The organism is Kitasatospora indigofera (genome assembly GCF_014655955.1).
Lineage (GTDB): Bacteria > Actinomycetota > Actinomycetes > Streptomycetales > Streptomycetaceae > Kitasatospora > Kitasatospora indigofera.
The window spans coordinates 1-53,955 of record NZ_BNBO01000056.1 but is presented as its reverse complement, the minus strand read 5'-3'; the positions used below and the strand labels follow the sequence as shown (position 1 = coordinate 53,955).

The following is a 53,955-nucleotide window of genomic DNA, read 5'->3' as shown; positions in this document are numbered from 1 at the left end:
CTCACCGCGGCGGGGACCGTCGGGCACACGGTGGTTCACCGTGCCCCTCGCAGGACCGGGGCCCGAGGAAGACCCGAACGGCCGGGGGCAGGAACCGTTCCCCGCTCCTTCCGGCGCTGCTCGGAAACACCGAACGCCACGCCGGGAACGCTCTCCACCGCAAGCTCGACGACGCCGCCGCGCTACGTGATCGGAGCCACGGTGTCACCCAGGAGAACCTGCCGTACCGGACCGCTGGGGCTCGGCGCCGAGGCCACCCTCTCGCATGCCCGGCCGCAGGTGGCCCGCCGGCCGCTTCCGGGCCCGCCCGCACCCTGGAGTCACCATGGACAGCCCGTTCGACACCTTCACCGCTCTCCTGGACCCCCCGGTCCACGTCGTCACGGCCGCGGACGGCGCGGAACTCGGCGGGTGCCTGGTCGGCTTCGCCGGGCAGTGCTCGATCGATCCACCCCGGTTCGTCGTGTGGATCTCCAAGGCGAACCACACCTTCGGGGTCGCCTCCCGGAGCGACACCCTGGCCGTCCACCTGATCCCCCAGAACCGCCCTGAGCTGGCCGAACTGTTCGGTGGCCGGAGCGGCGACAGCGTCGACAAGTTCGCGGGCGTCGCCTGGACGGTGGGACCCTCCGGAGTACCCCTGCTGACCGATGCGGAAGCCTGCTTCGTCGGCCGCGTCATCGACCGCGCCGACTGGGGGGACCACGTCGGCTTCCTCCTCGAACCGGTCGGCGGGCGCACACCCCGCACCGGGACCGCCGCCCCGGACACCTCCCTGACCTTGCACGACGTCACCGACATCAAGCCCGGCCACCCGGCATGAAGCCCGACACGAGTGACCGGGGCACGCGCCCGCAGACAGCACGGGACGAGTCCGGCGGAACGGGGACGACCGACGGGCGTGACGAGACGCCCCAGGAACGTGCCGACCGGGTGTGGAGCGAGATGCTGCAGGAGGTCCGGGTCTCCCAGACCGGCGCGCAGATCCTGTTCGGCTTCCTGATCAGCGTCGCCTTCATGCCCGCTTCGCAGCCCTGCCCGACTTCGACAAGCACCGGTACGTCGCCGCCGTGGTCCTCGGCGCGATCGCCACCGGAGTGCTCGTCGCCCCCGTCGCCTTCCACCGCTTCCTCGCCGGCCGCGACATGAAGCCCGAGCTCATCCGCGTCGCAGGCCGTCTCATCTCCGTCGGCCTCGTCACCCTGCCGCTGACCATCACGGCCGCGCTCCTGCTGCTCCTGCGGACCGCAACGGGCAGCCCGGCCGTCGCCTGGGTGCTCAGCGCCGGCGTCCTGCTCTGGTTCACCACCACCTGGCTCCTGCTCCCCCAGCTCGTCCTCCACCGCGCCGCCGCACGGCACCGGGGAGAAGGGCGTCGCGGCGGCCCCGAGGCGGCGCACCGGGACCGGAAGGACGCCGGACGACGAGCAGGACGGTGAGGGTTGCCGGGCGCACCGCCGCCCGCTGCCGGGAACGGCCGGGCGGTGCGGGCGCTACCGCTCCGGGTGCGTGAGGTTGATGCCCGTGGCGGGGTCGAAGACGTGGATGCGGGAGGCGTCGAGCCACAGGTCGAGCGGGCTGCCCTCGGCGGCGCGGGTGGCGGGGCTGAGCCGGGCAACGATCCGGTGGCCCTGCATCCCGGTGTCGGCGCGCCCGGAGTCCGCCGCCAGCTCGGCCAGTTCGGCCGTGCCGGCCGGACCGCCCTCCTCGGTGAAGTGGACGTAGACGTCGGAGCCGACGGACTCCCGGACGTCGACCGTGGCCGAACAGGTGTGGCCGGTGTGGCGTTCGTCGACGAGAGCTGCGTCCTCGAAGTCCTCGGGCCGGATGCCGACGATGAGGTCGCGCGGGACGTCCCTGCCCTCCAGCCGGCGGCGGACGCGGTCCTCCAGCGGCAGGTCGCCGAGGGAGGTCCGCAGACTGCCCTGTTCCAGCGTCGCGGCCAGGAAGTTCATGCCGGGCGAGCCGATGAACCCGGCGACGAAGAGGTTGACGGGTTCGTCGTAGAGCTCCTGGGGCGTGCCGACCTGCTGGACGACGCCGCCGCGCATCACCACCACGCGGTCGCCCAGGGTCATCGCCTCGACCTGGTCGTGCGTCACGTAGACGGTGGTGGTGCCCAGTCTGCGCTGCAGGGCCGCGATCTGGGTGCGCATCTGCACCCGGAGCTTGGCGTCGAGGTTGGAGAGCGGCTCGTCCATCAGGAAGGCCTTCGGGTCCCGGACGATGGCCCGGCCCATCGCGACGCGCTGACGCTGGCCGCCGGAGAGGTTGGCGGGCTTGCGGTCGAGGTGCTGGGTGAGGTCGAGGATGCGGGCGGCCTCCTCGACCTTGGCGTTGATGACGGCCTTGTCGGCCTTGGCGAGCCTGAGCGCGAAGCCCATGTTGTCGCGGACGTTCATGTGCGGGTAGAGGGCGTAACTCTGGAACACCATGGCGATGTCGCGGTCCTTGGGCGCACGGTCGTTGACCACCTGGCCGTCGATCCGCAGGGTGCCCTCGGTGATGTCCTCCAGCCCGGCGATCATGTTGAGGGTCGTGGACTTGCCGCAGCCCGAGGGGCCGACCAGGATGACGAACTCGCCGTCGGCGATGGTGAGGTTGAAGTCCTGGACGGCGAGGGCGCCGTCCGGGTAGCGCTTGGTGATGCCCTCTAGGACGATCTCGGCCACGGTCTGCCTTCCTGGTCCGCCCGGGCGGGCGGGCTCAACCCTTGACTGCGCCGGCGGTGAGGCCGGCGACGATGCGGCGCTGGAACAGCAGGACGAAGATCACGATCGGCACGGTGATCACCACGGCGGCCGCGGCGATCGAGCCGGTCGGCTGCTGGAACTGCGAACTGCCGGTGAAGAACGCGATCGCCGCCGGGACGGTGCGTGCCGCCGTGGTGGAGGTCAGCGAGATCGCGAACAGGAAGTCGTTCCAGCAGAAGATGAACACCAGGATGCCGGTGGTGAAGACACCGGGCGCGGCGAGCGGGGCGATCACCAGCCGGAACGCCTGCCAGGGGGTGGCGCCGTCCACCTTGGCGGCCTTCTCCAGATCCCACGGGATCTCGCGGAAGAAAGCGGACAGGGTGTAGATGGCGAGCGGCAGCGAGAAGGTCATGTAGGGGATGATCAGCCCCACCCAGGTGTCGAAGATGCCCAGCACGCGCTCGATGTTGAACAGCGGCGACACCAGCGAGATCGGCGGGAACATCGCGATCAGCAGCGACATGCCGATCAGCAGCCGCTTCCCGGGGAAGCGCAGCCGGGCCACCGCGTAAGCGGCCATCGTGCCGAGCACCACGGCGATGGTGGTGGCGATCACCGCGATGCCGATCGAGTTGATCAGGGCGCGGGTGAACTCCGAGGTCTGGAAGATCCCGTGGTAGTTCTCCCAGGTCCACTTGCGGGGGACGAAGTTGCCGTCGCTGAGCGTGCTCGGGTCCTTGAAGGACAGGGCGACGATCCACCACACCGGGAACAGGGCGTAGAGCACCACCAGGACGTTGACGACGCCCCATCCGGTGAGGGTCCTGTTGCGGTGGGACATCATCGCCGCTCCGGTTCGCCGCCCGGCGCTGCCGCGCCGAAGATCTTGATGAAGACGAAGGCGATGGCCGCCACGCACAGGAAGATCAGCACCGAGATCGCCGACCCGATGCCCAGGTTGAGGGCGGTGAAGAGGTTGTCGTAGCCGAGGATGGACACCGAGCCGGTGTCGTTGGAGCCGCCGGTCAGGACGTAGATGTTGTCGAAGATCCGGAATGCGTCGAGGGTGCGGAACAGCAGCGCGACCAGGATCGCGGGTTTCATGAGCGGCAGGATCACCAGCCGCAGCCGCTGCCAGAAGGTGGCGCCGTCGACCATCGCCGCGCGCACCGTCTCGCCCGGGACGAGCGCGAGGCCGGCGAGCAGCAGCAGCGCCATGAACGGGGTCGTCTTCCAGACCTCGGCCAGGATGATCAGCCCGATGGCCTGCCACTGGTCGGTCAGCGGCGCGCTGCCGGCGGGCAGCAGTGCGGCCAGGTATCCGGTGCCGGGTGTCCAGGCGTACTGCCAGGAGTACGCCGCGACGACGGTGACGATGCCGTAGGGGATCAGGACCGCGGTGCGGACGGTGCCCCGGCCGAAGATCGCCCGGTGCATCACCAGCGCCAGCGCCATGCCGAGCACCAGTTCGACGGCGACCGACACCACCGTGATGAGCACCGTCACCCAGAGCGCCTGCCACCAGAAGGGCGAGGTCAGCACGGCCCAGTAGTTGCTGAACCCCACCCAACGGGCCTGCCCCGGGAACCGCAGGTCGTAGCGCTGCAGCGAGAGATAGATCGCGTAGGCGATCGGATAGGCGGTGACCGCGACCATCACGATCACGGCGGGCGCGCAGAGCAGCAGGCCCAGCCGGCGTTCCTGCCGGGCGCCCTCGGACAGCCCGGCGCGGCCCTGCCGGCCGGCCGCGGTGGGCGCGCCGGATGCGGCGGGCGTGGAGGCGGAGGTGGTCACGGGATCAACCCCTTGGAGCCGAGTGCGTCCTCGATCTGCCCCCGGAGGTCGGCGACCGTGCTCTCGGGCTTGATCGCGGCCGGCGGCGAGAGGGTGTGCGAGATGGCGATCGACACGTTCTGGTAGGCGGGTGTCTGCGGCCGGACGCTGGCGGTGTCGAGTGCGGCCAGCACATCGGCGGCGAAGGGGTAGCTCTCGGTCAGTTCCGCGGCCTGGTAGAGGCTGCGCAGCGAGGGCGGCAGGCCGCCTTTGAGCGCGTTGGCCAGTTGGTTCTCGCGGTCCCTCAGGCAGAGGGTGGCCTCGAAGGCGAGGTCGGGGTGCTTGCCGTAGGCGCCGACCGCGAGGTCGATGCCGCCGATCGTCACCGTGGCCGGCCGGTCCGCCGTGACCCCGGGGTACGGCGCCCATTTGAAATGCTGGAAGAGTTCGGGCTGGTTCGCCTTCATCGACGGGTAGACGAAGGGGTAGTTCAGCTCGAACGCGGCCGTGCCGGACTCCATGGCGAGCCGGTTCTGGTCCTCCATCTGGTTGGGCAGCGACGGGTCGGCCGCGGCGGAGCGGGCGGTGTCCCGCATAATCCCGGCGGCGACGACGGCCGGCGGCCCGAGCGAGGGCGCCTGCGCGTCCGGTGTGAGGATGGTGCCGCCGGCGCTGGTGACCAGCGTGTTGAACCAGACCGTCAGCCCCTCGTACTGGGCCCCCTGGATCTCCACGTAGTGCGGTTTCCCGGCCTTCGCCAAGGCATCGGCCTGGGCCAGCATCTCGGCCCAGCTCCGGGGCGGCGTCGGCACCAGATCGTCGCGGTACCAGAGCAGTTGGGTGTTGGAGTTGTAGGGGGCGCCGTACAGCTTGTCCTTCCAGGTGGCGGTCTGCACCGCGGCCGCAAGGGTGTCGGCGGTCGCCTGCTCCTTCACCGGTCCGGTCCACTCGCGGATCCAGCCGGCCTCGGCGAACTCCGCCGGCCAGGTGACGTCCAGGCCGATGATGTCGACCCCGGCGTCGTGCGCGGCCAGTCGGCGGACCAACTGCTGACGCTGCCCGTCGGCGGTGCGCGGCAGCTTGTTGTAGTGGATCACGTACCGACCGCCCGAGGCCTGGCCGCAACGGTCCGCGGCCTCCTGGAGGGCACCCGAGTCGTCCGGGAAGTTGTACCAGTTCAGCGCCACCGGGCCGCTGCCCCCGCTGCTCCCGCAGCCCACGAGGACGGAGGCGAGTACCGGTAGCGCGGCCACGGCGGTCAGCCACCGCGAGCGGAGATTCGGGCCCCTGGGCATCGCACTCCTGCTGTCGGTGGCGACGGATGACCTCACGGTACGAAGGAGGACGCCGTCGCTGTGGGTGACGCTCCGCCCTCGGCGCGACGTCAGCCGGACGGCCCAGCCCGATCACACGGCGTCGGGAAACAACCGGGCGGGGCCTGCGACGACCGACCGGGTCGTGCCGCTCCACCGGCCCGGGACGGAGGCGGACGGAAGACCTCCGCGCAGGAGGGTTGGCGGGCGGCGGGCCGGACAGAAGCCGAACACAGCCATGGCGTGGCCAGGTGAGGAGGCGCGACGATGGAGCGACTGAACGTGCCCTTGATCCGAGGCCTGGGCGAGGGCCTGGTGATCCCCGCCGAGCAGGTGACGGCACTCCTGCGGGGGCTGGCGGACCAGAGCCGGCACTGGACCGCCGCGACGGACTCCGAGCTGGACACCCCGACGGTCACAGCCGTCGCGTCCGTCCTGCGCAACATCGCCGATCAGATCGACGTGGAATGCATCGACTTCGTGTCGACCGAACCACCGCCGTGAGCGACCACGGCGGGGCGCTGCCGCGAGGATGCGGGCCGCCCGGCCTACCACCACGCACCCGGTGGCCCCGCGGAGGACCGGGGCCGGTGCTGCGGACCCTGGTGGACGGCATCGCGGAGAGCTGGCTCGACTCCGTCGCGGCGCTGGAGGAGGCCGTGGACGACGTCGACCCGGAGGGCGACGTCCCGGGCAGCTCGCAGGAATCCCGCGCCCGGCCCCGGAACAACGACGGGACCGCCCGTCGGATCCACCGTCTCCGACGCCAGATCCTCCGGCTGCGACGGGTCGTCGCACCGGCGGCCCTGGCCCTCCGGCAGAACGGCGACGACGGGGACGAGGAGGCCGCCCGGTGGCGCGAAACGGCGGACCTGCTGCGGCACGGCCTCGCCCGGTTGGACACGCTGCTGCAGCTCCTGGACAGCGCGCACGACGCCCGGATGGCGGAGATCGGCGTGGCACAGAACAACGACATGCGCCGGATCAGCGCCATCGCCGCGCCGATCGCCGTGCCGACCATGGTGGCGGGGGACTACGGGATGAACTTCGACCAGATGCCGGAACTCGCCTGGCGCTTCGGGTACCCCTTGGTGGTGGGCGTGACGTTCATGGTCTGCGCGGGACTCCGGATCCACCTCCGGCGCCGGGGGTGGCTGTGAGCCGCCGGGTCCGGCCCCAGGACTACGGTGGCGGGATGGACGAAGTGCGGCGAGCGGACGACGAGGCACCCGCGACGGTGCCGCATCCCGTGGCGCGGGTGGCCCTGGCGGCCGGCGGGGGCGTCCTCGTCCTGGTGGGCGTGGCCCTGCTGGTGCTGCCCGGCCCCGGGTTGCTGCTGGTGTTCGCAGGCTTGGTCCTGCTGTCCCGTGCCGTCCCCTCCCTGGCCCGGTACGTCGAGCCGGTGCGGGCCCGGGCGATGCAAGGGGCCGAGGCCGGCGTCGCCTCTGGGTGGCGGATCGCCGGATCGGTGCTGGCCGGCCTCGGCCTGATCGGCGCCGGTGTGGCGTGGGGGCTGCTGCCGTGGGTGCCCTTCGCGGGCTGGAGCACCGGCTCCGGCCTGATCCTGTCGGGCGTCGTGCTGCTGGTCCTGCTGGCCTGGAGCCACCGCCGGGTCCACGGCGGGCGCACGCGGCGGGCCTGAGCGGTCCGTCCGAGGCTTCACCGCACCGACGTCGCCATGGGGCCCCGCCCGCTCGGACAGGGTGTGACCTGGCCGGGCCAAGGACGAGATCAGGCAGTACGGCGGCCCCGTCTGAGCGGCGGACCGCCGCGCGAGCACGGCCGTGGGCCGCCACCTGGGTGGTAACGGCCCACGGCTGTGTGTGCGGGTTCCGGCCGCAGAACCGGCTGCAGGCTCTACAGGGGTGTCCCACCGGTGGCGTTGACGATCTCGGCGGTGATGCAGCCCGCTTCCTGCGAGGCCAGGAACACGTACGCCGGAGCCATCTCGGCCGGCTGCGCCGGACGTCCGAGCGGAGACTGCCTTCCGAACTCGGCCACCTTCTCGGCGGCCATGGTCGCGGGGATGAGCGGCGTCCAGACAGGTCCCGGCGCGACGGCATTGACCCGGATCCCCTCCGGCGCCAGCTGCTGGGCCAGGCCTTGGGTGAAGGTGACGACGGCGCCCTTGGTGGTGGCGTAGTCCAGCAGGTGCGGGCTCGGCCGGTAGGCCTGCACGGACGCCGTGTTGATGATGGACGCCCCGGGGCGCAGATGCGGCAACGCCGCCTTGCACAGCCAGAAGAGGGCGTACAGGTTGGTCTTCATCACCCGGTCGAACTGCTCGGTGCTGATGGCCGCGAGCCCCTCGGGCCGGGACATCTGGTAGGCGGCGTTGTTGACCAGGATGTCCAGGCCACCCAGGGCCTCGACGGTCCGGGTGACCAGGTCCGCGCAGAACTGTTCCTCGCGGAGATCGCCCGGCACCGCGAGCGCGCGCCGACCGGCCCCCTCGACCAGCCGGGCCGTCACGCCGGCGTCCTCCTCCTCGGCTGCCAGATGACAGAACGCCACATCGGCACCCTCTCGGGCGAACGCGAGCGCCACGGCCCGCCCGATGCCGGAGTCCCCTCCGGTGATCAGCGCCCTTCTGCCGACGAGTCGGCCGCTGCCGCGGTAGCTGTCCTCGCCGTGGTCGGGTTCGGGATCCATCCGGGCACCGGACCCGGGGTGGGGCTGGCTCTGCTCGGCGAAGTCAGGGCGGGGGTACCGGCCCGCCGGGTCCTGCGGGGTGAACTGGTCGGTGGGCATGTCTCTCCTTCGTCGGGGCCCGCCGTTATTTCGACCCCCGGGGCCGCTCCGGAACGCGCCGCGCGGTGGGGACGGCCCGAACCCGGTCGGTGGCGGCCGCCGGGCATCTTCAGGGGGCACGGGGGCGTCGGGCCTGACCGTTTCCAGTCGCTCGCCGTCTCCGGTGAGGTGTCAGAGCTCCCGGAGGGCCGGGAGCAGGGACTTCTCGGCCCATTCCAGGAACGGGCGCTGGGCGTCCCCGCCGATCTGCACCAGGGCGACCTCGGTGAACCCTGCGTCCGTGAAGGCCCTCACCGCCTCTACGAAGGGGGCGACGTCCGGGCCGCAGGGGATGGCCGCGGCGACGTCCTCGGGCCGCACGAACTTGCTCGCCGCGGCGAAGGCGCTCGGACCGGGAAGTTCGGCATTGACCTTCCAGCCGCCGCCGAACCAGCGGAACTGATCGTGGGCGCGGGCGACGGCGGTGTCACGGTCGGCGTCGTAGCAGACGGGGAGCTGACCGACCCGGGGCTTTCCGGCGCCGCCGTGCCGGTCGAAGGACTCCAACAGGGCCCGGTCCGGTTCCACCGCGATGACCAGGTCGGCGAGTTCGCCGGCGATGGCGCAGGACTGCTCGCCGGAGACGGCGATGCCGATCGGCGGGGCAGGCTCGGGGACGTCCCACAGGCGCGCGGACTCGACGTTGAAGTGCCTTCCCCGGTGGTTGACCCAGCCGCCGGCAAAGAGGTCCCGAATGATTCCGACGGCCTCCACCAGCATCTCCTGCCGGACGTCGGCCGGCTGCCAGCCCCCGCCCACCACATGCTCGTTCAGGTTCTCACCCGAACCCAGCCCGAGCCGAAAGCGGCCTTCGGAGAGCAGTTGGACCGTCGCGGCCTTCTGTGCGACCACCGCCGGGTGGTAGCGCATGGTGGGGCAGGTGACGTAGGTCATCAGGGGGATCCGTCGGGTCGCCTGCGCCGCCGCGCCCAGGACGCTCCACACATAGGGCGCGTGACCCTGTTCCTGCAGCCAGGGCGAGTAGTGGTCGGAGGCGACGGAGAAGTCGAAGCCGACCTGTTCGGCCAGCACCACGTCCTCCACCAACTGTCGGGGGCCGCAGTGCTCGCTCATCATCGTGTAGCCGATGTCAACCATGCCGGGCGCCTGCCCGGGGATGTTCGGGACGAAACGGGACCATCCGGTGGATTCCCCTACCTCGGCCTCCCGGCACCAGCACCTGGCCGGCCGGGCCGGCCTGCCCGCCGGGGCCGTCCGGGCGCCCGGAGGTGCCGAACGGACGAGATCATGATGATCCCGCAAGGTGCCGTCAGGTGGTGGGGCTGTCCGGGACGACCGCAGGAGGACCGGGGTCGACGGGGAAGACCTGGTCGGCGCCGGTGATCTCCAGCACTCGGGCCACCGCAGGGGTCGGCCGGGCCAGATGGACCACCGTGCCCTGACGTTCGGCGTCGATACGGGCCTGCAGCAGGGCGTTCAGGCCGGTGGAGTCGCAGAACGTGAGGCCGCCGAGGTCGATCACCAGCTTGGGCGGGGCGGGCCGTACCGCCAGGGCGCGGTGCAGCACGGTACGCAGGCCTGGGGCGCTGTCGTAGTCGAGTTCGCCGGTGACTTCGACGACCGGGCCGGCGGGGCTGTCCCGGTCGGCCGTGGTGAACCGGGCTGCGGCACTGTCGGTCATCGTTCAGATCGCCCGCTCAGTGATTGCATGGGACAACCGTACTTGTCAGGAGCGGTCCTGCCTACACCGAGGGGTCGCGCTGCCGTGTCCGCCGGACGGGTGGCTGGTCGTCGGCGTGTCGCGGTGCAGCGGGGCGCTCCGGACAGCGGATCGGGCAGGGTGTCGGTGTGTCCGAGCGTCGCAACCGTCGTCGTAGCCGTCTTCGGTCCCTGGGCCTGCCCGTCGAGCGGGTGGAGCAGCGGGCCGCACCGGAAGCCGGGAGCGGCCCGGTGCGGCCGGTGCCAGGTCCTGCCCGGCCCCGCGTGGCGCAGCCGGGGCCGGGCAGGACCGTCGGAGGCGGGGAGGGCGCCGCGGCGGCCCCTGGCAACTGTTGTGCGGCCGTACGCAGTCGTGAGGTACGCAGCAGTGGCGGCGTGATCCTGTGGACGCGACACGCTCCCGGCTGCCCCGTCTGGTCGGCGCGTTGAGCGACCGGCCCCTGCGCCGCACGTGGCGGCCCGGGACGTCGCGGCGCCGGCCTCCACGGAGGAGGGTGCATCACATGCCTTCATGCCCCTGACCCCTCGCGCTCCCGGTGTCAGGGCAAGGGCACGGCTTCGAGGCACGGGTGCGTGGGGCCGTACTCCGCCGGCAGCGTGAGGATTTCCGCGACGGCGCCGGTGATCCGGAATCGGTGGTTGCCGGTGCTGTCCTCGTAGACCGGTTCGTGGGCCGAGCCGGTCGGTGCGATGGACGATCACCGTCCGTGCTGTGGCGTGACCGCCCGGTGTGCCCGGCAGGGCGACGGCGTAACGGCGGCATGTGTCCATGGCGTGCTACCCGGGTGAGAGGTGGGGCCGGGGCGGCCACGAGCGGCGGTCGGCGCTCGGCCCGCGCCCCGGCGGTGGGGCGGCCGGGGCACGGCCGGTGCCGTCGTCGCGGAGCGGGCGGCCGGCGACGGGGGCACAGGACAGCCGTCGCAGAAGTCGGTGGCAGTGGGATCGGCGGACGGCGGCGCGGGTCGTGGCAGTCGTCCGTCCTGTGGCGACGGTCACGGATCAGGGCGTTTCGTCGCGATGTGCCGCCGTGGGGGCGGAGTGAACAGGTCGGCGGTCTCGGTGAGGGTCAGCAGGTACCGCACCTGGGGACTGGCGTCGGTGATCGTCACGGCGTGCCCCTGGTCCCGTGCCTGCAGGCGCAGGCGCAGAAGCGTGTCGAGACCGCAACTGTCGCAGAACTCGACATCGGACATGTCGATGTCCAGGCCGGTGCCGCCGCGCGTCAGGGCCCGCGCGAGAACGTGACGGAGTGGGTCGGCGACGTCCATGTCGATCTCGCCCTTCAAACGCGCCCGGAGACGGCCGCCCGTGGTGGTGAAGCCGACCGTGAGTCGACCGGCCGGACGCCGGGGCGCAGGGCCGTCCCAGGACGACTCGACGGCAACGGCGTCGATGTCACCGGTGGGCGGAGCAGGGCGAAGGCGGGTGGTGCGCAGGTCCTCGGACATGGTCACTCCCCGAAAAGGCTGAGGACGAAGACCCTTCAAGGATGACCCGCACCATCGTTCACGTCAACAGATACGTGAAACGGCATTCGTGTGTGGTGACAGGTGAATCCATGCTCCTAGGATGGACACATGGCATCCGATGAAGCCGGCACGAGAAGCGGTTGGACGTTCGTGACCAATCACGCCCGGGTGCTCGCCGCCATCGCGCGCAACCCGGGTGTCCGGCTGCGGGACATCGCGCTGGAGTCCCAGCTCACCGAACGTGCCGTCCAGGGAATAGTGACCGATCTCGAACAGGGCGGCTACCTCACCCGCGACCGCGTCGGTCGCCGCAACCACTACCGCATCACTGCCGGCACCCGGCTGCGCCACCCCGCCGAGGCCGGACTGAGCGTGGAAGCGCTCCTGGACCTGCTCGCCCCCACGCACCGCACCGACAGCCAGGGCCCCACGACCACGCCGAAGGACGTCCGGGCCAAGCCGGACAAGGGCGAACCGGAGCCGCCGGCGGCCGACAACCAGGCGCCCTGACACCCGGGTGTTCGGCTGTTCGGCTGTTCGGCTGTTCGGCGCAGCTGCGGTTCCCTGCCGGTCCCGGTCACGGACGACGGCGCCGGTCCCTGACCGGGGCGGCGTCCTCCGGCCGAGGGGACGCCGGTGCCCCAGCGGCGGTCGCAGCCGAACCGGCGCCTGACGCCGGGGCGCTCGAAGCGCCGCCCTCCGGCCCGCTCGCCACCGCGGCCGCTCCCCCGGCCTCCTCGTCCTGCGGCATCAGGCCCAGGGCCTGCAGGAGGAGACGGCAGTCGTCCGCGTCGTGGGCGTAGGCGGCCACCACCGCGAACGCCCTGCGAGCCACCGGGCCCGGAACCGGCAGCATCTCACCGGTCGCCGGTTCCACCGTGTCGATGAGCGTCTGCAGGTCACGAGAGCGGGCCACGGAAAACACCCCCTGGCGATCAAACGCGGCCGGGTGGCCTTCCAGCTTACGACTCCGTCATACCGCCGGGCCGACCAACAACCGGTCGGGGCCGCAGGGGCCGGGGCAGGGTCGGAGCCCGCCGCTCCCCACGTCCTCGGCCACCGCCCGCGTCCGCTCGCCGCGGAGGGTGAGCGGTTACTCGGCCGGCGGCAGGAGCGGTCCCAGCGGTCCCAGGTCAAGGTTGAGATCCTGCATCGTCAGGCCGTACCGGTCGCAAAGCTCGGACATACGCTCGTGCAGGGCCATGAGCGTGACTCCCAGGTCCTCCTCCTGGTCCTCGGTGAGATCGCCGGCCTCGACACGGTGGAGCGCCTGGCGTTCCATGAGCTGACGCAGGAGTTCGACGAGGGTGAGGACGAGCTTCATGAGGTCCCGTTCGACCGTCTCGGGGTCGGTGGTGATCCGGCGCGGGATCCGTCGCGGCGCACCGGGGCCCACCGGCGGACTGTCGTGCGGGGTGGCCGGCAGGAGGCGGAACGCGCGGGCGGCGGCCTGAGCGACCTCCTCGAAGCGGTCCGGCCGACCGGAGGGCTCGGCGGTCATGGCGTTCCCGTCGGCCCGCCAGGACCGGCGCCGGGCCAGGGGGCGGGATTCCGTTCGCTGACCGACACGATGAGGGCACGCAGCGAGATCCGGACGAGGTCGATGTCGGCGATGGACAGGACGAGGTCGCCGGTGAGGACGACTCCACCACTGAGCAGGCGGTCCAGCAGGTCGATGAGGGCGACCTGCCGCTGGGGCAGGGGGTCACCGGATCGGGCCGGGACGGCGTCCGGAGGGTTCACGGTGCGTCCTCGTCCGGGTCGGGGAGGGTGGCGAAGGAGTAGGGCGCCCAGGGACCGGTGACGTCGACGTGGACCCCGGTGAGGCCGTCGGTGGCGTGCGTGGCCTCAATACGGAACGCGTCGGCGTGGGCGGCGGGTACGAGGTAGGCGTCGTTGCTGACGTTCGTCCCGGGGCCGGTGGCGAGCTCGCCCTCCTGGATGCGGTGGCGGGCGCGTTGGACCGCGTGGGTCCGGGCGATCGCCTCGATGCGTCCCGCCGCCTCTTCGGCTGCCTGACGGGCAGCGTCGCGGATGTCCTGCTCGGCCCGCCGGTGGCGCAGGTAGGCACGTCCCGGGCTGAGCGTCGGGTCGGGTGCGGGCGCCGAGGCGGGTGCGGTGCCGGACGCGACGTCGAGGTAGATCTTGACGCCGAGCTCCACATGGCCGTCCAGCTGCTCCAGTGTTCCCAGCAGCAGGTCATGCCGGTCGTCGAGCATGGCGCGCACGCGGTCGTCGTCGAGGTAGACCGTGGCCAGACGCAGTGGAAGGACGGTGCTGTGTGCCGCGGTGGCCTCGACGACGTGGTGGTGTGCCCGGGCAAGTGCTTCCAGCCAGGCGAGGTCCTCCAAGTGCCGGCGCAGGGCCGCCTCACGGAAGTCGTCCTCGGGAACGGGGCTGGCGACCGCCACCAAGGCGCTGTCCCGGGCAGGCGGCACGAGGTGCACGGGTGAGCCGGTGACTCCTTCGACGGCGTGTGTCGCCTGTGCCAGGGCGACGGAGTGCCGGGCGACGGCATAGACGTAGGTGAGCGGCCCCGCGGTCATGCGTCACCTCGGGCGGGCCGGGTCGCCGGACGTTTCGGACGTGCCGTGCGACGTGGCGCGACCCCTTCCTCCGGTTCCTCGACGGGGGGCAGGGCGGCGTCGGCACGCAGTGCCTCGATCTGCTCGCGCAGGCGCCGGTTCTCCTCCTCCAGCGAGGGGGCCGCGTGGGCGCGGGAGGAGAGCGAGGGGTCGTGTTCCCACCAGTCGATGCCCATCTCCTTGGCCTTGTCGACCGAGGCGATGAGCAGACGCAGCTTGATGGTGAGCAGTTCGATGTCGAGGAGGTTGATCTGGATGTCGCCGGCGATCACGATGCCCTTGTCGAGGACGCGCTCCAGGATGTCCGCGAGATTGGCGGAGGAGGGTTGGTTGTACGGCGAAGCCGACCGGGAGGGGAGGGAGCCGAGACGGTTGGCTATGGGGTCTGTCACGGTGTGCTGCCCTCCGTTCGCGGTCGGCGGTCACTGGCCGGTCTGCCGGGCGTGGGCCGTGATCTCGTCGAGGCGGTCGAGGAGTTCGTCCTCGCGGCGGTCGAAGGTCTCTTCGTCGATCTGTCCGGCCAGGAGGGCCTTCTCCAGGTCGGCGAGTTCTCGTTCGACCGGCGCGGGGTCGTAGTACTCGTTCTCGGCGGTCTCGACGACGCGTTCCAGCACCCAGAGGGTGCCGCGCACGGGCGCCAGCGGGAAGGTGAGGATCTGGGTGAGCAGGCCCATGGGTTCGCGCCTTTCAGACGAAGCTGTAGGCGGGCAGGGGGCCGTGGAGCCGGAAGTCGAACTCGGTGCCGAGTTCGTTGATGAGGCCCTTCTCGGCGGTGAGGAACAGCTCCCGGTGGGCCTCGTCCACCAGGAAGGAGGCGTTCAGGAAGTCGTCTCCGGTCGGCTCGGAGATGCGCTCCTGGCGGGCGTGGGGACGCAGTGCCTCGATGATGCCGGAGGCCAGGGCGTGGTGGCGGGCCAGGACTTCCTGGGCGACGAGTTCGCCGAGAGCCAGCGGCAGGTCCGGGCTGCCGCTGCCGGCCTTGATGTCGTCGTTGAGCTGTCGTGCCTCGGGCGACTCCCGCAGGATCTCCCCGAGCAGGACGTCCTCGGCGATGGCGGCCTTGAGGTGGTACTCGGCGCAGCCTTCCAGTTCGGCCAGGCGCTGGACGTACTCGTCCCGGCGCTGTTCGAGGGCGGCGCGCACAGCGTCGTCGTCGGGCGCGGTGAGGCCGAAGCGCAGGGGCAGGACGGTGCCGTCGGCCATGAGGCGTTCCTGGACGGCCTGGTGGGCGATGAGGTCACGGCGTTTGGGTCGTAGCTCCTCCGGCGCGTCGCTGACGACGGCGCACAACGGTCCGGCGCTCACGGTGCGCAGCGCGGTCGGGTCGGGACCGACGCCGGTGAGGCCGTCGAGGTTGCGCGGGTGCCCGGCGGCGGTGATCGAGTAGACGTAGACGCTCATGTCACTCCTCCCGTCGCCTGGTGGGCCGGCGGGTGGTGGGCCGTGTGCGTTTCGGTGCGGGCTCCTTCTCCTCCTCCTTGTCCTCGTCCTTGTCGCGGCCCAGCTGGAGGGTGTCGGAGATGGCTTCGACGGCGCCGCTGAGGGCGCCCTTGCTCTTGCCCTTGGCGCCGCCTTCGGTGACCTCTCCGACGATGTCGGTGAGTTGGGTCGGGGCCTTGCGTCCGGCTTCCAGGTCGAGGCGGTTGCACGCCTCGGCGAAGCGCAGGTAGGTGTCGACGCTGGCGACCACGATACGGATGTCGATCTTGAGGATCTCGATGCCGACCAGGGACACCCGGATGAAGACGTCGATGACCAGGCCGCGGTCGAGGATCAGTTCGAGGATGTCGTAGAGGTTGCCGGTGCTCCCGCCGCGGGACACAGCGGCTGAACCTTGTGGCACCACGGTCATGGTGCCTCCCTTCGCCGGCCCGCTGTCGTGGCGGGAGCGGGAATGCGTTCGCTCCGGCACGGCGCGGGGTTGTCAGGTGCGGCGGTCGATCTGTCCGCGCGTGTAGCGGCGGATCCGCTCGTAGGACAGCAGTTCGCCCGCCTTGTCGAGGGTCACCCGGTAGGTGCCCAGCACGCTGGTCGTCTCGGGGATCCGTTCCAGCTCGACCACCTCCACGTCGGCCTGCCAGCCGTCTTCGGTGGGCTTCAGCGCCGACACCGACTCGGGGACCCGGCCGAGGAGTTCCGCCAGTTGCTCGGCGGCGTTGCGCATGGCGCGCGCCGCGGAGAGGCGGCGTCGGGGGCGGGTCGGCGTCTCGCCCTCCGGAGTACCGGCGGCGGCCCGCCGGGGCGCCGGGTGCGCACCGCCTGCGGACCCGGCCGACCTGCGAGGCCTCGCGCCGTCCTCCGTGCCTGCGGCCATGTTCCTTCTCCGATCCGGAGACCACGCACTGCGCCGTGCCGGATGCGCCCACACAAGATATGTCCTCATACTAACGGGCTCGTCGCTCCCGAACACGGGCAATTCGTCGCGCCGACACGGGTCGTGGCCCGGACCGGCGGGACCTGCGGGCCGCTCGGCCTCGCGTTGCGCCCCGCCGGCCAGGCTCAGGATGCCGGTACTCCACGTGCACTTCGCCGGTGCACTGACCACACTGGATGTGTGGGAGCCGCAACCGGCGCAGGCGATGGAGCCCGGGGGGTCGGGCGCGACGGCTCAGGGGTTTCGGCATGGCCTGCGCCGGGCGGTTCGGCCCTCGGATACGGCTGTGGGCGGCCGCATCCGACGCACCGCTGTGTGCGAGGGCCGCTTCGCCTCGGTGCGCCCGGCGCGCGGAAGGCGGGGCAGGCCCTTGCCCTGCGACGGCATCACGTGGGCCCCTTCGCTGGTGCCGATCCTCGGAGAAGGGGCGAGTGCCGGAGAGAGATGACCCCCATGAAGGACACCACCAAGGTCGCCCTGGCCGCCGCCGTCGCGGGCGGATACGTACTCGGACGGGCGAAGAAGGGACGCCTCGCGTTCGCCGCAGCCACCTACCTGGCGGGCCGCCGGTTCGGGCTGGACCCTCGACAGCTCGCCACCGAGGGCCTGCGCAAGCTCAGCGAGGTCCCGCAAGTCGCCGAGTTGAACGAACAGGTCCGCGGCGAGCTGATGGAAGCCGGCAAGAAGGCCGTCGCCGCAGCGGCCAACCGCCGCATCGGCGAGCTGGCGGACAGCCTGCGCGAGCGCACCCTGAACGTCGGCAAGCCCAAGCCGTCCGAGGAGCAGGCGGACGAGGAGCAGTACGAGGACGAGTACGAGCCGGAGGAGGGCGAGGAGGAAGCGGAGGACGTCGGGGGCGAGGACGAGACCGGCGAGGAGCCGGAGGAAGACGACTTCGAGGCCGAGGCCGAAGAGCCGGAGGAGGAAGAGGAAGAGGAAGAGGAGGAGCCGGAAGAGGAACCCGAGGCCGAGGAACCGAAGCGGCCGGCACGTCGGCGACGCGCCACCACCCCCGCCTCGGAGGAGCACCCGCGGCCCTCCCGCGATTCGGCCAGGAAGTCCGCGACCAAGCCCCCCGCTCGCAAGCCCGCCAAGAAGGCCGCGCCTTCGGCCAAGAAGACGGCACCGGCAGCGAAGAAGGCACCGGCCAAAACCGCTCCGCCGGCGAAGCGGTCCACGGGCCGCTCCACCGCCTCCAAGACCACCGCCGCGAAGCCCGCGGGCAAGAAGGCTGCGGCGCCGGCCAAGAAGACCGCTGCGGGCAGGAAGACGGCCGCGAGCAAGAACACCGCCGCCAAGCCGTCCGCGCGCACCCGTCGGAGGTGAGCCATGGCCGCCACGGAGGAGAAGTCCGCGGACCAGTCGGGCGTCGACCGACTGCGCGAGGAAGCCGTCAAGTATCTCGGTGCCCAGATGGAGCACCTGGTCGAGAAGGCCGGTGACAAGGTCTCGGACCTCACCGGCCAGCTCGGCGACGTCGCCGAGAACGGGGGCGTACTGCCCAAAGTGGGCGCCCGTGTCCTGCAGGGCGACTCGCCGGCCAAGGCCTTCCTCAGCGAGAAGGCCAAGAGCATCAAGGACAACGTCGTCGACAAGGTCAAGGGGGCCTTCGGCGGCGGCGGTAAACCCGGCCGCAAGGCCGGGAAGAAGGCCATGAACATCGTCGAAACCCTCGACGTCGGCGTGCCGGTGCGGACCGCCTACGACCACTGGACCCAGTACGAGGATTTCAGCGGCTTCGCCAAGGGCGTGCAGAGCGTCTCCCAGGGCGACGAGGTGACCACGGACTGGAAGGTCAAGGTCGGGCCGTCGAAGCGCAGCTTCAAGGCCACCGTCCAGGAACAGGTACCGGACGAACGCATCGTGTGGACCTCGCAGGGGGCGAAGGGCTCCACCCGCGGCGCGGTCAGCTTCCACGAGCTCACTCCGAACCTGACCCGCATCGTCCTCGTCGTCGAGTACTACCCCGCCGGCTTCTTCGAGAAGACCGGCAACATCTGGCGTGCCCAGGGCCGGCGCATGCGCCTGGACTTCAAGAACTTCCAGCGGCATGTCTCCCTCACCAACGACGAGGCGGAGGGCTGGCGCGGAGAGATCCGCGACGGAGAGGTCGTTCGCACCCACGACGAGGCGATGGAGGAGGAAGAGGCCGCCCAGCAGGACCAGGCCGAGGAGGAGTACGAGGAGGGCCCGTACGAGGACGAAGAGGGTTCCGAGGACGAAGAGGCCCCCGAGGACGAGTACGACGAGGACAGCGAAGAGGAACCCGAGGAAGAACCCGAAGAGGAGTACGAAGAGGGCGACGAGGGCGAGTACGAGACAGAGGACGAAGCTCCCGACAGCGAGGAATTCGAGGAGGAGGAGGAGGAGGAGGACTACGACGAGGACGACCGGTAGACCACACCCGCTCCCTGGTTCGGCCGGAGGAGTCGAGCCGCCCGTCGGCACCGGCACCCCGGGGGCCGGTGCCCCGTCCTGACCGAGGTGGCAACACCCTGCCCCTCGGGAGAATCACTCGAAATCCGTCTATGCCGATGCAAATCGGGCAGAAGCGCCGAGGGGAGGCAGGCTTCGTCAAGGAGGAACGCATGAGCGCGGGAAAGAAGATCAAGCACACCGCTGAATCGGCCAAGGGAAAGGCCAAGCAGGCGACGGGCAAGGCGGTCGGCAACGAAAGCCTCGCCGCGAAGGGGAAGGCCGAGCAGGTCAAGGGCGACCTGTCCCAGGCCGGCCAGAAGGTCAAGGACGCGCTGAAGCCCTAGCGCGCCACCGGCGGCCGCTCCGGCGGTGAGGCTGCCCTCGCCCAGGCACCTGGCAGTCCTTCCGCCGAGGCCGCCTCGTCGAAGTACCGGCCGGCTTCGGGGCCGGTCCACCCCGAAGCCGGCCTCACCGGTCCAGCGGAGGAGGCGCCCATGTCCACCGATGCCATCGTCCTGCTCAAGGAGGACCACAAGGAGGTACGTCAGCTGTTCAGGGATTTCGAGGCCGCGGACGACGACGCGAGGGCGGTCAAGGCCGATCTCGTCAGCAGAATCGTCGAGGCCCTGACGGTCCACACCTACATCGAGAACGAGGTCATGTACCCGATGGTGCGAGAACTCGTCCCCGACCTGGAGAACGACATCCTGGAGTCCTACGAGGAACACCACGTCGCGGACGTGCTGTGCGCCGAACTCGATGCGATGGATCCCGACGACGAACGCTTCGATGCGAAGACCGCAGTCCTCATCGAATCCGTCGGCCACCACATCGAGGAGGAAGAGGGCGACTGGTTCCCCAAGGTCCGGTCCGCCCTCGGACGCAAGGAACTTCAGGAGATCGGCGCTCGCATGCTCGAAGTGCGCGCCACGGCGCCCAAGCGACCCCAGCATCGCAGCTCGCTCAAGAAGGCGGCTGACGCACTCCTCGGTTGAGAACCACGGCGGAGGCGGAGGAAGTCAGACACTTCCAGGTCCGGACAGTCCGGTCGCACCCGCTGGGCGGTGATGCCGGGATGCGAATGTGTCGAGCCCACGGCGACCCGCCCGAAGAAGCGGGTTTGGGGCCGGCCCGAGCGAGTAGACGGGGAGCACACAACGGCACTACCTGAAGGGCGGCACCTCATGGGCGTCATCGCGTGGATTCTGATCGGCCTGCTGGCAGGTGCCATCGCCAAGGCCCTCATGCCCGGGCGCGACCCGGGCGGCCTCATCGTCACCATACTGATCGGCATCGCCGGCGGTCTCCTCGGCGGCTGGCTCGGCAAGGTCATCTTCGGCGTCGACTCCATCGACGGCTTCTTCGACCTCTCCACATGGATCGCCGCGATCATCGGCTCCCTGCTCGTCCTGGTCGTCTACCGCGCCGTCGCCGGCCGACGCGCCTGATCCCACCCTGCGAGCACCGGCGCCGTCCACACGCACGCCGGCCCGCACCGACCCGCGATGGCCCACCCGGAGGAGATCTCCGGGTGGGCCATCGCGCTTGCACGGAGAAAACCGGCACCCCCGGCCCGGCAAGGGCGACCCGGTCAGCTGCGTACCAGTCACCGGTCCGGCGAGCCCGTCGGTCGTCACCGGCCACGAACACCCCGGGGCCGGACGTACCCCGAGGCCGCAGAATCCACCCCCTGCCCGACCGTGCGACGCACGCCGGGAACGGCCTTCGGGTTCTCAAGTCGGCTGTCCGGGTTGTCACTTCGGCCCCTTCCCGTGACCGCCGGTGTTCTTCCGCGCCTTCGCCCCCCGCTTGTCACCGTCCGCGCGCCCGGCGGCGGGAGACAGGGGGCCGGTGGAACCCGTGGCAGCGGCGGGCGCGGGCGTGTCGGACAGCGCCGCCTGCGGCTCGTGGTGCTGCTCGCCCGACGGTGCGTGCGACGGCGCCTCGACCACACCGATCGGCGGTGCGGCGGGAGGCACCGTGGCAGGGCTCGGAGCCGCCGGCGAACCGCCGCCGAGGGCGATGCCGCCCCCGACGCCCGCGAGCAGCAGAGCACATGCCGCTGCCCGGATCGCGGCCCGCGCGCGGGGCACCCGGCCGACGCCGGCGTAGCCCCTCCCGGCCGGCTGCCGGACGGGCCCGGCCGCTTCCACGTCGGGCCGGGGAGCTTCGAGCAGCCGGGCGCAGCTTTCCGCCGACGGACGGCGGGCCGGGTCCATGCTGGTCATCCGGAGCAGAAGGGCCGCCAGGTCGTCGGGCAGGTCGGACGGTATGACGGGCGGGCGGTGCAGTCGGGCGGCGGCGGCCTCGATGGGGGCCCCGGTGTACTCGCGGTTGCCGGTCAGGCATTCGATGAGCAGCAGCCCCAGGGCGTACACGTCGGCGGAGGCCAACGCGCCTCGGCCGCGGATCTGCTCGGGGGCGAGGTAGGCCGGTGTGCCGACGATCAGGCCGGTGCGGGTGAGCGCCTCGTCCCCGGGATCGGCCTGCGGGCCGAGGATCCGGGCGGCACCGAAGTCGGCCAGCCGCACGCGGCCGGTGGTGTCGACGAGCACGTTGGAGGGTTTGACGTCCCGGTGGACGACACCGTGGGTGTGGACGAAGGCAAGAGTCGTCGCCAGTTCCTGCCCCAGGCGGCGGACGTCGGGAACCGGCAGCGTCGTGGATCGCAGCAAGGCTGCGAGCGTGGTGCCCTCCACCAGCTCCAGGGCCAGATAGGGGTGCTCGGCGACGACTCCGTAGTCGTACACCTCGATCAGGCCCGGGTGGCGCAGCCGTGCCAGGACCCGCGCCTCCGCGCCGAAGCGCCGGGCGTTGTCGTCGTCGCCCGCACCCGGTCGGAAGACCTTCAGGGCCACCGGTCGATCGAGGCGTTCGTCCACCGCGCGCAGGACGTCGGCGGCGCCCCCACGGCCCAGAACGGAGCTCACCCGGTACCGGTTCGCGAACAGGAGCGTCCTGGTGCTGGTCTCGGCCGTCACGGTCATGCCTGTCTCCGATGCTGGACGTCACGCTGGACACCCGCGCCCGCGGGCTCGCTCTGGCCGCCTACCCGGGGATGCCGGAGGGACACGATCCGTGCGGCCGGTGAACCGGTGGTCATGTGCGCCTCCCTCCGGCCGGTCGGGAATGTGTCAGCGGCGCAAAGAGGGGCAAACGTGCACTATGTGGCTGTTGAAACCTCCCGGTGTCTACCGAGCGCAGGAAGACACCGACCTGCTGATATCGAGCCTGTCCCGCGAGCACCTCCGAGAGGGGGACGAGGTCCTGGACATCGGTACCGGTACCGGGGCGGTGGCCCTCGCCGCCGCCGGAACGGGGGCCCGCGTCACCGCGATCGACGTCTCGCGGCGCGCCCTGGCCACGGCCTGGGTCAACGGCGCGCTGAACGGGCGGCACATCCACGTACGGCACGGGGACCTGCTGGATCCCGTGCGCGGGCGGCGCTTCGACCTGATCGCCTCCAATCCCCCGTACGTACCGGCGGCGGGCGACACCCTGCCGACCCACGGCGCTGCTCGCGCCTGGGACGCCGGGCACGACGGACGCGCACTGATCGACCGCATCTGCCGCGACGCCCCGCGCGGACTGGCTCCGGGCGGCGTCCTGCTCCTGGTGCACTCCTCGCTGTCCGGGGTCGGGGCGAGCTGCCGCGCGCTCTCCCGGGCCGGTCTGCGGACCGAGGTGGTCTCCCGGCAGCGGATCCCCTTCGGCCCGGTCATGACGGCGCGCGCCGAATGGTTCGAGGAGCAGGGGCTGATCCCCCGCGGGGTACGGCACGAGGAACTGGCGGTGATCCGCGGTGTCCGGCCGGCCTGACGCGCAGCGGCCGAGACGTCTGACGATGCCCGCGGAGAACGGGCCCCTACTGGTGGAGGGACCGGTCGAGATCGTCCTGCCGGACGGCACCGTGCGGTCGGGCGAGCGCCCGGTCGTCGCCCTGTGCGTATGCAGACGAAGCAAGCGCTACCCCTTCTGCGACACCAGCCACCGCCGCCGCTCGGTGCCGCCGACGGAGCGGGCGCAGGAGGAGGGCGGGGACGCGCCGGCCCCCGTTCGTCGAAGCCCGTCCAACGCGTAGGTGCACCTCACCACCCCGACTCTTCCTGGAGGTTCATCTCGTGGGTGTCACTGCAGCGGGCCCCGGCCCCGCCCTTCCGCGACCGCGGGGCCCCTTGACCCGGGCGCTCATCGAGGTGCTGACCTCCGCCCCCGGGGCTCCGGGGGCCACGCTGCCGCTCACTGTCGCCCGCGGAGCCGATCCCTGGGGCGAGGACCACCAGCTGGCCCTCTACCTCTGCTACGAACTGCACTACCGCGCTTTCACCGGCGTGGACGCCGGCTGGGAGTGGCACCCCGCGGTCCTGGGCCTGCGCCGGGTTCTGGAGGACACCTTCCTGGGCGTCCTGCGCGCGGAGACGGGAACGGTGGCCCCACTGGCGGATCAGCTGCGCGCGCTCCTGGTGGAACCCGCCGACGGCGAGGGTCCCTCCTACTTCCTTCTGCGCGACGGCGAGCGGTGGCAGGCCCGCGAGTACCTGGTGCTCCGGTCCCTCTACCACCTGAAGGAGGCCGACCCGCAGAGCTGGGTGATCCCCCGCCTGCACGGCGCGGCCCAGGCGGCGCTCGTCGCGGTCCAGTACGACGAATACGGGGCAGGGCACCCCGAGCGGACCCACTCCCGGCTGTTCGCCGACATGATGCAGGATCTCGGCCTGGACGGCTCCTACGGACGCTATCTGGATCTCGTGCCCGCCCCGGCACTGGCCGTGGTCAACCTGATGTCGCTGTTCGCCCTGCACCGCGCCCACCGCGGAGCCCTCGTGGGGCAGTTCGCCGGCGTGGAGATCACGTCCTCGCCGGGATCCGCCCGCCTGGCCGCAGCACTGGAGCGCTTCGGCGCCGGGCCCGCGGGCACCCGTTTCTACCAGGAGCACATCGAGGCGGACGCCGTCCACGAACAGCTCATGCGCCACGGTGTCATCGACGCACTGCTGACGGACGAACCCGGCCTGGAGGAGGACATCGCCTTCGGCCTCGCCGCGAGCGTCCTGCTCGACGAACGCCTCGCCGAGCACGCCCTCGCCCACTGGAAGCGGAACAGCACCGCGCTCCTCGCCCCAGTCCCGGCCGCCTGACCACCCGCGCCGGCGACGGAAGCCGGCTCGACGGCCGGCTCCTGGTCCGACGCCTCACCCCAACGCGCGGCCCTGTGGGCCGTCCGGTGAGCGGCCGGGGCGGGACGGGATCGGGGACGGTGCTGCTTGTCGTTCATCAGACGGTCCTCTCCATTCCCTGATCGTGCCGATGTCCGCCGTCAGGCCTCCCGCGGCCTTCCCGGCCCGGCCCTCCCCGGTACGGCGCGCCGCGCGCCCGGGCGGTGCGACACCCTGCCGCTGCCGGCCCGACGGCCGTCGCGGCGAGAACGCCCGCGACGGCCGGAGCGGGCCTCCGGAGCACAAGGGGCAGCGCCAGGACGTCGATCGCACCGACAAAACCAGCATCTGCGCACTCAGCACCCGAAGCACTCAGCAGCCCGAGCAGCCCCGCGCCGTCCAGCACCCCCCGCCGCCGGCCCCGAGCCGCCGGCCCTTCTCCCTCTTCTCCGCCCGGGCCAGGCGCAGTCGCTCCCGTACCAGTCGGGACATCTGCTGCGACGCGCGAGCGGCGAGCGCACCCACGGACGTCTCGTGTTCGCGGTCCGAAATCCTCGCCGCACTCACCTGCCTCTTCCGTTCGGCCGGATCGCCGTCGTGGTGCGGCTACCCCGTGCGGCGCGGGCCATCCGTCCGGCCCGTCGCGGGATGCGGGCGGCACCGGGAGACCGGTGCCGGGCCCTGCCTGCGCCCTGGACGCGGCAGGACCCGCGGTCGGTGGCGTGTGACCGGCCCGTTGCGGGGTATACGCACCAACGGGGCCTTGGCAGGGGTGGTCGGACGGCGCACGTGGAGCAGGTGACCGCAGTGGTCCAGACCCAGCACGAGACAACCGAAGTCATGACGTGCGGCGAATGCCGACGGCTGACCGGCCGGAACCCGGTCGGATTCTGCAGCTGGGCCTGCTACGAGGCCCGGCCACGTGATCCCGGGAGCGCAGCGGTTGCGCTCTCCCACTTCTTCGGGCTCGGCCCGCCCACCGAGCTGGCCCACCCCCGCAACCCCTGAGCGCGCCCTGCCCGTCCCGTCGGCGGGCGGGACCGCCGTCCGCGATGCAGCCGCCCGAGCGGCGCAGGGGCGCCCCCGCGAGTAGCGTTCTGTCCCGGGGACGAACCGTTCGAGGAGTCTCATGCCTGATGCGATCGTCATCGGCGCGGGCCCCAACGGGCTGGTGGCCGCCAACATCCTGGCCGACGCTGGCTGGCAGGTCGAGGTCCTGGAGGCCCAGTCCGAGCCCGGCGGCGCCGTGCGCAGCGACCGAGGCGTCGATCCCGCCTACGTCCACGACGTCTTCAGCTCCTTCTACCCGCTCGCCGTCGCCTCTCCGGCCCTCGCGGCGCTCGCCCTTGAGGAGCATGGCCTGCGCTGGAGCGACGCACCCGTCGTCGCCGCCCACCCGCTGCCGGACGGCCGGTGCGCGACCCTGCACAGGAGCGCCGCCGAAACGTGCGCCGCGTTGGAGCAGGGGTTCGGCGCGCCGGACGCCACGGCGTGGCAACACCTCTCCGACCTCTGGGAGCGGCTGGATCCTCACCTGCTCCGAACGCTCTTCACCCCGTTCCCGCCGGTCAGGGCCGGTGCGGCGATGACGGCACGTCTTCCGGGGGCGGGCGGCCTCCGGGCGTTACGCTTTCTCACCCTGCCGTCACCGGCCGGCGCGTCCTCACCCCGCCGGTCCTCCAGTCGATGAACGCCAGTCTGGTCGGGGGCGCGATCAACGGCGGTACCACCGCCCTGCACCAGCAGTTCGTCCTCCGGCCGGTGCCGGGCACCGGGCGCCCGAGACCCCCGTCTCCCGGTTGTACCTCGCCTCGTCCTCCGCCCACCCCGGTGGCGGCGTCCACGGCGCGTGCGGTGCCAACGCGGCCCGCGCCGCCATCCGCTCGCACCGGCTGCTGGCCGGCCGGATCCTCTCCCCCGGCCTCGCCGCCGCCCAACGGCTGCTCTCCGGACCGCAAGGTCACCACTGACGGGTCACAGCATCACGCCCGCCCGTCCTCGCGGACACCCGGCGGGAAGCAGCGAGGAGGAGCCGTATGGCACGGCGTCAGCAGTTCATCGAGTGCCCGCCGGAGCAGGTCTGGGCCGTCCTCGCGGACGGACACAGTTACGCCGAGTGGGTCGTCGCCACCCGGGACATCGACCACGTCGACCCAGGGTGGCCGGCTGTCGGCGCCGAGCTGCGCTACGCCGTGGGACTGGGCCCGCTCACCCTCCGTGACAGTTGCACCGTGCGGATCTGCGAGCCCCCCACTCGACTGGAACTCGAAGCCGAGGCCAGCCCCTTCGGCGCCGCCCGCATCGCCTTCACCCTCATCCCCTGGGGCGACAACACCCTGGTGCTGCTCGACGAACACCCCCTGACCGGCGCCGGCGCCCGCTTCCAGGGACCGCCGAGCGAACTGGTCCTGAACCTGCGCAACCGCCGCCTGCTACGGAACCTGGCACGGGTCGCGGTCGGACAGTACCGGCAGCGGGCCGTCCAACCCCCGCAGCTCCACCGCCCGTGAACAGGCAGCCGAGCCGGCCGGCGCGGCGCACCTGCACCAGCTGGAGGGGCCCTCGGCGCGGACCGGGCCGAAGAGGCGGGTACCGAAGCACTCAGGCCGGCGGCCGGGCATCCGGATGGCAGCTGGAATGCACAGGGTTGCAAGGGAGTTCAGCACGTCATGACTCAAGGTCCAGCACCTCGCGCCCTCTCCGACGATGCTCTCTCCGATCTGCTGAGCACCCAGCAGTTCGCGATCCTCGCCACCACCAAGAGCAGTGGCCATCCTCATCTCACCACCATGCTCTACAGCTGGGACGCCGGAGCACGCATCGTTCGGTTCTCCACGACCGCCGACCGCATCAAGGTCAAACAGCTCCGGCGCGACCCACGCGCTGCCGTGCATGTGCAGGGTGGCGACGTGTGGTCGTTCGCCGTGGCCGAGGGCGAGGCAGACGTCTCCGCCGTCACCACCACGCCGGGGGACGCGGTCGGGCGGGAGCTGCTCGCCATGGTGCCGGCGGCCGCGAGACCGCAGGACGAAGATGCGTTCCTGACGCAACTGGTCGCCGAGCGTCGGGTGGTCATCCGCCTGAAGGTGTCCCGCCTGTACGGGACGGCACTCGACGTCAACGGCTGAGGCCGCCTCCCGGCCGGTACCTCCGGCCGCGTCGACGGTGGTCGGCACGGCTGTGCCGGGAGCCGCCCCGTCCGGTTGCCGGACGGTGGGTCGGGACTCGGCTCAATCGCCGTGGGGGATCACGTTCGTGTCGAATTCCCCACGCGCGATCCTTCCGGCGAGCTCGGCCAGTTGCAGGTGCTGGGCGCGCGCGTAGGAGCGGAACGCGGCGAACGCGTCGTCGAGCGGGATGCCCCAGCGTTCGGCGAGGATTCCCTTGGCCTGCTCGATGACGATGCGGCTCGTCAGCGCGTACTGCAGCTGGCCGCGTTCGGTCTCGCTGCGGTCGAGGCTGCGCTGCTGGAGGATCGCGACCGTGGCAACGTCCGCCAGGGCCTGGGCGAGCATGACGTCGTCCGGCCCGAGGGGCCCGGGTCTGGTCTGGAAGAGGCCCAGGGTCCCGATCACCCGCCCGCGCAGACGCATGGGAATCGCGTTCGCGGTCGTGAAGCCGATCTGGCGGGCCTGGGCGGCAAAGGCCTGCCAGTCGCCCACCACGCCCAGGTCCGTCAGGTCGATGGCCGTACGAGCGGTGCCGGTGCGATAGCAGTCGACGCAGGGGCCCTGGTCGTGCTGGAGGGCGAAGAGTTCGAGCATGTGGGTACGTTCGTCCGAGGCCGCGATCGTCATGAGCGTGTCATGCTCATCCGCGAGAAGAATACCCGCGGCCGCCACGTCGAGCAGTTCCTCGCAGCGCTCGCACAACTGCTGCAGGAATTCGATCACTCCGAAATCCTCGGTCAGCGAGTTGGCGGCCTCCACGAAAACCTCGGTCACTCTTCGCACCCGTGCCATCGCGATCAGTCCTCCTCCCCGCCCGTGGGCAGTTCCCTGCCATTGTCGCCCAGGCGCAGGACCCGGTCGAGGATGTCCCGGGACACGTCGGCGATCGGCCTCCCGGACGCATAGGCATAGGCGCGAAGGCGCACCAGGGCGACAGAAAGGGGGACTTCGAGCTGGACGCTGACCATCCCCGTCGCCTGGTGGACGGCCGCGCGCAGGAGCGCCGGGACCGTCGGCGTCCTCGGGTCGTCGTCCGGGCCGTCCAGGAAGAGCGCCGTGAGCGCCGAGGCGAGGACGAAGGCGTCGTCGGCCTGGGCTCCGGTGAGGGGACCGCGGGTGCGGCGCAGGGTGGTGAGTGCGCCCACCTGGATGGCGCCCACCGCGAGGGGGAAGCAGAAGATCGCCCGGACCGGAAGCGGCCCCAGCTCCACGGTCAGCCCGGGCCAGCGATCCGTGTCGATCAGGGCCACGTCCGGAACCAGGACGGACATGCCGCTCGTGACGACGTCGTGGCCGGGACCTTCCCCCAGGGTGAACTCGACGTCGTCGAACGTGCGGGCCACATCGTCGGAGCACCAGAGGAGTTCGCGTTCACCGGCACTGTCCAGAACGGAGACTGCCAGGCAGTCCACACCGAGTGCCCGTTCGCCTGCTCCACGGAGGACGGTGAGGTCCGGCGTGCCGTCGGATGATCGCAGCAGCGGCAGCGTGCGCGCCATCAGAGCACTGATCATGACGGCCGGCTCCTGGGCTCAGGCTCGCCGGCGGGTGTCCAGCCGGCCGGGTGCCGGCCAGCGGACATCCCTGACCCATCCGCACCGTTCCAGCAGGCGGATCACCGCGGCCGTGATGTCGATCTGTCCGCGGTCCACACCGTGGCGGGCGCAGGTGGGGTCGGCATGGTGCAGGTTGTGCCAGCTCTCGCCGAACGAGAGCAGGGCGAGCGGCCAGAGGTTGGTGGCCCGGTCGTGGCGGCGGGTACGGAAGGGGCGCTGTCCGATCATGTGGCACAGCGAGTTGACGCTCCATGTCACGTGCTGCAGCAGGGCGACGCGGACGAGGCCGGCCCACAGGAGGGCGGTGAGTGCCGCGTGCACGGAACCGCCGATCAGCCAACCGGCCCCGAAGGGGAGTGCGAGGGAGAGCACGCACAGGCCGAGGAACGCCCGGGAAACCGCGCGCAGGTCCCGGTCCGCCAGGAGGTCCGGAGCGTAGTGGGCAGCCGGGGTGGTGTCGGCTGTGAACATCCAGCCGACGTGGGCGTGGGCCAGGCCCCGGAGTTCGCCGGTGAGGCTGGTGCCGAACCGGAACGGTGAGTGCGGGTCGCCGGGGCGGTCGGTGAACGCGTGGTGGCGGCGGTGGACGGCGACCCAGCCGATCACGTCCCCCTGGAAGCTCATGGACCCGGCGACCGCCATCGCGATCTTGACGGGGCGGTTGGGGGTGAAGCTCCCGTGGGTGAGGCCGCGATGGAATCCCACCGTGACGCCCAACCCTGTGACGCAGTACAGGAGGACGCCGAGAACGACATCGGCCGGGCCGATGACGCTGCCCCACAGCAACCACGCCGCGAGCGCCAGGGCGAGGAAGGGAAATGCCACGATCAGTGCGGTGAACGCCAGCTGCCAGGTCGGCACCCGCTGCTGACCGGTGGACTCGTCCCTCGGGAAGGGCGAGGAGCCGTCGTACGGTGGCGGGGCGACGCGCCGGCCGGCCGCGCGCACCGCGCCGGTGCCCGTGCCTGTGCCTGTGAGTGACGCTGAGGACTCTTCTGCGATGGCCATCCCGGCTCCCTAGCCGTGGGGTGCGGCGCGGCCAGGGTCAGGGGCAGCAGGTTCGGGATCCGCGTGCGTCCGGAGCCCGAAGGCCACGGGTCGAGCACGCTCGTCCCCGACTTCGCTTCCACCATACGCCCGTGGAGTTGCCGTCCTGCTGATCGACCACCCGGAAGGGATCGCCGACGGCGCGACGAGGAGGACCGACCGAGGGGCATGCGCGTCGGGCGAGGGCGGGGTTTTCGGGCAGTGGGACGGAAGCTCGCCCTCGACGGAAGACGTACCGTGGCGTCCCGAAGGTATGACGTCCGACGCGACTTGCGCCCGCGGGCCAGGGGCCAGGGCGGATGCCGGGCCCGGCGTGCAGTTGCGGCCGGACGAGGCGGTCATGCTCGCCGGCCTGGTGCGCGCGCTCGCGGGCCGCCCCGTGGGCGCTGGTGGAGGGTGGCCGCGCCGATGGCACCGGTCCGCCCCGAGACCCTGGCGGCGGCCGTCCGGTACGCCGCTCGCCACGGCTGCTCGGACCAGTTGTTCGATCCACGCTCCGGACGGCTGCGGCCGACGGGCGAGGTGGTGTCCGCCCTGCTGGACCTCGTGGACCCCGTGCTCGACGAGACCGACCGGCGCCAGGTCGTGCCGTGCTGGGGCGGACCCTCCGCAGCGGCGGCGGGCGGCCGGGCCTGCTGCGCATGGTCATCGACCGGACCACCGGCAGCTGACCGGTTCGCACGGGGTGTCCGGAGCCACTGGTGACCCGCTCCTGCCCCTACCGCGCACTGCCGGAGGGCCGGCGCACCCGTCGGAGCCGGCGGCTCCGTGCCCTGGCCGGCGCGGCGGGCCGGGCCCCGCGCTCCCCGGCCGTGGCCCGGCGTCGGTCGGACACGGGATGCCACCCGGACCGGGCGCGGCCGGGCGGGCCCGCGGCGGGATCGGGGTCCACGAGGCGGCGCCCGGTCAGCACGTACTGGACCAGGCACCCGGCCGCGAGCAGGAACGCGCCCGCCACACCGTCGAGAAGCCAGTGGTTGGCCGTGCCCAGCACGACCAGCAGCGTGGCGGCCGGGTAGAGCACCGCCGCGACGCGGGCCCATGGGCTTCGGGTGGCGGTGACGACGACGAGGGCGCACCAGAGGGACCACCCGACGTGCAGGGACGGCATCGCAGCGTACTGGTTGGTCAACGCCGTGAGCACGGCACCCGGCTCGGCGCCGGGGCCTGCGGAGGAGGGCGTGTCCCGCAGGGCCAGTCCGGGGGTGAGCCGGGGTGGGGCGAGCGGGAGGCCCCAATAGCCGGCCAGGGCGAGCCCGGTGGTGACGAACAGGACCGTACGACCGGTCCGGTAGCGCACGGGCCGGGTGAGGTAGAGCCAGACCAGGACGGCCATGGGCACCGCGAAGTGCAGGACGTGGTAGTAGTCGAGCATCACATCCATCAGCCACGCGCGCTCCCTGGCCCAGTGGTTCACGGCACCTTCGACGTCGAGGTGCAGCAGCTGCTCCAGACGGTAGAGCTGCTCGGCGTTCTCGACGGCGGTCGCGGCGCGATTCGGGGCGGCGTTGCGGATGAAGGAGTAGATGCCGTAGCAGACCTGGATCAGCAGCAGTTCGAGCAGCAGGGCGGGACGGCTGACGGGACGCATCCACGCGGGCAGCAGTGGCAGGAACGATCGTCCGAACGGCCGGCGCGTGGTCGGCCCGGGTGCCCGCCGTACCTGCCACAGCGGGTCTTCGCGCAGGCGGAACGGCAGCGCGACGGCCGCCCCGGCGGCGAACACCGTGCCCGCGCCACGGACCACGGCACTGCTCACCGCATGGGGGTGGGGCGTCAGCAGGGCGACCGGCAGGAGGACCGCCGTAGCCGTGGCGACCGGCCACAGCGGGCGGTCCTCGGGCCGCCGGCCGAGCCGCCCCAGCCCTGCCAGCAGCAGCCAGCCGAGGTCGGACGGAAGGGCGACCGCCGACAGCAGGACACTCGCACAGCCGATCACGGCCAGCGCCAACAGCACCTGCCCGTCGCCGTGGTAGCGCGCACCACGGCGCAGCGCGAGCCCTCCGACGACGAGCGCCACCAGCGACCAGAGGCAGAGCAGCGGAACCCCGTGCAGACCGAGCCGTAGCAGGACACCGAGTGCGGACCGGCTCTCCGGGTCGGCGCCCGGCATCACCAGCGGGTCGCCAGGACTGCGCCAGGACGCGGCCGTCAAGGGTGGCCGCGGCAGCCGGACCGCGCCGCCGAGCGCCAGGCTGACCGCGAGGGCGGCGAGTGCCCTGCGCCGCCCGCACCACCGCCAGGCGGGCACCAGGAAGAGCAGCAGAGCCGGCTGGACGACTATCGCGGCCCCGAGCGCCAGTCCCCCGGGCGATCGCCGACGGCCGGCGGCGAGGAACTCCGTGAGAACGAGCGCCAGGCACGCGAGGGCCTGCACGGCGTCGACGGCGTAACCCCGCAGAGCGGCGCTGATCAGGACGGCGCTCGGCGCCAGCGGGGCGATCCAGGAGGGCAGCGACGGTTTGGCGGGCCCGTCGCGGGCGGACGAGGCCGAGCTGCCGTCGACCGGCCGTAGGGAGCCGGGGCGTAGCGGACCGGCCACGGTACGCCCCGTGGCCGCGGCGGGACGCGAGGACCCGGCGGGATGCGGAGGTTCGGCGGGATGCGCAATCGCGTGCGGCAGGTTGCGAACCACCAGCTCGCCGGCGACGGCGGCCGCGCCGAGCGCCACCACCAGCAGCACGATTCGCGCCACCGTCCCCGTGCCCGGCCCGTCGAGTACCGCGCCCACAGCAGGAATCTCCCGGCCCGCAGTGATCGCATCGGTACGCCGACGTGCCGCCGGACGCCCGAGGGCGGCCCAGGTGACGGCAGCCGCCGCGCCCAGGACCACCAGCCGGAGGCAGAGCGGCCCGAACCGGCGGACGGCAGCGCCCAGGGACTCCGCGCGGGCGGAGCGGTGGGCGGACCCTTGAATCTCAGTGACCTCCATCGACGCCCATTCCCAGCTCTGGCCCTTCCCAGCTCTGGACGCCACTACCCGATCGGGGCGCGGCGTTGCCACGTGCAAGGCAGCGGTTACCCGGCCATCTGGCGGCTACCCGGCCATCCTAGGAAGCACCGCCGAGCGGCGGGGGGACCTCGCCCCATCGATCGCCGGATCGTCCTCATCGTCGACGGCGGCCGCCCGGTCGAGGGACGGCGACGTTTGGCGCGCGGGGCGGCCGCCCGGGCGGCAGACGTACCTGGCGGCCGGCGGAAGGCCGATCCCGGGGTTCCCGGCCCGCTCCTACGTCCCGAACGCGGTCTCGGTCCATACCGTCTTGCCCTCGGACGACCAACGGACCCCCCAGCTGTCGGACAGTTCGCCGGAGATGAACAGGCCCCGCCCGCCCTCGTCGCCCGCGCGAGCGTGCCGCAGGTGCGGAGCGGCCGGGCTCGCGTCGGAGATCTCGCAGGTCAGGGTGCGCGCGGCGGGATTGCGGACGAGGCGCAGGCGGATCGGCGGGGTGCCGTGGCGGATGGCGTTGGTGACCAGCTCGCTGACGGTCAGCTCTGCCGCGAACTCCAGATCGTTCAGGCCCCACCGGGCGAGCCTTCCGATGGTGAGACGGCGGGCGGCGGCCACGGCGGTGAGTTCGGGGTCGATGTCCCAGGTCGCCACGTCGGCGGGGTCGAGCGCGCGGGTGCGGGCGAGGAGCACGGCGGCCTGGTCGGCGGGCAGGCGGCCGAGGACGTCGTCCGCCGCCGCGGACCGGTCGCCGAGGTCGGCGCGCAGCCGACGCAGGGTGTCGGAGCCTGCCGGATCCGGGCCGGAGAGCAGGACGACGGTGGTGCCGGGCGGGAAGGAGAACTCCTCCGCGGCGAAGGGCGGCCCGTCCTCGCCCAGGGGGGAGGTCTCCGGCAGCGGACGGTCGTTCCAGGTGCCGTCGGGCAGCAGGACTGCCAGGCTCTGCCGGCCGGCGCGAGCGACGGTGCAGCGCTTCGCGACGGGGTCATGGACGGCGTAGGCGCAGGTGGCGGTCAGCTTGCGGGTGTCCCCGACGGCCTGGCGTTCGGCCCCCAGCCGCCGGGTGGTGTTGTGCAGGCGGGCCAGCAGGTCGTGCGGGTCGAGGTCGAGGCCCGCGAGGGCGTGGATGGCGGAGCGCAGCTGGCCCATGGCCGCGGTGGCTCCCGGTCCGCCGCCGTGCACCTGGCCGACCGTCAGGGCGACTCGTGCCCCGGAGAGGGGAACGATGTCGAACCAGGCTCCCGCGCCCGGACCGGTGGGCAGGTAGCGCTGTGCGGTCTCGACCGCGCCGCGGCCCGCCGGCAGCGAGCCGGGGTCGCTGCCGTGCAGGGCGAGGGCCGTGGCGTGGGCGTGTTCGTAATGCTGCGCGTTGTCGATGCAGAGGGCGGTGTACGCGGCGATGTCGGCCACCAGCCGGACGGCGGCTTCGTCGTAGGGGCGCCTGGGGTGCAGGTGCCGGAGGCGGACGACGCCCAGCAGGGTGTCACGCACCAGGAGCGGCAGGGTGAGCACCCGGCCTTCGGCGGCCAGGTGCTCGACGTGCGGGACGCGATCGCTCAGGATCTGGGCGAACGGCTCGGGGGCGAGGGCGGAACCCACCGCGGGCATGTCCTCGCCGTCCGTGGAGGCGGCCACGCAACGCAGCCCGGGAAGGTCGGACGGAGCCGTGGACTGCACGGCGGCGTCGAACAGCGCGACGAACGCGGCGCCGGCCAGGTCGGGGACGGCCACCTCGACGAGTTCCCAGGCGCAGCGGACCGCATCCAGGCTGCGCCCGATGTGTTCGTGGGCGCGGTGGAGCAGGGCGAGGCGTTCACGGTTCCGCTCCCGCGGGGTCACGTCGACCGCTTCCGCCACCACGCTCATGGTGCGGGTGTCGGTGTTCTCCAGGCGGAACAGAGAGATCGCCAAGGCGTGCTCGTGCTCGGGATCCGCCGGAGAGGTGCCCCTGACCAGGTGGTCGAGAACGGGCTCACCGGTGGCGAGCACCTCGCGGACGACCCGCTCGACCGCCGCCGGCTCGTAGCGGGCGAAGGCCTCCTGCACGGAACGGCCGAGGATGCTGTCCTCCGGTAAGCCCCGCATGGCACAGGCTGCCTTGTTGACGCGCAGTATCCGGAGGTCGTCCGCGATCAGGTGCAGTCCGATCGGGGACTGGGTGAAGGCCGCGTCCACCGCCGGGCTCACCCGGACGGCGGAGTCCGCTGACGGCCACACCCCCCATCGCCGCCGGTCGCCGCCGGTCAGGGAGCCGATCGTCAGGCCGCCCCGCAGGACCTCGGTGAGCGCCTCGGCGCCGGCGGCGAGGAGGTCGGGCACCCGGCGCCCGAGGGCTTCGGCCTCCGTCAGCCCGGTAAGGCGCTGGGCCGTGCGGCTCCAGGCGACGACCGTTCCCTGCTCGTCCAGGGCAGCGATGGGGCTCGGCTGGGACATGGTCCGCTCCTTCACACCCGTCCGGTCACATCGTCCCAGCTGACGCTCCGGCCGGCCTGCCCGGAGGCGTTCGCGGGTGCGCCGCCCGCACCGACGGCCGCCGCCCGCGTGGCGCGCCTGCCCGGGAATCGCCCGTGGATCCCGCGCCGCGGCGGAGACTGGCCCCATGTCCCGAGACTCCGAGGGCCCGCAGCCGCTCCCCGACCACGTCCGTCCCTACCTGCGGGAGCTGGTGGCACGCACGCGCCGGATCTGCGGAGCTGAACTGGTCAGTGTCCTGGCGGTCGGTTCGCTGGCCCTCCGGGACTACCGGCCGGGGCGCAGCGATGTCGACGTGACGGTGGTGGTGGAACCGTCCGTGCCCGGTGCGGTGCTGCGTGAGCTGGCCGAGGCGCTCGCCCACCCCCGGCTGCCGTGCCCGGCCGCCGGGCTGGAGCTGGTGGTGTACGACCGTGACTTCGCCGGCCGCGCGTCGGGCCGGGCCGGCTACCTGCTGGACCTCAACACCGGCCCGCTGCTGCCCGGGCGGGCGAGCTTCGACCCCGCGTGCTCCCCCGCGTTCTGGTACGTCATCGACCGGTCCGTGGCCCACCAGGCCGGGCTGGCCCTGTTCGGCAGGCCGGCACGGGAGGTGATCGCCCCACCGACGGCGGCCGATCTGCTCGCGGCCGTCCAGGCGTCCGTCCGCGAGCACAGCGAGGGCGAGGGCCATCTGGCGGACAACCGCGTCCTCAACGGCTGCCGGTCGGTCCTGTTCTGCCGTACCGGGCGCTGGACGGCCAAACGCGCGGCGGGACGCGCGATCTGTGCCGCCGAGCCCGGCTTCCGGCCGGTCGTCGAGGCGGCGCTGGCCGGTTTCGAGCGCTCGCGTGCCGGGGCGACCGGACTGCCGGCCACGGAGGTGCGGAGCTTCCTGGCCTGGGTGCGCGAACGGGTGGACGAGGCCGCGGGGGCCGTCGGGAGCTGAGGCCCGGCAGGGGCTGCGGCCGCCCGGCAGGCCGGACAGCCCGCCGGGGCGGTGGCCGAACCCCATGCCGTCAGCCACGACGGGTGGCAGCGCGTGGACGCGACGGCCCACCGCGGCCTGCCGACCTGCGCCCACCGGGTGGACGCCTGCCGTCGGGCCGCCTCAGGCCGCCGTCGGCCGTCGGCGTGAAGGTGCGGGCGGCCGTGCCCCGTGGCGTTCGGGGCCCGGCGCCGGGCGCCGGGCGGCTCAGCGCGGTGGCGCCACCGGCCATCGTGACGGGGTCACCACTTCGAAGGGAGTCCGCGGGCGTCACTGCCGGCTCCCCCGGCACGGCGGCCCGTGCCACCGCCCACCGAGGCGCCGTCCGTGCTGAGGACCTCGGCACTGACCGTTCGGTGCCAGTCCTTGAGGGTGCGTGCCTGGTCGAGCGCACGTCGGGCGAGACGGTCCAGCTCGGCCGGGTCCGGCCGCGGGTCGTGGTCGGCGACGGCGCGCAGCGCCTGCCACAGGGCGGCCTCGCCCTCGACGCCGGTGCGCATCGCTTCCAGTTCGATCAGGTCGGACAGCGGCGCCCGGTGGAGCAGGGTGCCGTTGGGCTTGAGCCGGCCGATCCGCTCGCCGGCAACGCCCAGCCAGGTGCGGTAGTGGCGGACGGGCACGCCCAGCCGGTTCATCGTCCGTACGAGGGCGTCCCGGTCCTCCTCCACTTCCCGTGCGAGGGAGCGCAGGTCGGCCGCGCGACGCGGGTCGCCGTGGGCACCGGCCGTCCGGCGGGCCGGCGCGGCGCCGCCGAAGGCTCCGGTGAGGTGGTCGTTCAGGTAGCTGCTCAGGGGTTGAGCCGGTTTCCGAGGAGACATCAGCTGTCCTCTCCGGAGTACTTCCCCGCAGAGCGTTCTGCAGGGGGCGTTCTGCGGGGGCGGTTCCGTTGGCCGGTCTCGTGGGCCGGTCTCGTTGGCCGGTCTCGTTGGCCCGGTCTCGTGGGCCCGGCGCGCGCCGAGGTACGCCCGGCGCCACAGAGTTCACCGGGCGTCGGCGACGCCCGAGGGCGTCGGCGAGTTGCGCTGTCGGTTGCGACAGGCCCTGGACGTCCTGGTGCGGCCGCTCCGGGCAGGCCGCCCGCACGGCGGGTCTGTTCGGCCGGCGTCAACCCGTCCGCGGCAGGAAAACCCTTCGCCACTTGTGGACTTTGCGGCACCGGTGCCTCCGGCGGATCTTGCGAGCGCGAGCAGGACGGCGGGGCGCTGGAGGTGCACGAGAACGCCGCCGCCCTGCTCGCCGGACTGTCCGACAGCGTGCTGGGGCACCCGCGCTCTCCCGTGGACGGAGAACAGCTCCGGGACGGGACACGCCGACCGGACGCCGGGAGCGCCTCGAAGGCGCCGGCGTCCGGTCGGCGGCCAGGCCGGGTGACCGGCCGGGACGGGTGTGGTCAGCCGTGCCGCATGTCGTCCGGGTCCACCGGCCGGGGCGGCGCGCCCTCGCCGGTCATCCGGGCCTGGGGCTGCTCACGCAGCGGCGCGTCACCCCGCCCGGCCGGGCCGCCCGGAGCTCCGGCACCGTCCGGTGCCAGGCGACCGCCCCAGCCGCCGGTCGCGCGGCCCTGCTCCTCGATGAAGCCCTTGAACCGGTTCAGGTCGCCCTTGACCTGCCGGTCCAGGACGCCGAGCATGTCGCCGGCCTTCTCCACCATGCCCTGCGGCTCGAACTCCATGGCCAGGCTCACCCGGGTGCGGGAGTCGTCGAGGCGCTGGAACGTCACCACGCCCATCTGCCGCACGTCACCTCCCACCGTCCGCCACGAGATCCGCTGGTCGGGAAGCTGGTCGACGATCTCGGTGTCGAACTCCCGGCGCGCGCCGGCGACCTTCGTGGTCCAGTGGCAGTGCCGGTCGTCCGTCTGCCGGACCTCCTCCACTCCGTCCATGAAGCGCGGAAACTCCTCGAACTGCGTCCACTGGTTGTAGACGCCGTGCAGAGGGACGTCCACGTCGATGGACTCCTTCACCTTGCTCACAACGGTCTCCTTCGAAGTCGACAAGCTCGGACATTCCGTACTGTCCACGCGCCTGCCCCGCGGACGGGAGGGCAATCAGGATTTCCGAAGAGCCTTCGGCGGCGACCGTCGGGGCGGGGCGTTCGGGGCCGTCACCGCCGAGGGCCGCACGCCGGCCGCTTCCGCTCGGTCCGGTACCCGCAGGCAGTCGAGCAGCTCTCCGGGGCGGCTCAGGTGGACTGCCCCCGATCACCACGGCAGCGAGGCCGACAACCGTCCGCTCCCACCGTCGGCGGTCTCCGACCGCGGGTTCAGCTGGATCGGCGCGAGCGACGACGGCGCTCGAACGCCTCTGCGGCGAACCAGAGGCAACCGGGCACCACCCCGACCAGAAGGGCGACCGCCAGGAGGGCCCCGACCCCGTGCGCGGCCAGTGCGGCGAGGAGCAGCGCGGTGCCCACGGCGACGAGGAGGACGGACCCGGCGGCTTGCCTACGGCGGTGGGTGTGGTCGCGCCCCGGCACCGGAGGTGCGAGGGCCCGGGCGAACTCCGGGTCCTCCGCCGTGACCCGGCGTTCGATGCCGGCCAGGACCCGACGTTCGTGGATCGACAGGTGGGACATCACCGTCACCTCACCAGGACGGAACCGCCTCCGAAGCCATTGTCCCGCCCCCGCCCCCGGCCCGCCGATCGGGCCCCGAAGCCTCGCCGGGGTGAGGACCGGGCCCGTCGCAGGCGGCGTCGGAAGGGTGACAACTGCCCCGACCCCACCGACGTGGCTACCCAGCTGCGCCGATTCCACCGCGACCGTTGGGCGCCCGCCCGGGGTCGGTGAAACGCGGCCACGGGCTGGAGTCACTCCTCCGAGCCGTCCTGGTCCGCCACGAGGCGCCCGATGTCCCGCTCCAGGATCCGGGCCCGATCCCGGTCGTCGCTGTCCGCGTCAACGATGTCGAGGAACACCTGGTCGAAGGCCGGACACTCCTCGCGCAGCTGGCGTTTGATCCGGACGCACACCTCTTCCGCCTCCTCGCTGTCCATGCCCTCACGCAGGTCGACGCGCGCCGCCAGGAGGGCCGAGTCGGCTCCCAGGCGCAATTCAATCTCGATGCCGGCGCACCACGTCTCCCGCGCCCTCCGTGGCCCCTGCGCTCGACGGACCTCGCCGACAGGGCAACGGTCAGTGAGCCGGGCGATCGGCCGCCGTCCCAGGCCCTGCTCGTCGCTTCCGTGCCGGACGGCACCGCCGGTCCGATACACGTCTCGCCCCCGGCCGGCTTGACGGGCTCGATCGGGGACAGACGACGGGCTGTGCTGAGAATATTCTGGGTTGCCCTGCTGGGCTTCGTGGCCGTGGCCGCCGTCGCGATGAGTGTGCTGGTGTCGTCATGGTGGTGGTGGGCGGCCGGTCCGTCGGCTGCCGTGCTGCTCCTGGCCGTACGGGACCTGCTCCAGCGGCGGCACTCCGTGCTGCGGAACTACCCGGTGCTGGGCCATCTGCGGTTCGCGCTGGAGGGCATCCGCCCGGAGTTGCAGCAGTACTTCGTGGAGCGCAACGTCGACGGGCGCCCCTTCGACCGTGACACCCGCAGCATCGTGTACGAGCGGGCCAAAGGAACCGACGCGGAGGAGCCGTTCGGCACCGAACTCGACCTGTACGAGGCCGGCCAGGAGTTCCTCGTCCCGTCGATGGCCCCGCGCGCGGTGCGCTCCGACCCGCCGCGCGTGCGGATCGGTGGCCCCGACTGCACCCAGCCGTACGACATGGCGCTGCTCAATGTCTCGGCGATGAGCTTCGGATCGCTGTCGGCCAATGCGGTGCTGGCTCTCAACACCGGCGCCGCGCTGGGTGGTTTCGCCCACGACACGGGCGAAGGCGGCCTGTCCGAGTACCACCTGCGGCCCGGCGGCGACCTCGTGTGGGAGATCGGCACCGGCTACTTCGGCTGCCGGACGAAGGACGGCGCCTTCGACGAGGCCGAGTTCGCCGCGAAGGCCGCCCACCCTCAGGTCAAGTGCGTGTCCCTGAAGCTCAGTCAGGGGGCCAAGCCCGGCGTCGGGGGCGTGCTGCCCGGCCCGAAGGTCAACGCCGAGATCGCCGAGGTCCGAGGGGTGCCGCAGGGCCGAACCGTCGTCTCCCCGCCCTACCACCAGGTCTTCGCCACCCCGCGGGAGCTCGTCCGCTTCATCGCCCGGATGCGTGAACTGGCCGGTGGCAAGCCGGTCGGCTTCAAACTGTGCGTCGGCTCCCGCCGCCAGTTCCTGGCCGTCTGCAAGGCCATGCTGGAGGAGGACGTCACGCCTGACTTCGTCATCGTCGACGGCTCGGAAGGCGGCACCGGCGCCGCCCCCCTCGAATTCGCCGACACCATGGGCATGCCCCTGACCGACGGTCTGCTGACCGTCCACAACGCCCTGTTGGGGACCGGGCTGCGCGACCGCATCCGGATCGGCGTCAGCGGCAAGGTCGCCACCGGCAGCGACCTGGTCAAACGGCTCCTCCAGGGGGCCGACTACACCAACGCCGCCCGCGCCATGATGTTCGCCGTCGGCTGCATCCAGGCGCAGCGCTGCCACACCAACACCTGCCCGACCGGCGTGACCACCCAGGACGCCCGCCGGGCCCGCGCCCTGGACGTCGGTGACAAGTCCCGGCGCGTGCACCGGTTCCAGGAGGCAACGGTCAAGAGCGCCCTGCAGATCATGGCCGCCATGGGCGTCGACGAACCCTCCCAGCTGCGCCCGCACATGCTGCAGCGGAGGACGGACCCGCAGACCGTCCGTTCCTGGGCCGAGCTGTACCCGGAACTCCGCCCGGGGCAGCTGATCGACGACGCCCCCGAGGCGTGGGTCCAGGACTGGCACGCGGCCGATCCCGACCACTTCACGGTGTAGCAGCCGCGCCCGTCCGACCGAACTCCCCGAGCCTTTCCACCCCGCAACGAACCGGAGGACCCGCTTGTGGCACGCACCGTCGCCCATGTGATCGTCGACGCCCTGCAGGAACTCGGCGTGCGCCATGTGTTCGGCGTCGTCGGTGACGCGCTGAACCCGCTCACCGACGCCATCCGCTCCACCGAGGGCATCGACTGGATCGGCTGCCGCCACGAGGAGGCCGCCGCCTTCGCCGCAGGCGCCCAGTCCCAGCTGTCGGGGACCCTGGGCGTGTGCATGGGCACCGTCGGCCCCGGCTCCGTCCACCTGCTCAACGGCCTCTACGACGCCGCCAAGAGCCGCACCCCCGTCCTCGCCATCGCCGGGCAGGTGCCGCTCGCCGAACTGGGCGGCGACTACTTCCAGGAGGTCGACAACGACCTGCTCTTCCGCGACGTCGCCGTCCACCGGAACACCGTCACCTCCCCCGACCAGATGCCGCGGATGCTCGAAGCCGCCGTGCGAGCGGCGATCAGCGAGAACGGAGTCGCCGTCCTCACGGTGCCCGGTGACCTCGGCGACCGCGAACCGACCGACGACCGCCCCGCCCGCTTCCCCCGCGCCCACCCCGTCACCCGCCCGGACGAGTCGGGCATCCGCGAGGCCGCCGACCTCATCAACGCCGGCGGCAAGGTCACCCTGCTCGTCGGCCGCGGCGCACGCGACGCCCGTGACGCGGTCATGGCCCTGGCCGAACGGCTGGCCGCGCCGATGGTCCTCACCCTCAAGGCCAAGGAGGGCTTCGAGGGGGAGAACCCGTACCAGGTGGGCCAGACCGGCCTGATCGGCAACCCCGCCGCCGTCCACGCGCTCGACTCCTGCGACACCCTGGTCATGCTCGGCACCGACTTCCCCTACCGGGACTGGTACCCCACCGACTGCAAGGTCGTCCAGATCGACCTCCGGGAAAGCAACCTCGGGCGACGGACACCGGTCGACACCGGACTTGCGGGCGACGTCGGCGCGACCCTCCAGGCGCTGCTCCCCCACCTGGACGTCGCCGGGGACCGTTCCCACCTGGACGCCGCCCGCCGGCGTTTCGAGGACTGGGGCGCCGAACAGCGGCGCCTGGCCGACCCCGGCCACGACGAGCACGGCCTCGGACGGCTGCGCAGTGCTCTGGACAACCGCAGCGGCGACGTCCGTCCCGAGGCGCTGGCCGCCGCGGTGAACGCCTGCGCGAGCGACGACGCGATCTTCACGTCCGACACCGGCATGGCCACCGTCTGGCTCTCCCGGTTCGTCACCCTGCACGGGCAGCGGCGCCTGCTCGGTTCCTTCAACCTGGGTTCGATGGCCAACGCCATGCCGCAGGCCCTCGGCGCCCAGCTCTGGGCACCGGACCGGGAGGTCGTCGCGTTCTGCGGCGACGGCGGCCTGAGCATGCTGCTCGGCGACCTCATGACCATCAAGGAGTACCGGCTGCCGGTCAAGCTCGTGGTCTTCGACAACCGCCGGCTGGGGATGGTCAAGCTCGAACAGGAACAGACCGGGCTGGCCGAGTTCGGGACCGAGCTGGACAACCCCGACTTCGCGGCCGTCGCCACCGCTCTCGGGATCACCGGCATTCGCGTCACCGACCCCGCCGAACTCCAGGACAGCGTCCGCCGTGCCTTCGCCACGCCGGGGCCGGTGCTGCTGGACGTGCTCACCAACCCCCGGGAACTCGCCGTCCCCGGCCGGCCGACGCTCCAGCAGGGCTGGGGATTCGCCGTCGCCAAGGTGAAGGAGGTCCTGCAGAAGGGCCACGGGGAGTGAGTCGGCACGCCCCTTGCGATTCCGAGTGACGAAGTCCTGGACGCGGAAGGTCAGCGCGCCGAACGTCGGCCGGCCACCCGCTGCGGGCCACCTGGCTCCACCGCCGCGGCGAAGGTCCGGGTCCGGTGCAGGCGCGCCGAGCTGCCCGGATCTCCACGGACCGCTGCTTCCCGACCCACGCTCCACGGCACGGACACGGCACGGAAAACACTCTGGCCGGCCCGCGACGACCGGTCGTCGCGGGCCGGCTCGTGGTGTGACCGTTCCGGCCCCGCACGCGGTGTGACCGCACCGTCTCCGGTGCGGTCACACCGTCCGCTCTGCCGGGGATGTCCCCTCGTCCCTCGTCCTGCTCCTCGGCCTCGGCGGGCTCCGCCGAGGCCGAGGCCGAGGAGCGAACCTGGTCGACGTGTTCGGTGTTCCTCCGGTCCACCTCGTCCTTGAGGTGCGACAGATCGGTGGACCTGCGGTGGGCGACTTCGCGGTCGAATTCCTTCATGACCGCCTCCCGGGCCGCTGATCGCGGCCGTCAGCGGTTCACCGAAGCGGGTACGGCCTCAGTCGGGCCAGGTGCCGGTCAGGCGGCGGGTGCCGACCGCGCCGCCGCGGTCGATCGCGGCCTTCACCAGAGCGAACACCGCACCTTGCAGCGCGGCGGCGGTCAGCACCTCCTTCCAGGTCCTGTCCTGGTCGGTGGCCCGGGGCGCGTCGTCCTCATGACCCAGAAGGGCCCACGCACGCTTGAAAACGGCGCCCGCGACGATCCCGCCGAGGGCGCCGAACAGCAGCCCGAGGGGCTTGTACAGGATCCTGACCATGGCGGCCTCCCTCGCGCACCGGGGCCGCCCGCGCCGAGCGGCTGCTGCGCGTCTGTCCGGAATCCGGCCGGCCCAATCGGCCGGGAGCCGCCTGCCCGGGTCAGACGGCGAGGAGGTCGGTGAGGTCGTCCGCGTGCTCTTCCTCCTCCTCAAGGATGGATTCGATCAGGCGCCGCGTGGTCGGGTCGTGGTCACCCAGCCAGCGGGCGATCTCCTGGTAGGTGGAGATCACGATGCGTTCGGCCAGCAGGTTGTGCTCCAGCATGGCCTTGAGGTCCTTCTCGTCCGGCGTGGTGTAGTCGGTGTGCGCGCGCTGGGCGAGGGTGGCCGGGTCGAAGTCGGGCTCGCCGCCGAGCTGGGCGATCCGCTCGGCGGCCCGCAGGGCGTGCTGCATCTCCTCGGCGGCGTGCTCGGTGAACTCCGCCGCCACCTGGGCGCGGTCGATGCCGGTGGCCGAGATTGCGTGCCGGGTGTACCGGAGCCAGCACACCACCTCGGTGGCGACCACGTCGTTGAGGACGGCGATCACCTTCCCGGTGTCGAGGCCGTAGGTGCTGGTCACGGCGCCGTCGGCCATCTTCTGCCGGGCCTCGTCCCGGATCCGGCTCACGTCGATCACGAAGTCGTCGCCTGCCACGGTGTACTCCCGAAAGGTTGGGGAAAGGCGGTCCGGCCACGCCTTCCCCGAACCCCGGGAAGGCACACCCGGCCGTCCGGGAGGCCACCGGTTCGCAGTAGCACCGACGGGAGCGGAGGGCCGCCCGGGTTCAGCCCGCGCCCGGCAGACGCGCTTCGAGGTTGCCGTCACCGTCCGTCCGGGTGACGAAGACCGGCTGCGGCGCGGTGGCGGGCCCGTCCACGTTCCAGCCGTCGGACAGGCGGAAGACACTGCCGTGCCAGGGGCAGGTCACGCAGCCGTCCGCGACCTTGCCCTCCGAGAGCGGGCCCGAGGCGTGGCTGCACCGGTCGGCCAGGACGTGGAAGACCTCCTCGTCCTCCCGCACCACCACCACCGGCACCTCACCGATGGTCCGCCGCGCCGCCGCGCCGACGGTGAATTCCCCCACGTGCCCGAGCGTGTGCCAACCGGGCTCGACCAGGTGCGGGACGGGCTCGGCCTTGTTCGCCCCGGCGGACTGCCGGTGGGCGAGGTGCCCGCCGACCGCCGCTGCGCCGCCGACAGCCGTCAGTCCGGCGAAGCCCAGAACACGGCCCAGCCGGTGGCGGCCGCGCGAGCGGGCCGCCCAGGAGGCTCCGTAGAGTGCCACCGCGGTCGCCACCGAGGCGACGTGCACCAGGCCGGTACGCATCTGCTGCTCGTGCTGCTCCGCCCAGTCGACCCAGCCGGTCCAGGCCGCCGGGGCCACGCCGACCACTCCCACCGCGACCAGGACGTGCGCGGCGCGCTCCGAACCCGGCACGACGTCGAGGACGGCCGCGGACAACCAGGCCCCGACCGGCAGCTGGACCAGGGCCGGGTGCAGCGGATGGCCCAGAGGACGGCCGTGCAGCACCCCGCGCAGCCGCCCGAGCGGTAGGCCCTGGACGGCGCGCTGCAACGGCACGGCGACCACGTCGAGTTCTTCGGCGTCCCCCAGGGCGTCGAGTGCCTTGAGGACCCGGGTACCGATGCTGCCCTGACCGGCGGCAGCGGTGATGCGCGAGACAAGAGTTGCCATGGATCCACGCTGGCCGACGCGCCGCGGTCGCGCGGCCCAGGATGGGCCGGACGGCGCAGCCGGCCCCGCCGCCGCAGGCCGCGCCCCGACGCGTGCCTCGACGGTCAGCACGTCAAGCCGTCGAGGCCCTGGAGGAAGTCGCCGAACCCCTGACGGACGCGCGGATCGCTCCGCGCGGAGGTGGTGACCGGGTTCCGGGTGGTGCGCTTCACCCGGTGGCCGGCGACCTCCAGCGCGGTGACCAGGCTCCGGTCCTCACCCACGGTCAGCGGTTCGAAGCCGCCGGCCGCGCGGTAGGCGTCGGCCCGTACCGACAGGTTGGCCCCGTGGACATGCGGATGCCCGGCCCGGGGACGACCGGCCCGGTAGCGCTGCCGGAAGGCGGCGGCGGTCCCGTCCGGGTGGCCGGTCCAGTCGGTCACCCGGACGGTTCCCACCACCGCGTGCCAGCCGGCGGCCGCATGCGCGAGCTGCTGCCCGAGCCAGCCCGGCGGGACCACGGAGTCCGCGTCGGTGTGGGCCAGCCATACCTGCCGGGCCGTCAGGCCGGGCCGGGCCGCCAGGGCGAGGCCCAGGGCGTGCTCGCTGCCGGCCGCGCGGGCCGCCCCGACGATGCCGGTGCTCAGCTCCAGGAGATCCGCACCGTGCCGGCGGGCGACGGCCGCGGTGCCGTCCACGCAGGCGTCGGCGACGACGACCACCCGGACCGCCAGGCCTCGGACGCGCGGATGCACGGTGGCCCGGTGCAGGGCGTCCAGGCAGTCCCCGAGCAGCTCCTCCTCGTCCCGGGCCGGCACCACCACGGCCAGGGAGCGGATCACGTCAGTCCCCCGCGGGCGGCGACCGACAGGCGCCCGGCGGGAGTGCCGGCCCGCTCGGGGCGGATGAAGACGTCGAGCAGGAAGTCCGGTTCGCCGTGGCCGGCGATTCGCACCAGGGCCGGGTGGGCGCGAGTCTGGCGGTGGACGGCGTCGGCGGTCAGGGCGTGCTCGGCCACTTCGTGGCGCCAGTGGACGAGCAGCAGGGTTCCCCCTGGTTCCAGTGACCGCACCGCGAGGTCGAGGAGGCCGGCGACGTCGGCAGCGGTGAAGTAGTACAGCAGCTCGGAGAGGACGACGAGGTCGAAGCGCTCACCGGGCCCGGGCCAGTCCGCGGGCAGCACGCGCTGCTCGATCCGGACGTGCGAGAGGTGCGCGAGCCGTTGGCGGGCCTGCGCGCAGGCCCGCTCCTCGCGGTCGCAGGAGAGCAGTGCCCGGCAGCGTCCGGCGAGCAGGGCGGACAGGACGCCCACCGAGCAGCCCGGTTCGAACCCGCTGCGGTACTCCGGCTCCGGAAGGGCCGCGAGCGTGAGCGCGTACTTGCGCCGCTCGTACCAGCGGTCCGCGAGCTGCCATGGATCGGGCCGGCCCGCGTACATCCGGGAGAAGTACTCCCCCGGCGTGCCGCCGGCCGCGTCGGCCGCCCTGATGTCGGCCGCGGTCATCGCCAGACCACCTCGAAGTCGCGGTGGAAGTGCGCGAGTTCGGCGGGTGGCAGGATCGGGGCGTCCTCGGGCCGGTCGCCGAGCGGCTGGGTCTGACTGCGGAAGCACTCCAGGGCGTCGCGCTTGCGGGCCCGCGCGGTGGGCGACAGCGGGATGCGGGCCGCGCGGTGCCAGGGCAGGCGGACGTCACCGGGTACGGCCCAGTGCCAGGCCCAGACCGGGTACTCCCACACCGGCACGCCTGCGGCGCCGCCCGCTCGGAGGGCGGCCCGTCCCGCCGCCTCGTGGTCGGGGTGCAGGTCCCGGCTGAACGGCGCCACGCACAGGTCGCAGTCCCGCAGGAGTCCGGCGATCCGTGCGGTGAGGTCCGGCTCGTGGCGGGCGACCTCGCCGTCGGGGACACCCAGGCGCACGCTTTGCACGTCCGCGTTCAACCGGCCGAGGGCCTGGTGCAGTTCGCGGGTGCGGACGCCGGCGAGGTCGCGGGCGGCCGGCGCCCGGCTGCGGGGGTGGGAGGCCTCCCCGTCGGTGACGGACACCAGGCGAAGACGGACACCGGCCGCCGCCAGGACGGCGATCGTGCCGCCGAGGCCGAGGACCTCGTCGTCCGGATGGGCCGCCACGATCAGCACTCTCGGCCGGCGGGCCGCTCCGGTGCGCAGCAGGCCGAGCGGGTCGACGGCGGGCAGGCTGCGCAGCCCGGGCCAAGCCCGCCACCGGTGCTCCGCGGTGCCCGGCGCCTGGATCGGGTCGGCGGCGGGCGGCGGCTCGGGCGTGGGCAGGAAGGGCGTTGGCCGGCTGGTCATCTGTCTTCCCAGTTCTGCCGGGTGGCTGCGACCGCCTTGCCCAGGGCCGCCAGGTCGCGTTCGGCATGGTGCTGGCGCAGGTAGACGGTCAGGTCCGCGACGGCACGCGCGTGAACGGCGTCGTGGCCGAGTGGAGTCGCGCCCAGTGCCCGGCCGACCCGGGTGAGCACCTCGGCCGCGGCCTGCTCGACAGCGGCGCGCACCCGCATCGTCCGAAGGTCGGCGGCGCCGCCGACGTCTCGGGGGTCGGCGTCGACGGCCGCGGCCGCGCTGTCCAGCAGTGCCTCGACGGTGGCCAGGCGCGCGTCGACGGCGCCGAGGTGCGCCAGGGCGTGCGGGTCCAGGTCCCAGGTCCGGGAGGCGGTCAGCAGTGTGCGGGCGACGGCGCGCGCGCCGCCGTACCAGCAGGCGGCGACACCGATCCCGCCGTGGTGGAAGCCGGGGCGCTCCAGGTAGGCTCGCGGGCCCCCCACGGGCGTGGCGCGGGCGTCGTCGAAGGTCACGTCCAGGGTGTCGCTGCCCGCCATGCCCGCCCCGGGCCAGCTGTCCGGCAGCGGCGTGACGCCGGATTGCGCGACCGTCACGGCGAACAGGCGCCGCTCCTCCCCTTGGCGCGCCGTCACCAGCGCGTGCGTGCAGACCCGGGCGCCCGAGCAGAACGGCTTCACCCCGGACAGCCGCCACCCGCCCGGCACACGACGGGCCTCGACCAGGTGGCCGGGAGGCTCCGCCGCCCACACGCCCCAGCGGGCGCCCTCCCGGCCCGGGGGCAGATCCTCCGCACCCTGGGCCCGCAGCTCGGCGAGGATCGCGACGGCGTCCGCGTGTCCCTCGGCGAGCCGCGCCAGCGAGAGGTCGCTCTGTGCCCAGCGGGTGAGGGCCTCCCACCGAGCACGGGTCAGGCCGCCGCCGGGCAGCGGCAGATCCAGCTCCCCGCGCGCCGCCATCCGGGTGAACTCCCGGGCGACGGAGCTCCGGTGATCCACTGCGTCGGCTCCGGTGCTCACGGACCCGGCAGGGCCGGTCAGCGGACGGGCCGACACGGCGCCGGTGCTCACCGGGTGGCTTCCCGGCGCGGATCGGGCTGGCGCGGCAGACGCACCGGCCAGGGCGGCAGTGTGGACGGTCGGAAGGACGACCCAGCGGTCACGGCGCACTCCTCGGCAACGGCCGGGGCACTTGCCCGGCCTTCGAACGACTCTGCACCTCGCGCCGGCCGCTCGCACGCCCAGCTTCCTGCCGGGGCCCGCCCGCACGTAGCGGCCCCCCTTGCGCATTCCCTGGGAGCGGTGCCTGGTCCGGGGCGGCCGGTGACCCTGGACTGCGCCCCGAGTCGTCCGGTGGACCTGTCGTGGCTCCGGGAACCGCTTGCCGCCGCCTTCCAACACCGTCGACGACGGCACAGCAGCGCTCGACGACCTCGCCGGCCAGGCCGTCGCCGTTTCCCTGCGCCGCTCACGTGGTCCTCAGCCCGCGAGGCGCTCCGCCCGGACCGGGCCGAGCAGGCCCGACCGTTCGATCTCGCCCATGCCGCCCCACACACCGTAGGGTTCACGCACCTGCAGAGCGTGAGCGAGACATTCGGCCTGCACCGGGCACCCGGCGCAGATCCGCTTCGCCGCGGCCTCGCGGTCCTCGTGGGCCCGGCCACGCTCACCGAACGGATGGAAGAACAGGACGCTGTCCAGGTCGCGGCAGGCACCGCGCAGCTGCCACTCCCACTGGTCCTGAACCGGTCCGGGCAGACGCGAGACCACAGACACCGATGATCGTTCCCTTCACTGGTGGACGCTGTCGGTGATGGCCGTGACGCATCTGCCACGGCCATCGCCGAAGACCTTCTGACCCCGATCCGGCACATCACACCGGTGGCGGGGGCGCGAACGCCGTCCACACCCCCGCCGGCACGAACGCGAGGCCTACGACTCGGATCGGCAGGCGGGCCGGCCCCGCCCGCCCACAGGGCAGGGCACGACCCGTGAGATCCGGCCGGAAGGGGGCTCGTGCCGCGAGAAGGCGGAGCACATGAGCTGCGCCGCCCGGGGTAGCCGCCAGGGAACCACCGTCCGCCTCGCCCCGAAAGGCGATCCGACACGGCAGAAGCGCGTCGGACGTGAGAGGCAGGCGTGACGATGGAAGTACCCGGCTCCTACGCATCAGCGCCGCGCCTGGACGATCCGCACACTCGGACCGGCCGGGCCGGACCGACGAAACCGCACCGACGAAACCGCACCGACGAAACCGCGCTCCCCGGAGCGCATGGCGAAAGGCAGCAGCCATGAGGAGTGAGACTCGGGAGACGGTCGTGCACGCCGCCGAGACGGCACGTGACACAGCGGCCCGTGCCGCACGAGCCGCCCGGGAGCACGCCCCCAAGGACGTCCTCGACCGCGCCGGACGGATGACGGCACAGGCCCGTGGCGCGGCGGCACAGGTCGGGCACCTCGCCGCCGAGCACACCCCGCCGCAACTTCGCGAACAGGCAGGCCGGGCCGCGGGAACGGCCCGCGCCAACCGCACATGGGTGCTCGTCACCCTCGCGGCAGCCGCCCTCACCACGGCCGTGCTCCGAGGCCTGCGCCGAGGGCGCCGATGAAGCCTTCCAAGAGCGCCTACCAGCAGGTCGGGCCGCGCCCGGGTACGAGCGCGGCCCGCGGTCCGGGCCGCTGTGTTCAGGCAGGCCGTGAAGATGCTCGTGCATGACGACGACGCGTCGCCACCGGCGAGCCCTGCGGGTGGCCGGAGATCCTCGTGGCAGCCACCTTGCAGGGCACGAGCCGCGGCGGCGTCAAGGCCGCCGTCGACCGGGGCGGCGCGATCACCACGCGCCGTCTGACCCGGCACCTGCCGCGCCTGCCCCGTCACCCTGCGCGTGGAGGCCCGGAAGGTGCCGGCGGGCATCGACGGCGCGCAACCCGCCCGGTCGTCCTTTGCGACCGGGCCGCCGGTGAACACCCGGCGGCCCGGTCGGGGATGCTCGCCCGCCCGACCGGACAGCCGGAAGCCGCAGGCGTCGGCGCGGGCCACCGTCGCCGTGGTCAGCCGGCGCCATGGCGCGGCACGACGGCGGGGACGACCTGGTCGACCGGGAAGACCTGATCGGTGCCGGTGATCTCCAGCACCCTGGCCACGATGTCGGTAGGGCGGGCCAGGTGGAACGCCGTGTCCTGGCGCTCGGCGTCGAGACGGGCCTGCAGCAGGGTGTTGAGGCCGGAGGAGTCGCAGAAGGTGATGCCCGCCAGGTCGACCACCAGCATCGCGGGGGCGGGCCGCACCGCCAACGCGCGGCGCAGCACGGCCCGCAGCTGCGGGGCGCTGTCGTGGTCGAGTTCGCCGGCGGCCTCCACCACCGGTCCGGCGAGGCATTCCCGGACGGTGGCGGTGAACCGGCCCGCCGCGCCGGCGGTCACCGCTGGGTTCCCCTGCTGGATGTGTGCATTGGACAACCGTACTTGTCAGAACCGGGCCTGCCTACCAGCCCTCGGGTCTCCGCCGTGGCCCGTACGGATGCGGGCCGCCACCGTGTCGGTGGCGGCCCGCATCTCAGAGCCGGCTCTAGAGCGGACCGCCGTAGTAGGGGCCGTAGTAGCCGGCATAGGCGTCCTGGTAGACGCTGTCGGCGGCGTCGTGCTTCTCGGGGTCGTACTCGGGTCCGTTCTTGATCTCGTCCTTGGTGCGGTCGACGTGGACCGTCCTGTCGTCCTGGTCGATGCGGACGACGGTGCCGGCGGGCAGCAGGACGTGCTTGCCGAAGATCCACGGCCCGGTGTCGACCACCAGGTACTGGGGACCGGCTTCCTCGGACAGCTTGTCGACCTTGCCGATGTGACCGTCGGTGGCCTCCACCCGGAAGCCGATCAGCTCGGAGCCGGAGACGTGGCCGGACGTGCTGCGGAACTCCCAGATCTCGATGCCGCTCATGGCGTCTCCCTCGTTGTGCAGGGCCGCGCGGGCTGATCCCGGCGCGACGCGCTCTCAGTCCTGCGACTGCCCTGGTATCCACAGGTCACACCTGTGCCACCGTCCTCGACCAGCGGTTCGTCCTCCGGCCGAAACCGGGAACCGGGCGCCCGGGACGTCCTTCCCGGCTCCGCCTCTCCCGGTCCTCCGCGTGACCCTGACTTCTACCAGCGGTACCACCGGTGACGCCGGCCCGACGAGTGCGTGCCACGCGCCACGAAGCCCAGCAGCCACACCACCAGGACGATGATCGCCACCCACCACAGGGCCTTCAGCGCGAAGCCCGCACCGAACAGGAGCAGTGCCAGGAGCAGAACGAGAAGAAGGGGAACCATCGTGTCCTCCGGGGATGAGTCAGTGTCGTGTCGTAGGGCCGACTGCCCCGGCAAGGCGCGCGTATTCGTAGGAATCTTCCCCGCCAGGGCGGGCAGGCGCCCCGGTGTCAGCACAGGACAGGGCTACTGCGAGGAGCGCACGATGAGCACCGGCGACAAGATCGAGAACACCGGCGAGAAGCTCAAGGGCAGCGCCAAGGAGACGGCCGGCAAGGCCGTCGGCAACGAGCGTCTGACCGCCGAGGGAAAGGCCGACCAGGCAAAGGCCGACATCAAGCAGGCCGGCGAGCACGCCAAGGACGCCCTCAAGCACTGACCACCCCCAAGCCCCCCACGCGGGCCCCGACCGAACCCACGGTCGGGGCCCGCGTGGTCCGTTCCCGGCGCCGCACGCGCCTTCCGCGCACCCCGCCCGCCGTCCCCGGCGGGCACCGAACGTCCGCACCCGCCGCGCCCGCACCGGACACAGCACCCGGGCTGCGGGTGGGCACCGGCCAGGCGGTGGCAGACCCTGCCCCCGCTGTCGGGTGACTCCTTCACAACTTGCCGTCTGCGCCGGACTGCGCCGTGACCAGGGCCGGCGACCGGAGGCCGGCGGTGTCCAGCGGGCGCGGGGCCGGGATTCCGAGGGCCCCGGCGCGGTCGTCGCCCTCGCCGCTGTCGTCCCGCTCCCCGCGCCCGAAGGCACGGCGTTCAGAGCCCCCGGCAACCAGCGGTGCCCATGTGAGCAACGAGCAGGCCGACCCGTCCGGCAGGTCAGTGTGTCTCGCGGCGCCGCTTCATCTCCGCCTCGGCGATGTGGCCCCGCCCGCCGGCCAGCGCCTCGCGCACCCGCTGTTCCACCTCGGTGAAGCGCCGGTAGTAGCCCTCGTCGTAGGCCTCGACCACCTGAAAGGTCCACATGTCCGCCAGCACGTCCGCGCCCTGGACCTCGCGCTCCAGCAGGTCGGCCTGTTCGGCGTGGCCGGCCGCCCGCAGCGCCGCCACGGCTTCCCCGACCGTCCTGTCCGCCCCACCGGTCAGTTGGTGGAAGTCGTACAGCCGGCCCCGTGCTCGCTGCGTCCGCTCCAACGCCTCCGACAGCAGGCCCAAAGCCTCGACCGTGGCATCGTTCATCCCTGCCGGGCGGGCGTGCCGGCCGGCCCTCCGCTCGTCAGTCACCGTGCCGGCTCCCTCCGCCTCGCCGAGTTCGGACACCGACCTGTTCCCATCCGCGGCCGCGTCTACGCCCGCCGATCCCGTTCCCCGACCGTTCGGCCGCAGTGGCGCCGAACAGCGGACGGGCATGCCTCCGGCCGCCGACGGGCGTCCGGAGGCGGGATCGAGTGCTGGGCCACCTCCGCAGGGCAGCTCGGCGAGGCGCCCGGGGTGGACGATGGCGGCAGATGCCAGGAAGGCCACGGCTGATCCGGCCGGGCCGGCGTGCTGAACAGCGGCTCACAGCAGGTGGGCCGATCCTCGTAGCAGAGCCTTGGCCCGGTGTCGGGCGGCTCCCCGTGGCCAGTTTGCCGGGCCGACCATGCCGCTACCGACCACCCGGGCCGGTGCCGGTCCGGGCCGGTGCCGTCGCCGTCCTGGCCTCACCGTGTACGCCTACCGGCAGGTAGGCGCACACGGTGGGACAACGGTTCAGGTTCAGCTCACGGCCGGAGGGAAGCGATCCCACACGCGGTGGGAGGCGAGGAGCTCGGTGAGGGCGGCGACGAGTTCGCCGGCGTCGTCACCGGCGATCACGCCCGGGGCGGCGGGGTCGGCGGACGCGGCGGCGAGAACGGCCTCGGCGCCGGGCAGGACGGCGATCGGCTTGGCGT

Annotated in this window: 61 protein-coding genes and 3 pseudogenes; 23 read left to right on the top strand and 41 right to left on the bottom strand. The window is 72.7% G+C overall.

The annotated features are described in order from the left end of the window. The first annotated feature begins 325 nt into the window (after nt 1-325). Together IE329_RS32555 and IE329_RS42115 are read left to right on the top strand one after the other, a co-directional pair. Nucleotides 326-823: a flavin reductase family protein gene (locus IE329_RS32555; RefSeq protein WP_190214623.1), complete on the top strand. Its 498-nt coding sequence runs from the start codon at nt 326-328 to the stop codon at nt 821-823. Next, nucleotides 820-1,439 (top strand): annotated as a pseudogene (locus IE329_RS42115) (DUF6328 family protein). The gene IE329_RS32555 and the pseudogene IE329_RS42115 overlap by 4 nt, the downstream one beginning before the upstream one ends. Before the next feature lie 54 nt (nt 1,440-1,493). Here the strand turns inward: IE329_RS42115 and IE329_RS32545 are convergent. The 4 genes from IE329_RS32545 to IE329_RS32530 are packed head-to-tail and all read right to left on the bottom strand — an operon-like array spanning nt 1,494 to nt 5,764. Further along, nucleotides 1,494-2,672, bottom strand: coding sequence for an ABC transporter ATP-binding protein (locus IE329_RS32545; protein WP_190214622.1), 1,179 nt, complete (start codon nt 2,670-2,672; stop codon nt 1,494-1,496). 34 nt (nt 2,673-2,706) lie between these two features. After that, on the bottom strand, nt 2,707-3,540 hold the full coding sequence (locus IE329_RS32540; RefSeq protein WP_229927949.1) for a carbohydrate ABC transporter permease: 834 nt from the start codon (nt 3,538-3,540) through the stop codon (nt 2,707-2,709). Further along, nucleotides 3,537-4,490, bottom strand: a complete 954-nt coding sequence (locus IE329_RS32535) for a carbohydrate ABC transporter permease (protein ID WP_373311367.1) — start codon at nt 4,488-4,490, stop codon at nt 3,537-3,539. Before IE329_RS32535 ends, IE329_RS32540 begins: the two co-directional genes overlap by 4 nt. Further along, on the bottom strand, nt 4,487-5,764 hold the full coding sequence (locus IE329_RS32530) for an ABC transporter substrate-binding protein (RefSeq protein WP_190214621.1): 1,278 nt from the start codon (nt 5,762-5,764) through the stop codon (nt 4,487-4,489). Before IE329_RS32530 ends, IE329_RS32535 begins: the two co-directional genes overlap by 4 nt. A 285-nt stretch (nt 5,765-6,049) precedes the next feature. Between IE329_RS32530 and IE329_RS32525 the strand changes: the two genes are divergently transcribed. The 3 genes from IE329_RS32525 to IE329_RS32515 all read left to right on the top strand — a co-directional run bounded on the left by IE329_RS32525 (nt 6,050) and on the right by IE329_RS32515 (nt 7,424). Continuing rightward, nucleotides 6,050-6,286, top strand: a complete 237-nt coding sequence (locus IE329_RS32525; RefSeq protein WP_190214620.1) for a DUF6213 family protein — start codon at nt 6,050-6,052, stop codon at nt 6,284-6,286. 86 nt (nt 6,287-6,372) lie between these two features. Further along, nucleotides 6,373-6,942 (top strand): CorA family divalent cation transporter, encoded by a 570-nt coding sequence (locus tag IE329_RS32520; protein WP_190214619.1) that lies wholly within the window; start codon nt 6,373-6,375, stop codon nt 6,940-6,942. Nucleotides 6,943-6,977: 35 nt separating this feature from the next. After that, the gene (locus tag IE329_RS32515) at nt 6,978-7,424 is read left to right on the top strand and encodes a PGPGW domain-containing protein (RefSeq protein ID WP_190214618.1); all 447 of its coding nucleotides are present in this window, start codon (nt 6,978-6,980) and stop codon (nt 7,422-7,424) included. A gap of 215 nt (nt 7,425-7,639) precedes the next feature. Here IE329_RS32515 and IE329_RS32510 read toward each other — a convergent pair whose 3' ends face one another. The 5 genes and pseudogenes from IE329_RS32510 to IE329_RS32495 all read right to left on the bottom strand — a co-directional run bounded on the left by IE329_RS32510 (nt 7,640) and on the right by IE329_RS32495 (nt 11,700). Further along, nucleotides 7,640-8,533, bottom strand: coding sequence for an SDR family oxidoreductase (locus IE329_RS32510; RefSeq protein WP_190214617.1), 894 nt, complete (start codon nt 8,531-8,533; stop codon nt 7,640-7,642). 171 nt (nt 8,534-8,704) lie between these two features. Beyond that, nucleotides 8,705-9,670, bottom strand: a complete 966-nt coding sequence (locus IE329_RS32505) for an LLM class F420-dependent oxidoreductase (protein WP_190214616.1) — start codon at nt 9,668-9,670, stop codon at nt 8,705-8,707. 172 nt (nt 9,671-9,842) lie between these two features. Further along, nucleotides 9,843-10,214: an STAS domain-containing protein gene (locus IE329_RS32500; protein ID WP_190214615.1), complete on the bottom strand. Its 372-nt coding sequence runs from the start codon at nt 10,212-10,214 to the stop codon at nt 9,843-9,845. Between the two features lie 577 nt (nt 10,215-10,791). Next, a pseudogene (locus IE329_RS42110) lies at nt 10,792-11,023 on the bottom strand (DUF6296 family protein). A 221-nt stretch (nt 11,024-11,244) separates the two neighbouring features. Further along, entirely contained in the window at nt 11,245-11,700 is a 456-nt protein-coding gene (locus IE329_RS32495; protein ID WP_190214614.1) for an STAS domain-containing protein, read from the bottom strand. A gap of 129 nt (nt 11,701-11,829) precedes the next feature. On the opposite strand from IE329_RS32495, the gene IE329_RS32490 reads away from it, so the two are divergent. Then, on the top strand, nt 11,830-12,231 hold the full coding sequence (locus IE329_RS32490) for a helix-turn-helix transcriptional regulator (protein WP_190214613.1): 402 nt from the start codon (nt 11,830-11,832) through the stop codon (nt 12,229-12,231). A gap of 583 nt (nt 12,232-12,814) precedes the next feature. On the opposite strand, the gene IE329_RS32485 is transcribed toward IE329_RS32490, so the two are convergent. From IE329_RS32485 to IE329_RS32450, 8 genes are all read right to left on the bottom strand, one after another. Beyond that, complete coding sequence (locus IE329_RS32485; protein WP_190214612.1) at nt 12,815-13,222, bottom strand: gas vesicle protein K; 408 nt, start codon at nt 13,220-13,222, stop codon at nt 12,815-12,817. Beyond that, nucleotides 13,219-13,464 (bottom strand): gas vesicle protein, encoded by a 246-nt coding sequence (locus tag IE329_RS32480; protein WP_190214611.1) that lies wholly within the window; start codon nt 13,462-13,464, stop codon nt 13,219-13,221. The genes IE329_RS32485 and IE329_RS32480 overlap by 4 nt, the downstream gene beginning before the upstream one ends. Beyond that, nucleotides 13,461-14,267 (bottom strand): GvpL/GvpF family gas vesicle protein, encoded by an 807-nt coding sequence (locus IE329_RS32475; RefSeq protein ID WP_190214610.1) that lies wholly within the window; start codon nt 14,265-14,267, stop codon nt 13,461-13,463. Before IE329_RS32475 ends, IE329_RS32480 begins: the two co-directional genes overlap by 4 nt. Next, nucleotides 14,264-14,698, bottom strand: a complete 435-nt coding sequence (locus IE329_RS32470) for a gas vesicle protein (protein ID WP_190214609.1) — start codon at nt 14,696-14,698, stop codon at nt 14,264-14,266. The genes IE329_RS32475 and IE329_RS32470 overlap by 4 nt, the downstream gene beginning before the upstream one ends. Before the next feature lie 30 nt (nt 14,699-14,728). Next, nucleotides 14,729-14,980 carry a gas vesicle protein GvpG gene (locus IE329_RS32465; RefSeq protein ID WP_190214608.1) on the bottom strand — a complete coding sequence of 84 codons (252 nt, stop codon included), beginning with the start codon at nt 14,978-14,980 and terminating at the stop codon, nt 14,729-14,731. A 13-nt stretch (nt 14,981-14,993) separates the two neighbouring features. Next, nucleotides 14,994-15,707 (bottom strand): GvpL/GvpF family gas vesicle protein, encoded by a 714-nt coding sequence (locus IE329_RS32460; protein ID WP_190214607.1) that lies wholly within the window; start codon nt 15,705-15,707, stop codon nt 14,994-14,996. Nucleotide 15,708: 1 nt separating this feature from the next. Further along, nucleotides 15,709-16,158 carry a gas vesicle structural protein GvpA gene (locus IE329_RS32455; protein WP_190214606.1) on the bottom strand — a complete coding sequence of 150 codons (450 nt, stop codon included), beginning with the start codon at nt 16,156-16,158 and terminating at the stop codon, nt 15,709-15,711. 72 nt (nt 16,159-16,230) lie between these two features. Continuing rightward, complete coding sequence (locus IE329_RS32450) at nt 16,231-16,620, bottom strand: gas vesicle protein GvpO (protein WP_190214605.1); 390 nt, start codon at nt 16,618-16,620, stop codon at nt 16,231-16,233. Between the two features lie 513 nt (nt 16,621-17,133). Between IE329_RS32450 and IE329_RS32445 the strand changes: the two genes are divergently transcribed. The 5 genes from IE329_RS32445 (at nt 17,134) to IE329_RS32425 (ending at nt 20,546) form a co-directional block, all read left to right on the top strand. After that, nucleotides 17,134-18,006: a histone protein gene (locus IE329_RS32445; RefSeq protein ID WP_190214604.1), complete on the top strand. Its 873-nt coding sequence runs from the start codon at nt 17,134-17,136 to the stop codon at nt 18,004-18,006. A gap of 3 nt (nt 18,007-18,009) precedes the next feature. Further along, nucleotides 18,010-19,077: an SRPBCC family protein gene (locus IE329_RS32440; protein WP_190214603.1), complete on the top strand. Its 1,068-nt coding sequence runs from the start codon at nt 18,010-18,012 to the stop codon at nt 19,075-19,077. Nucleotides 19,078-19,268: 191 nt separating this feature from the next. After that, complete coding sequence (locus IE329_RS32435; RefSeq protein ID WP_190214602.1) at nt 19,269-19,442, top strand: CsbD family protein; 174 nt, start codon at nt 19,269-19,271, stop codon at nt 19,440-19,442. A 150-nt stretch (nt 19,443-19,592) separates the two neighbouring features. Then, nucleotides 19,593-20,093 carry a hemerythrin domain-containing protein gene (locus IE329_RS32430; protein ID WP_190214601.1) on the top strand — a complete coding sequence of 167 codons (501 nt, stop codon included), beginning with the start codon at nt 19,593-19,595 and terminating at the stop codon, nt 20,091-20,093. A gap of 189 nt (nt 20,094-20,282) precedes the next feature. Continuing rightward, nucleotides 20,283-20,546, top strand: coding sequence for a GlsB/YeaQ/YmgE family stress response membrane protein (locus IE329_RS32425; RefSeq protein ID WP_190214600.1), 264 nt, complete (start codon nt 20,283-20,285; stop codon nt 20,544-20,546). A 306-nt stretch (nt 20,547-20,852) separates the two neighbouring features. Here the strand turns inward: IE329_RS32425 and IE329_RS32420 are convergent, their stop codons facing one another. After that, complete coding sequence (locus IE329_RS32420; protein WP_190214599.1) at nt 20,853-22,085, bottom strand: serine/threonine-protein kinase; 1,233 nt, start codon at nt 22,083-22,085, stop codon at nt 20,853-20,855. Between the two features lie 178 nt (nt 22,086-22,263). Between IE329_RS32420 and IE329_RS32415 the strand changes: the two genes are divergently transcribed. The 3 genes from IE329_RS32415 (at nt 22,264) to IE329_RS32405 (ending at nt 24,236) form a co-directional block, all read left to right on the top strand. Next, nucleotides 22,264-22,917 (top strand): HemK2/MTQ2 family protein methyltransferase, encoded by a 654-nt coding sequence (locus IE329_RS32415; RefSeq protein WP_190214598.1) that lies wholly within the window; start codon nt 22,264-22,266, stop codon nt 22,915-22,917. A 25-nt stretch (nt 22,918-22,942) separates the two neighbouring features. Further along, a complete protein-coding gene (locus tag IE329_RS32410; protein ID WP_190214597.1) occupies nt 22,943-23,179 on the top strand; it encodes a CDGSH iron-sulfur domain-containing protein in 237 nt (78 codons plus the stop codon). A 94-nt stretch (nt 23,180-23,273) separates the two neighbouring features. Then, nucleotides 23,274-24,236, top strand: coding sequence for an iron-containing redox enzyme family protein (locus IE329_RS32405; RefSeq protein WP_229927948.1), 963 nt, complete (start codon nt 23,274-23,276; stop codon nt 24,234-24,236). Between the two features lie 390 nt (nt 24,237-24,626). Here IE329_RS32405 and IE329_RS41045 read toward each other — a convergent pair whose 3' ends face one another. After that, nucleotides 24,627-24,779, bottom strand: coding sequence for a phage holin family protein (locus tag IE329_RS41045; protein ID WP_373311370.1), 153 nt, complete (start codon nt 24,777-24,779; stop codon nt 24,627-24,629). Nucleotides 24,780-25,383: 604 nt separating this feature from the next. Between IE329_RS41045 and IE329_RS42200 the strand changes: the two are divergent. The 4 genes and pseudogenes from IE329_RS42200 to IE329_RS32385 all read left to right on the top strand — a co-directional run. Beyond that, nucleotides 25,384-25,899: pseudogene (locus tag IE329_RS42200) on the top strand (phytoene desaturase family protein); the annotation flags it as partial. Between the two features lie 154 nt (nt 25,900-26,053). Continuing rightward, the gene (locus IE329_RS42195; protein ID WP_413789715.1) at nt 26,054-26,224 is read left to right on the top strand and encodes a hypothetical protein; all 171 of its coding nucleotides are present in this window, start codon (nt 26,054-26,056) and stop codon (nt 26,222-26,224) included. A gap of 66 nt (nt 26,225-26,290) precedes the next feature. Further along, nucleotides 26,291-26,764, top strand: a complete 474-nt coding sequence (locus tag IE329_RS32390; protein WP_190214595.1) for an SRPBCC family protein — start codon at nt 26,291-26,293, stop codon at nt 26,762-26,764. Nucleotides 26,765-26,923: 159 nt separating this feature from the next. Further along, nucleotides 26,924-27,382 (top strand): pyridoxamine 5'-phosphate oxidase family protein, encoded by a 459-nt coding sequence (locus IE329_RS32385; protein ID WP_190214594.1) that lies wholly within the window; start codon nt 26,924-26,926, stop codon nt 27,380-27,382. A 102-nt stretch (nt 27,383-27,484) separates the two neighbouring features. Here IE329_RS32385 and IE329_RS32380 read toward each other — a convergent pair whose 3' ends face one another. From IE329_RS32380 to IE329_RS32360, 5 genes are all read right to left on the bottom strand, one after another. Beyond that, nucleotides 27,485-28,198: a GAF and ANTAR domain-containing protein gene (locus tag IE329_RS32380; RefSeq protein ID WP_229927946.1), complete on the bottom strand. Its 714-nt coding sequence runs from the start codon at nt 28,196-28,198 to the stop codon at nt 27,485-27,487. A 23-nt stretch (nt 28,199-28,221) separates the two neighbouring features. Continuing rightward, nucleotides 28,222-28,938: a GAF and ANTAR domain-containing protein gene (locus IE329_RS32375; RefSeq protein ID WP_190214637.1), complete on the bottom strand. Its 717-nt coding sequence runs from the start codon at nt 28,936-28,938 to the stop codon at nt 28,222-28,224. 18 nt (nt 28,939-28,956) lie between these two features. Continuing rightward, complete coding sequence (locus IE329_RS32370; RefSeq protein WP_190214593.1) at nt 28,957-29,988, bottom strand: acyl-CoA desaturase; 1,032 nt, start codon at nt 29,986-29,988, stop codon at nt 28,957-28,959. Between the two features lie 757 nt (nt 29,989-30,745). Next, nucleotides 30,746-32,758 (bottom strand): phosphatase PAP2 family protein, encoded by a 2,013-nt coding sequence (locus IE329_RS32365; RefSeq protein WP_190214592.1) that lies wholly within the window; start codon nt 32,756-32,758, stop codon nt 30,746-30,748. A 498-nt stretch (nt 32,759-33,256) separates the two neighbouring features. After that, nucleotides 33,257-35,410 carry a PAS domain-containing protein gene (locus IE329_RS32360; protein ID WP_190214591.1) on the bottom strand — a complete coding sequence of 718 codons (2,154 nt, stop codon included), beginning with the start codon at nt 35,408-35,410 and terminating at the stop codon, nt 33,257-33,259. Nucleotides 35,411-35,576: 166 nt separating this feature from the next. Here IE329_RS32360 and IE329_RS32355 point away from each other — a divergent pair, with 166 nt between their 5' ends. Further along, entirely contained in the window at nt 35,577-36,377 is an 801-nt protein-coding gene (locus tag IE329_RS32355) for a nucleotidyltransferase domain-containing protein (RefSeq protein WP_190214590.1), read from the top strand. Between the two features lie 281 nt (nt 36,378-36,658). Here IE329_RS32355 and IE329_RS32350 read toward each other — a convergent pair whose 3' ends face one another. The 4 genes from IE329_RS32350 to IE329_RS32335 all read right to left on the bottom strand — a co-directional run bounded on the left by IE329_RS32350 (nt 36,659) and on the right by IE329_RS32335 (nt 39,469). After that, nucleotides 36,659-37,234: a hypothetical protein gene (locus tag IE329_RS32350; protein WP_190214589.1), complete on the bottom strand. Its 576-nt coding sequence runs from the start codon at nt 37,232-37,234 to the stop codon at nt 36,659-36,661. A gap of 572 nt (nt 37,235-37,806) precedes the next feature. Next, nucleotides 37,807-38,391: an SRPBCC family protein gene (locus tag IE329_RS32345; protein ID WP_190214588.1), complete on the bottom strand. Its 585-nt coding sequence runs from the start codon at nt 38,389-38,391 to the stop codon at nt 37,807-37,809. A 290-nt stretch (nt 38,392-38,681) separates the two neighbouring features. Beyond that, complete coding sequence (locus IE329_RS32340) at nt 38,682-38,993, bottom strand: DUF3040 domain-containing protein (protein ID WP_190214587.1); 312 nt, start codon at nt 38,991-38,993, stop codon at nt 38,682-38,684. A gap of 233 nt (nt 38,994-39,226) precedes the next feature. After that, complete coding sequence (locus IE329_RS32335) at nt 39,227-39,469, bottom strand: hypothetical protein (protein WP_190214586.1); 243 nt, start codon at nt 39,467-39,469, stop codon at nt 39,227-39,229. Between the two features lie 213 nt (nt 39,470-39,682). Between IE329_RS32335 and IE329_RS32330 the strand changes: the two genes are divergently transcribed. Next, entirely contained in the window at nt 39,683-41,266 is a 1,584-nt protein-coding gene (locus tag IE329_RS32330) for an FMN-binding glutamate synthase family protein (RefSeq protein WP_373311362.1), read from the top strand. A 66-nt stretch (nt 41,267-41,332) separates the two neighbouring features. After that, nucleotides 41,333-43,063 (top strand): thiamine pyrophosphate-dependent enzyme, encoded by a 1,731-nt coding sequence (locus tag IE329_RS32325; protein WP_190214585.1) that lies wholly within the window; start codon nt 41,333-41,335, stop codon nt 43,061-43,063. Nucleotides 43,064-43,620: 557 nt separating this feature from the next. Here IE329_RS32325 and IE329_RS32320 read toward each other — a convergent pair. The 8 genes from IE329_RS32320 to IE329_RS32285 form a co-directional block, all read right to left on the bottom strand. Further along, on the bottom strand, nt 43,621-43,881 hold the full coding sequence (locus IE329_RS32320) for a DUF4235 domain-containing protein (RefSeq protein WP_190214584.1): 261 nt from the start codon (nt 43,879-43,881) through the stop codon (nt 43,621-43,623). Nucleotides 43,882-43,981: 100 nt separating this feature from the next. Then, nucleotides 43,982-44,458, bottom strand: a complete 477-nt coding sequence (locus IE329_RS32315) for a ferritin-like domain-containing protein (RefSeq protein ID WP_190214631.1) — start codon at nt 44,456-44,458, stop codon at nt 43,982-43,984. Between the two features lie 190 nt (nt 44,459-44,648). Next, a complete protein-coding gene (locus IE329_RS32310; RefSeq protein WP_190214583.1) occupies nt 44,649-45,560 on the bottom strand; it encodes a Rieske 2Fe-2S domain-containing protein in 912 nt (303 codons plus the stop codon). Between the two features lie 104 nt (nt 45,561-45,664). Beyond that, nucleotides 45,665-46,381: a glycosyltransferase family 2 protein gene (locus IE329_RS32305; RefSeq protein ID WP_190214582.1), complete on the bottom strand. Its 717-nt coding sequence runs from the start codon at nt 46,379-46,381 to the stop codon at nt 45,665-45,667. Beyond that, on the bottom strand, nt 46,378-47,043 hold the full coding sequence (locus tag IE329_RS32300; RefSeq protein WP_229927945.1) for a class I SAM-dependent DNA methyltransferase: 666 nt from the start codon (nt 47,041-47,043) through the stop codon (nt 46,378-46,380). Before IE329_RS32300 ends, IE329_RS32305 begins: the two co-directional genes overlap by 4 nt. Continuing rightward, nucleotides 47,040-47,849, bottom strand: a complete 810-nt coding sequence (locus IE329_RS32295; RefSeq protein ID WP_190214581.1) for a PIG-L deacetylase family protein — start codon at nt 47,847-47,849, stop codon at nt 47,040-47,042. The genes IE329_RS32300 and IE329_RS32295 overlap by 4 nt, the downstream gene beginning before the upstream one ends. Continuing rightward, the gene (locus IE329_RS32290) at nt 47,846-48,835 is read right to left on the bottom strand and encodes an acyl-CoA dehydrogenase family protein (protein WP_229927944.1); all 990 of its coding nucleotides are present in this window, start codon (nt 48,833-48,835) and stop codon (nt 47,846-47,848) included. The genes IE329_RS32295 and IE329_RS32290 overlap by 4 nt, the downstream gene beginning before the upstream one ends. 480 nt (nt 48,836-49,315) lie before the next feature. Continuing rightward, complete coding sequence (locus tag IE329_RS32285; protein ID WP_190214580.1) at nt 49,316-49,612, bottom strand: WhiB family transcriptional regulator; 297 nt, start codon at nt 49,610-49,612, stop codon at nt 49,316-49,318. A gap of 515 nt (nt 49,613-50,127) precedes the next feature. On the opposite strand from IE329_RS32285, the gene IE329_RS32280 reads away from it, so the two are divergent. Then, entirely contained in the window at nt 50,128-50,445 is a 318-nt protein-coding gene (locus tag IE329_RS32280; protein WP_190214579.1) for a hypothetical protein, read from the top strand. Between the two features lie 442 nt (nt 50,446-50,887). On the opposite strand, the gene IE329_RS32275 is transcribed toward IE329_RS32280, so the two are convergent. From IE329_RS32275 to IE329_RS32265, 3 genes are all read right to left on the bottom strand, one after another. Then, nucleotides 50,888-51,259 carry an STAS domain-containing protein gene (locus IE329_RS32275; protein ID WP_190214578.1) on the bottom strand — a complete coding sequence of 124 codons (372 nt, stop codon included), beginning with the start codon at nt 51,257-51,259 and terminating at the stop codon, nt 50,888-50,890. A 145-nt stretch (nt 51,260-51,404) separates the two neighbouring features. Beyond that, nucleotides 51,405-51,770: a PRC-barrel domain-containing protein gene (locus tag IE329_RS32270; RefSeq protein WP_190214577.1), complete on the bottom strand. Its 366-nt coding sequence runs from the start codon at nt 51,768-51,770 to the stop codon at nt 51,405-51,407. A gap of 203 nt (nt 51,771-51,973) precedes the next feature. Next, nucleotides 51,974-52,144, bottom strand: a complete 171-nt coding sequence (locus IE329_RS32265) for a hydrophobic protein (protein ID WP_073923957.1) — start codon at nt 52,142-52,144, stop codon at nt 51,974-51,976. A gap of 142 nt (nt 52,145-52,286) precedes the next feature. On the opposite strand from IE329_RS32265, the gene IE329_RS32260 reads away from it, so the two are divergent. Next, the gene (locus IE329_RS32260; protein ID WP_190214576.1) at nt 52,287-52,460 is read left to right on the top strand and encodes a CsbD family protein; all 174 of its coding nucleotides are present in this window, start codon (nt 52,287-52,289) and stop codon (nt 52,458-52,460) included. A 440-nt stretch (nt 52,461-52,900) separates the two neighbouring features. Here the strand turns inward: IE329_RS32260 and IE329_RS32255 are convergent, their stop codons facing one another. Both IE329_RS32255 and IE329_RS42105 read right to left on the bottom strand, forming a co-directional pair. Beyond that, nucleotides 52,901-53,260 (bottom strand): hypothetical protein, encoded by a 360-nt coding sequence (locus tag IE329_RS32255; protein WP_190214628.1) that lies wholly within the window; start codon nt 53,258-53,260, stop codon nt 52,901-52,903. Nucleotides 53,261-53,779: 519 nt separating this feature from the next. Further along, nucleotides 53,780-53,944, bottom strand: a complete 165-nt coding sequence (locus IE329_RS42105) for a hypothetical protein (RefSeq protein WP_373311369.1) — start codon at nt 53,942-53,944, stop codon at nt 53,780-53,782. Between the last annotated feature and the right edge of the window lie 11 nt (nt 53,945-53,955).

Bases quoted from the DNA above. Each gene is read 5' to 3' on its own strand.
- IE329_RS32555 (WP_190214623.1), top strand. From the start codon at position 326: ATGGACAGCCCGTTCGACACCTTCACCGCTCTCCTGGACCCCCCGGTC.
- IE329_RS32540 (WP_229927949.1), bottom strand. From the start codon at position 3,540: ATGATGTCCCACCGCAACAGGACCCTCACCGGATGGGGCGTCGTCAAC.
- IE329_RS32530 (WP_190214621.1), bottom strand. From the start codon at position 5,764: ATGCCCAGGGGCCCGAATCTCCGCTCGCGGTGGCTGACCGCCGTGGCC.
- IE329_RS32525 (WP_190214620.1), top strand. From the start codon at position 6,050: ATGGAGCGACTGAACGTGCCCTTGATCCGAGGCCTGGGCGAGGGCCTG.
- IE329_RS32515 (WP_190214618.1), top strand. From the start codon at position 6,978: ATGGACGAAGTGCGGCGAGCGGACGACGAGGCACCCGCGACGGTGCCG.
- IE329_RS32510 (WP_190214617.1), bottom strand. From the start codon at position 8,533: ATGCCCACCGACCAGTTCACCCCGCAGGACCCGGCGGGCCGGTACCCC.
- IE329_RS32505 (WP_190214616.1), bottom strand. From the start codon at position 9,670: ATGGTTGACATCGGCTACACGATGATGAGCGAGCACTGCGGCCCCCGA.
- IE329_RS32500 (WP_190214615.1), bottom strand. From the start codon at position 10,214: ATGACCGACAGTGCCGCAGCCCGGTTCACCACGGCCGACCGGGACAGC.
- IE329_RS32495 (WP_190214614.1), bottom strand. From the start codon at position 11,700: ATGTCCGAGGACCTGCGCACCACCCGCCTTCGCCCTGCTCCGCCCACC.
- IE329_RS32490 (WP_190214613.1), top strand. From the start codon at position 11,830: ATGGCATCCGATGAAGCCGGCACGAGAAGCGGTTGGACGTTCGTGACC.
- IE329_RS32485 (WP_190214612.1), bottom strand. From the start codon at position 13,222: ATGACCGCCGAGCCCTCCGGTCGGCCGGACCGCTTCGAGGAGGTCGCT.
- IE329_RS32475 (WP_190214610.1), bottom strand. From the start codon at position 14,267: ATGACCGCGGGGCCGCTCACCTACGTCTATGCCGTCGCCCGGCACTCC.
- IE329_RS32465 (WP_190214608.1), bottom strand. From the start codon at position 14,980: ATGGGCCTGCTCACCCAGATCCTCACCTTCCCGCTGGCGCCCGTGCGC.
- IE329_RS32460 (WP_190214607.1), bottom strand. From the start codon at position 15,707: ATGAGCGTCTACGTCTACTCGATCACCGCCGCCGGGCACCCGCGCAAC.
- IE329_RS32455 (WP_190214606.1), bottom strand. From the start codon at position 16,158: ATGACCGTGGTGCCACAAGGTTCAGCCGCTGTGTCCCGCGGCGGGAGC.
- IE329_RS32450 (WP_190214605.1), bottom strand. From the start codon at position 16,620: ATGGCCGCAGGCACGGAGGACGGCGCGAGGCCTCGCAGGTCGGCCGGG.
- IE329_RS32445 (WP_190214604.1), top strand. From the start codon at position 17,134: ATGAAGGACACCACCAAGGTCGCCCTGGCCGCCGCCGTCGCGGGCGGA.
- IE329_RS32440 (WP_190214603.1), top strand. From the start codon at position 18,010: ATGGCCGCCACGGAGGAGAAGTCCGCGGACCAGTCGGGCGTCGACCGA.
- IE329_RS32435 (WP_190214602.1), top strand. From the start codon at position 19,269: ATGAGCGCGGGAAAGAAGATCAAGCACACCGCTGAATCGGCCAAGGGA.
- IE329_RS32430 (WP_190214601.1), top strand. From the start codon at position 19,593: ATGTCCACCGATGCCATCGTCCTGCTCAAGGAGGACCACAAGGAGGTA.
- IE329_RS32425 (WP_190214600.1), top strand. From the start codon at position 20,283: ATGGGCGTCATCGCGTGGATTCTGATCGGCCTGCTGGCAGGTGCCATC.
- IE329_RS32420 (WP_190214599.1), bottom strand. From the start codon at position 22,085: ATGACCGTGACGGCCGAGACCAGCACCAGGACGCTCCTGTTCGCGAAC.
- IE329_RS32415 (WP_190214598.1), top strand. From the start codon at position 22,264: ATGTGGCTGTTGAAACCTCCCGGTGTCTACCGAGCGCAGGAAGACACC.
- IE329_RS32410 (WP_190214597.1), top strand. From the start codon at position 22,943: ATGCCCGCGGAGAACGGGCCCCTACTGGTGGAGGGACCGGTCGAGATC.
- IE329_RS32390 (WP_190214595.1), top strand. From the start codon at position 26,291: ATGGCACGGCGTCAGCAGTTCATCGAGTGCCCGCCGGAGCAGGTCTGG.
- IE329_RS32385 (WP_190214594.1), top strand. From the start codon at position 26,924: ATGACTCAAGGTCCAGCACCTCGCGCCCTCTCCGACGATGCTCTCTCC.
- IE329_RS32375 (WP_190214637.1), bottom strand. From the start codon at position 28,938: ATGATCAGTGCTCTGATGGCGCGCACGCTGCCGCTGCTGCGATCATCC.
- IE329_RS32370 (WP_190214593.1), bottom strand. From the start codon at position 29,988: ATGGCCATCGCAGAAGAGTCCTCAGCGTCACTCACAGGCACAGGCACG.
- IE329_RS32360 (WP_190214591.1), bottom strand. From the start codon at position 35,410: ATGTCCCAGCCGAGCCCCATCGCTGCCCTGGACGAGCAGGGAACGGTC.
- IE329_RS32355 (WP_190214590.1), top strand. From the start codon at position 35,577: ATGTCCCGAGACTCCGAGGGCCCGCAGCCGCTCCCCGACCACGTCCGT.
- IE329_RS32350 (WP_190214589.1), bottom strand. From the start codon at position 37,234: ATGTCTCCTCGGAAACCGGCTCAACCCCTGAGCAGCTACCTGAACGAC.
- IE329_RS32340 (WP_190214587.1), bottom strand. From the start codon at position 38,993: ATGTCCCACCTGTCGATCCACGAACGTCGGGTCCTGGCCGGCATCGAA.
- IE329_RS32320 (WP_190214584.1), bottom strand. From the start codon at position 43,881: ATGGTCAGGATCCTGTACAAGCCCCTCGGGCTGCTGTTCGGCGCCCTC.
- IE329_RS32315 (WP_190214631.1), bottom strand. From the start codon at position 44,458: ATGGCCGACGGCGCCGTGACCAGCACCTACGGCCTCGACACCGGGAAG.
- IE329_RS32310 (WP_190214583.1), bottom strand. From the start codon at position 45,560: ATGGCAACTCTTGTCTCGCGCATCACCGCTGCCGCCGGTCAGGGCAGC.
- IE329_RS32300 (WP_229927945.1), bottom strand. From the start codon at position 47,043: ATGACCGCGGCCGACATCAGGGCGGCCGACGCGGCCGGCGGCACGCCG.
- IE329_RS32295 (WP_190214581.1), bottom strand. From the start codon at position 47,849: ATGACCAGCCGGCCAACGCCCTTCCTGCCCACGCCCGAGCCGCCGCCC.
- IE329_RS32280 (WP_190214579.1), top strand. From the start codon at position 50,128: ATGAGGAGTGAGACTCGGGAGACGGTCGTGCACGCCGCCGAGACGGCA.
- IE329_RS32270 (WP_190214577.1), bottom strand. From the start codon at position 51,770: ATGAGCGGCATCGAGATCTGGGAGTTCCGCAGCACGTCCGGCCACGTC.
- IE329_RS32265 (WP_073923957.1), bottom strand. From the start codon at position 52,144: ATGGTTCCCCTTCTTCTCGTTCTGCTCCTGGCACTGCTCCTGTTCGGT.
- IE329_RS32260 (WP_190214576.1), top strand. From the start codon at position 52,287: ATGAGCACCGGCGACAAGATCGAGAACACCGGCGAGAAGCTCAAGGGC.
- IE329_RS32255 (WP_190214628.1), bottom strand. From the start codon at position 53,260: ATGAACGATGCCACGGTCGAGGCTTTGGGCCTGCTGTCGGAGGCGTTG.